We start from the raw sequence: 57,671 nt of genomic DNA, 5'->3' as shown, positions 1-57,671 counted from the left end.
GACATTAAAAGCTCCAGTAGATGGAACAATCACAGCCAAAAACTTTGACTCAAAAGAGATGATAACACAATCACAACCAGCTTTTGTTATTTCTAATCCTAATATATTAGAAGTAGACTTAAATGTAGCAGAAGCAGATATAGCTAAATTTAAAAAAGATGGCAATGTAGATGTTGTCATTGAAGATCAAAGAGTTTTAGGAAAGATAGATTATGTTCCCTCAGTAGTTGACCCTCAGACATCTTTATATCCTGTTAAAATACTTGTTACTAATACTAACAACAAATTTAAGGCAGGAATGTCTGCACAAGTAAACTTAAGTGTTGAAAAAGAAAATGGAGCTGTTACAGTACCTAAAAAAGCAATATTTGAAGAAAATGGAAAAAAATATGTATACATAGCAACTAAGGATAACATAGCAAAGAAAACATTAGTTCAAACTGGAATTGTAACAGAGGATAAAATAGCAATCAAAAGTGGTGTAAGTGAAAAAGATACAGTGGTTATTGGAGGGATAAGTCTTATTTCTGATGGAACTAAGATATTTCCTGTAGAAAAGGAGAAATAGTATTATGAATTTAACACATACTTCCGTTAAGCGTCCTCTCACAATCATAATGGTCTTCTTAGTTTTAATAGTTTTTGGTGGTATTGGATATAAAAAAATGTCAATAAATCTAATGCCTGATATAGAAATACCTGTTGTAATGGTTATGACTACTTGGACAGGTGCAGGTCCTCAGGACGTTGATGAACAAGTTAGCCAAAAAGTTGATGAAAGTTTATCAGCTGTTTCAAATGTAAACTCTACTATATCAAGTTCACAAGAAAGTGTTTCTATGGTCGTAGCTCAATTTGAATTTGGAACCAACTTGGATGAAATAATGAACGATGTTAGGTCTAAAGTAGATGCATTACAAACTAGCTTGCCAGATGATGCAGCTAAGCCAACAGTACTAAAATTAGATATGAATGCACAAGCTATAGGTCAGCTTGTTATATCTGGTGGAAACAATAATGCACAAGCACTAAGAAAATACGCTGAAGATGTAATTCAGCCTAAAATAGAATCTATAGATGGTACTACATCAGCAGACATTAAAGGTGGAGAAAAAGCTCAAGTTAATGTAATAGCTGACCCATCAGTTCTTTCAAATTATGGAGTTAGTTTGTCAACTATAAAAGGTATTTTATCATCTAGTAATAAAACATTCCCTTATGGTTCAATTACTCAAGGTGAAGATAAGATAGTCTTAAGATCAATTGATAAATTAGAATCTTTGGATGATATAAAACAGATTCAAATTCCTGTAAAAGGAGGAAACACAGTTAACTTAGATACTCTTTGTAGTGTAGATTATGGATTTGCAGACAAAGATAGTATTTATAGATACAATGGAAAAAGCAGTTTAGTAATAGATATTTCTAAGCAACAAGATGCAAATACTGTAAAAGTTATGCAAGACGCATATAAATATGTAGATGAATTGAATAAAGAAAACCCACAATTTAAAATTAAAATTGCCAATGATACAAGTGCTTACATAAGCGAATCAATAAACAGTGTAATGAGCAATTTACTTATAAGTGCAGTTATTGCGTTTATAGTAATCTTTGCTTTCTTAAAAAGCGTAAGGGCTTCATTAGTTGTTGCAGTTGCAATACCAATTTCTATAATAGGAGCAATAGCTGTTCTCTATTTTACAGGTGAAAGTTTAAACCTTATCACTGCAAGTTCATTGGTAATTTCAGTTGGTATGGTTGTTGATAATGCTACAGTTGTAATTGAAAACATATTTAAATACAGGAAAAGTGGCCGTTTGAGTATTGATGATTGTGCTATTGAAGGTACAAGAACTGTTACCAATGCAATATTAGCATCAACATTGACCACTATAGCTATCTTCTTACCTATTATGTTTACAGAAGGTATAGCCAAAATAACATTTGGGGCTTTAGGTAAAACACTTATAGCTTCCCTAGCCTTCTCTTTTATAGGCGCAATTACTCTTGTTCCTAGTGTATTTGCAAAACTAAGTAGAGGTAAAAGTAGTGAAAAAATGAAGGAAAAAGATAGCCCTATATTTGATAAGGTAAGTGAAGGATATAAAAGATTACTAAGTGTATGTTTAAGACATCAGAAATTAGTAGTAATATCAAGTTTACTTATATTTGTAGCTTCTCTATTTGGAATGAGCTTTATAGGTATGGACTTTATGCCTGCAGCAGATAAAGGAGAATTGGCTATTTCTATAGAACTTCCAAAGGGTCTTAGCTTAGAGGCTAATGATTATTATGTGTCTATGACAGAGAAAAAAGTTTCAGATATTCCAGAAGTCAAGACATTAATAACAAGTTTGACATCAGACTCAAATAATAATGGTGCAAATATAGCAATTGAATTGGAATCTCAAAAAAATAGAAAGAGAACTACTGATGAAATAGAAAAAGAAATAATTGATAGAGTTGCTACTGTTCCAGATTGTAAAATAAATGTAAGTCAAAATAGTAGTGTTATGGGCGGAACTTCAGGAGCAGACTTCACATTAGAGATGAAGGGCCCTGATTTGGATGTATTAAAGATATTAGGAAAAGAAGTTGAAAAAGAATTCAGTTCTATAAAAGGATTTAGAAATGTAGAGACTTCTCTTGCAGATACAACACAAGAAGCTCAATTTACAATAGACAAACATAGGGCTCAAGAATACGGTGTAAATACAGCAGAAATTGCAGGATTATTACGTACTGCAATAAATGGTGATTCAGTCACTACTGCCACTATTGATGACTATAAAGTAGATGTAAATCTAAAGTTTAAAGCAGATAGTATTGATAATCTAGAGGATATAAAACAGTTAAAAGTAAATTCTGCAACTGGAAATGAAGTACCTCTTGGAGCTTTCTCAAACATAAAAATGGTAGATGGTTTACAGTCTATATCAAGAACTGATGGTGATTTTTCTGTAAATATAACTGCAACACTTGATAATTTAGATGCTGGTACTGCTACAAAATTAGCATTAGAAAAAACTAACAAGATGCTAATCCCTAAAGACTACTCTATTGGTGTTGGTGGAGAAACAGAAATGATGAATGAATCTATGGCCAGTCTTGGATTCTCAATGGTTATAGCCATAGCACTTGTTTATATGGTAATGGTAGCCCAATTTGAATCATTTAGTAAACCATTTATAATAATGTTCTGTGTTCCATTTGCATTCGTTGGAGTTGTACTTTCTCTTTTGGTAACTGGTCAAAGTTTAAGTACTGTAGGTATGTTAGGTATAATCTTACTTATTGGTATCGTTGTTAACAATGGTATAGTTCTTATTGACTACATAGAGCAACTTAGAAAAGCAAATCGTAGCAATGATTTAATTGGATTGGTTTCAATTGGTTGTGCTGCAAGACTAAGACCCGTTTTAATGACAACTGCAACGACAATCTTAGGTATGTTACCAACAGCATTATCTCTTGGTGAAGGTGGAGAAACAATGCAACCACTAGCCGTAGTTATAATGGGTGGTCTTACTGTATCTACACTAATAACCCTAGTACTTATCCCTACTATATATTTAATATTTGATAAGTGGGAAAATAAGTTTTCAGATAAGATGCCTAAAATATTTGGTAAAATAACAGATAAAATAGGAGATGTAAAAGGAAAAATATTCAAAAAACCAAAATTAAAAGCTAAAATTTAAATATAAATGGAGGGCGATTGTATTGAATAAAAAAGTTAGTAAAATAATTGCAATTGGATGTGGTGTTGGTATAATAACAGCTAATTTAATGCCAGCCTATGCAAATGATAATACTTCTTCTATAAATAAAGTTGATAATGCTACCTTAAGTGACTCGGCTAAAAGAACAGCTGAAAAAGAACTTTTAACTGCTAGAGAAGCTGTCAGTGCTGCACTTAAAAATAGCGAAAAATTAAAGATGAAATCAGAAGAAATAAAAATGTTAAAAGAAAAACTAGAAGTACAGGATGAATTTGATAGTTTTACTGGAAGTGATAACTCATTTCCATATGACCAAATTGGACTTCTTAAAAATCAAAGCGAACAGGCCAAATATTTTATGGAAGATCAAATAGCTAATGATATTACTAATAAGTACAATGACTTAGTCTCAAGAGAAAATGAGTTAGATAAGATAAAAAATAATCTTGAGATAAAAACTAAAGAAATTAAAGATATGAAACTAAAAAAGGATTTAGGTCTAGTGACATCATTAGAAACTGAGTCAGCTGAGCTTGAACTTCAGACATTGCAAAATAATCAAAAAGCTAAACTTCAAGAACTAAAAAACAATCAAGATTATTTTAAGTTGTTGACTAATATAAATTTAGATAACTATCAATTAGATAAAGAATACCGTTTTGAGTCTTTTAGAGTGGGTGGTTCAGTTGATTCATACATGGAAGGTAAGGTTAATGAATACTTAAAGTATGACCAATTGATTTTAGAACGTACAGAAGAAAGTTTTAATGATGATGATGAAAATAAGGCAGATTTACCAGATAGACCTAACCTTACAAGACCAGTTGCTCCTACAAGACCAGAACAAGGTAGTTTAACTGATGCTGAATATGAAGTTCTTAAGAATAAGTATGAAAAAGATTATGCTCAATATGAAAAAGAAGTTGAAGCATACAATCTTGAAAGACAGACTTATGCTGCTGGACTTACTACATATGCAAATTATCTTCAACAAAAGTATAATACTGAAAATGGCTTAGTTACACTAGAGGATAGTAAAAAAGCTCTAAAAAAAGGCTTGATTGATAGCTATGCACAATTACTTGCTTTAGAAGATACAATTGGAACAACTAAAAAACAGCTCGAATTATCGGAAAAACAATTAAAAAATACTAAGCTAAGATATGATTTAGGATTGATTACTCTAACTGACTATAAAAAACAAGTAGTAAGCAATGAAGATGCCAAAAATAGCTATGATACACTTATTGTAAACTACAATTCATTAAAAAATGGTATAGAAAAGCCATGGATACTTAGTGATGGAAGTAAAAAGTAATACTGTTATATAGAAACATTTATTTACTAAAATAAATTTGCTCAATAAAATAGAAAAAGAGTTGGCTTATTATTAGTTCAACTCTTTTTCTATTTACTAAAATATCATTGATTCTAAGAACACATATATCCTTCACCACAAAGTAAAGTCTAAAGCTGAATTTAATTAATTTTTATCAAATGTTTCATCTATTTTACATCTGACCATGTTAACAAATTCTGAAATATTATATCCTTTCAGCTTACATCCACATTTAGGACAATAATCTAACTTCCTAGATACTAATGCTCTACAGCTAGGTTCTGGGCATCTCATTTTAAGACTCTCTTCTACTACTTTAAATCCACATCGTGGGCATATACTACCTGGACGTGATGATACTTCTTTTCCACATTTAGGACACTTTGTCAACTTTATCCCCTCCAGTAAACTCAATTTAATTATTAGTTGAAATTTCTCTCTTACAATAATATATGCAACATAATTAAATAACGTTTCACCTACTATAATATAAATTAGATTTTTTATAATAATATAAAATAAAAATCCCCTATACTCAATTTACAAATACTCTATTTGATACATTGATGTATAGGAGATATAATATTTTAGTTTAATTATATATGTTTATAATATATTATTATCTAGGGTTTTTTATAGATGCTTGAGCTGCTGCAAGTCTAGCAATTGGCACTCTAAATGGTGAACAAGATACATAGTTAAGTCCTACACTATAACAGAACTCCACTGAAGATGGTTCTCCACCATGCTCTCCACATATTCCTAGTTTTAATTCTGGCTTAACTTCTCTACCTAATTTAGCTCCCATCTTAACTAACTTACCAACACCATTTTGGTCTAGTACTTGGAATGGGTCTTTTTCTAATATTTCTTCATCTACATATTGACCTAAGAATTTACCAGCATCATCTCTTGAATATCCAAATGCCATTTGAGTTAAGTCGTTAGTACCAAAACTGAAGAAGTCTGCTTCTTGTGCTATTTCATCAGCTGTTAAACAAGCTCTAGGTATTTCTATCATAGTACCTACAGTATAAGGAACTTCTACTCCTTCTTCTTTTATTATAGCATCAACAGTTTCCACTATCATTTTTCTTATTATCTTTAACTCATTTACTTCTCCAACTAATGGAACCATTATTTCTGGAGATACTTTAACACCTGCTCTTATTGCTTCTATAGCACCTTGTATTATTGCCTTAGATTGCATTACACATATTTCAGGATAAGTTATTGCAAGTCTACATCCTCTGTGTCCAAGCATTGGGTTAAATTCATCTAAGTCAACTATTCTCTTCTTAATATCACTTACTTTTATTCCCATAGATTTTGAAAGTTCTTCTATAGTTTCATCATCATGAGGTAAGAATTCATGTAGTGGTGGGTCTAGTAATCTTATGTTAACTGGCTTCCCATCCATAACTTTGAATAACTCTACAAAATCTTCTCTTTGCATTGGTAATATTTTTTCAAGAGCTTTTTCTCTTTGCTCTACTGTATTAGATAATATCATTTCTCTAACTGCTGGTAATCTGTCTTCATCAAAGAACATATGCTCAGTTCTACATAAACCTATACCTTCAGCACCAAATTCTATAGCTGCACGAGCATCTCTAGGATTATCTGCGTTAGTTCTAACCATCATACATTTATGCTTATCTACCCATTGCATTAGTTTTTCAAAGTTTCCAGTTAAAGAAACTTCTGTTTTCTTAACATCTCCTAAGTAAACATTTCCTGTAGAACCATCTATAGAAATGTACTCTCCTTCTTTTATAACCATATCATCAAGAGCTCTTACTTCTTTGTTAAACTCATCAACTTTTATTTCTCCACATCCAGCAACACAACATTTACCCATACCTCTAGCAACAACTGCTGCATGTGATGTCATTCCACCTCTAGCTGTAAGAATTCCTTCAGCCTTAACCATACCTTCTATATCTTCTGGAGATGTTTCTAGTCTAACTAAAACTACTTTTTCTCCCTTTTCATTTGCTTTTACTACATCATCAGCATTGAAGTAAACTCTACCACTTGCTGCACCTGGTGATGCTGGTAAACCTTTTGCTATAACTTTAGCTTCTTTTAAAGCTTTATCTTCAAATTTTGGATGTAATAACTGGTCTAATTGATTAGGCTCAATTCTCATTATAGCTTCTTTTTCATCTATTATTCCAGCTTCAACTAAATCAACTACTACATTTATTGCTGCTGCTGCTGTTCTTTTACCATTTCTAGTTTGTAATATATATAATCTTTCATTTTCTATAGTAAACTCTATATCTTGCATATCTTTATAGTGACCTTCAAGTATATGAGTAATTTTTACGAATTCATCAAATACAGCTGGCATTACTTCAGCAAGAGTTGATATATTTTGAGGAGTTCTTATACCTGCAACAACATCTTCACCTTGAGCATTCATTAAGAATTCACCAAACAATTTATTTTCTCCTGTAGCTGGATTTCTAGTAAATGCAACACCTGTACCACTAGTTTCTCCCATATTACCAAATACCATTGATTGAATATTTACTGCTGTTCCTAAATTATGAGCTATATCATTCAATCTACGGTATACGATTGCACGAGGATTATTCCATGATCTAAACACTGCCTCTATAGCAAGCATTAATTGCTCTTTTGGGTCTTGTGGAAAATCACTTTTTATCTCTTTTTTGTATATTGCCTTAAATTCTTTTACTATTTCTTTTAAGTCATCAGTTGTAAGTTCTGTATCAACTGTGTATCCTTTTGCCTCTTTTACTCTATCTAGTACATTTTCAAATTTGTATTTTGGCACTTCCATAGCAACATCAGAAAACATTTGTATGAATCTTCTGTAACTATCATATGCAAATCGTTCATTTTGTGTAGCTTCTGCTAGACCAATGACACTATTGTCATTAAGACCTAAGTTAAGTATTGTATCCATCATTCCTGGCATAGAGAATACTGCACCAGAACGAACTGATACTAATAGTGGGTTCTTATTACATCCTAATGTTTTGTTTAAATCTTTTTCTAAAGTAGCTAAATGTGCTTCTATTTCTTTTATTATTTCTGCTCTTATACTTTCATTATTAACATAGTAGTCATTACATGCCTCTGTTGTTATAGTGAACCCAGGAGGGACAGGTAAACCTATCTTAGTCATTTCTGCTAAATTGGCACCTTTACCTCCTAGTAAAGATTTCATGTCTTTGCTTCCTTCACCAAAACTATAAACATACTTAGTTTCCATTGTTAAATCCCCCATTAATCTTTTTTATTTTAATTTATATCATTTTTATTATTAGACATTTTATTAAATTTCTATTTCTTTATATATTTTTAGACCATTTTCTTTCATTATGTCTAAAATTATACCTGCAGTTTCTTCAATTGCTTTATTTGAAACATTTATTACTGGGCATCCAATTTTCTTCATTATTTCTTCTGAATAGTCTAACTCTTGAAGTATTCTTTCTAAGTTAGCATAATTAGCTTTACTAGATAGCCCTAAAGCTTTTAATCTTTGAGTTCTTATTTCATTCAACTTTTCAGGTGAATTAGTAAGACCTATTATCTTCTTAGTTTCTATTTCAAATACTTCTTTAGGAATTGGTATTTCTGGAACTAATGGTACATTAGCTACTTTTATATTTTTATTAGCTAAATACATACTTAAAGGGGTTTTAGATGTTCTTGATATTCCCACTAAAATTATGTCTGCTTGAAGAACTCCTCTAGGGTCCTTTCCATCATCATATTTTACTGCAAATTCTATAGCCTCAACTCTCTTAAAGTAAGATTCATCTAATTTTCTGATTATACCAGCTTCTCTTTTAGGTTTTCTTCCAGTTCTTTTACTTATTTCTCTTAATATATCAGTCATCAAGTCTATACAACTAAGACCTTCTCTTTCGCAATATCTTTCAACAATACTGCATAATTCTTCATCAACTAATGTATATACAATCAAAGCGTTTTCAGCTTTTGCATTTTCTAACGTTTCAAGTAATACTCCCTTATTAATCATATATGGAAATCTTTTTATTTCATAAGTTTCATTTACATAAAATTGTGACATACATGCTTTTGCAACTTGTTGTGCAGTCTCCCCTACTGAGTCTGATACTGCATATATAATTAGGTTTTTCACCAGCATACCTCCTTAATTGTCAACTATTTCTAAAAATAGCTTAGTTATGTTGGTTTTTGATATTCTCCCAACAACCTTCATATGATTTTTGTCTTCTTCTTTATATTCAACAATTGGAATCGAATCTACTTCATGTTCTATTATTTTTTTTGAAGCCAATAAAACACTCGCTCCCTTATTCAAAGTAACTACGTTTGGGGTTCTTGTCATTATCATACCTATTGGCATCTTATTTATATCAGAACCTCCTATAGTTGCTTTTAATAAGTCCTTTCTAGAGACAACTCCACATAATTCTTCATTTTCATCTATAATAACTATACTCCCTACATCAGATAAAAACATAGTGACTATTACATCATATATACTTTCATCTTTCTTAGCTAGTACAGGCATGCTCATTATATCTTCTACTGTTTTTTCTTTTATACTTTTACCAATTAGATTAATTTCACTAACTCCTGAATAAAAATATCCAACTTTTGGTCTTGCATCTAGTATTCCTGTCATTGTTAATATAGCTAAATCAGATCTAAGTGTAGCACGAGTCACATTCAAGCTGGAGGCAATACTTTCACTCGTTATTGGTTCATTTTCCTTAACTATATCTATTATTTTTAGTTGTCTTTCATTAAGCTGAATAATAATCACCTTCTTTCATTGTGCTATACTTTTTATCTTTTCGTATCTTATATAGTATATTATATAACTATATATACCATTCTGTAAACAGATTTTTTACTGAATACGATATATTTTTTACTAAGTTCTTTTGCTTAAAGATATTTATTATATATTAATGGGGGATATTTCTTTAATTAATAGAACTATATTAGTATTACAGTTAATATTATAATACATAATTGGCTAATTTAATTCATTTTATATTAAAATTTTTAATTATATTGTCTTAAATATGAATATAAAATTGCAGAATTAATTTAAATTAAACCTACTAGTAAGATTTGCAACTGTAAACAAACTATAAAATAAGATTTAGTAAAACACCCTCTCAAAAAATATAAAAAAATTTAAAAGGGCTGATTTCAAAATAACCATCAACCCTCTTTTAAATAACATCATCTATATTATATTATTCTGCAATAAATTTTATCCAAATATTTTTTCTTGTAATTGTCTTAAATGATATAAAGTAGTATCTTTTTCTATCTCTACCATATCATATGTTATAACTTCACCCTTTTTAATATCTTTAATAACCTTAGTCTTTTTACTAATTAAACCAATAGGCACAGCATTCATTTCTTTTGCAACATCATATTTTTCTATAGTACCATAGCATGTATATGCACCATATCCATCCATATACTCACCTTTTTTCAAGTCTTTCTTAGCTATAGTCATAACTTCTGCAACTAATCCAGCTTTAGGCACTATTGTAGCCTTATGCTCTAAAACTGCCATTGCTGCTGATAAAGGAGTTTCTAAACTGCATAAATGATATGGTCTATATAATATGTAATTAGGTCCATCACCCATACTTAAGTATTTTAATTCATCATTAACTGCTTTTAATTTATGAGCAACTACAACGAAAACACCAGGTGCTATACCATTTACAAAATCAACTACACCATAATTATCTAATACTCCACCCTCGCTCTTTAATGCATATTTCTTAGGTACTTCATTAACTGTAGCTTCAATACCATGTCCACCTCTTACATCAGGTACAAATCCAGTTGCATTACACATTAAAGCCATTTCTACCATTGTTTTAGTACCTTCTTTAAAAGAAGCTATCATATGAGGTGAAGCTCCTTTTCTTTCTGCTTCTTCTTTAACAGTATCAGGATTACAGTCTAAATCTAATTTATTGTTTTTACCTTTACCTACTACTCTAACTTTAAATCCCATTGCATCTGCAAAATCAAATAGACCCATTACTGCCCCTGGTTCATCTCCTGCAGAACCTGTAAATATTACTCCTGCGTCATCTGCTAATTTTTTAAGTATTGGCCCAACAACACAATCAGTTTCAGCGTTTAACATTACTATGTGTTTTTTATTTAAAATAGCATTTAGTGCTATTTCTGCACCAATTGCAATACCTCCTGTTGCATCTATAACTACATCTATTGACTTTGTTTTACAAGCTACAAGAAAGTCATTACATGTTAATACTTTTCCTTCTTGTAATTTTACTTCTGCCTCTGTTTCATTTGTTACATTATCTATAATTTCTTCTTCTATACCTGCATCAGTAAATGCTTTACGAGCTAATTCTAGATTTATATCTACAACAATAGATGCTTCCATTCCTTTCATATTTGCCATTTGACTTACCATTCCATTACCCATATGACCAGCACCTATAAGAGCTACTTTTATTTTTTTACCTTCTTCTTCTAACTTTGCAAGTTTTCTATTTAAATCTAACATATCAATTCCTCCTGTTATAATAATTTTATTTTTTCAAATTAATAAATAGTTATTAAATCTCCAATCTTTATATCTGGTTTTCCAATTTCTACATGTATTTCTCCAGGTAAATTTACTTTATCTTCTCCATCAAATTTAATTGTACAGTGACCAATTTCTCTAAGAGTATTTTGAGCAATATCACCAACTGAAACTATACAATAATCTCGATTTCCTATTGTAAGTGTATCCCCTATTTCAACATCACTTTTTAATGTTGATATTGAATGAATTACAGATATATCTTTCAAATCTTCATCATTAATAGTTTCATTGTATATAATAAGACAGTTGCTTTCATTTATTAATTCTTCAACTAAACTGCCTATCCCACTTATCTTAACTTCATATTTCATGATATCCCTCCTGATAATTTATATTAGATTAATTAAAAGAAATATTTATTTTTTCTTTTATAAATTTTATAGCTTGTACAATACTTTCTTCATCTTTAAATTTTTGCTCTGCACTATATATATCTAATCCTTTTATATCTTCAATCTCTTTAAACTTAGCCATTACTGTGCGACCTTTTAAAATTTCTCCACACTTTATAAATCCCTCTGAATCTGAAGATATAATAGCTATACTTCCTTTAGAAAAATAACTTTTCTTTTTTCCTGTAGACACTATATCGCCCATTTTTTTAGCTTTATTTAAAGCTTTGAAATATAGTTTATTTTGTTTCATTACAAATAAAGTATTTAAAACATAAACAACAAATAAAATTATAAGTAGTTTCATATTTACACACCTTTCATAAATTAATTTGTTTTTTAAATCCTATACAAACCCTATATAATATTCTCAATCAACACTTTTTTAAATTCTACAAAGCTTCTACATTTACTTATCTTATTTGTTAATTTTACATTTTGTCCTATTTTTAAAACTTCTTCATAAATCTTTACCAATAAATCTGAATCCACCTTGTCCTCACATGGAAACATCGTCATAAGTATTATTTTTATACTTCTATTTGCATAAACTATTGGCTCTTCTAAAATCCCAACTGCCATTAAAAATTTATCTGACTTTTCATTTACAGCATGAGGAAATAACAAACCTTTATCAAAAACTGTAGGAGATTTTTCTTCTCTTTTGATTATATTTTTTCTAAAATTATCATCAATACATCCTAAATCCACAAGATTGTCCATCATTTTCTCTAAGGAAGCAAGTATCGTTTTTTCATTTAATATCATAAAGTTATTTTCATTTAATAAATTATTTATTAGTAAATTTGGAGAATCAGTAGTATCTATGTTGCCTTCTCTTAGGCATAATACTGTTTTTAATTCTTCCCTCAATTTATTTTCATCAAATATTGTATTGATTTTTAATACTATTGTATTTATATTTGATGTATCTAAATCAATAGTTGTAAAAACTATATCGTATTCATCTAAATTAATATTTCTCAAGTTAAAACTTGAAAGAGTATCAATTTTAGGATTATTTCCTATCAACTTTTCAACTCTTATTTTTAATAGTTTTGCTGTTCCAAGACCTGTCCCACATATAATTGCTATTTTCTTAATTGAATAAAATCTACTACTATTTCTTTCTAAATATCCACTGAAATGAATTGCTATATAACCAATTTCATCCTCTGAGACTTCTAGATTATATTTTTTCTCTATTACTTTTCCTGCTATTTGTGCCAGCTTAAATGGAAGTATATAGTTTTGTTTGATTTCTTCTAACAAGACATTTTTTAATTTTATATTAAATAATAGCCTATTTAGTGTAAAACTAAGATGATATCCAAGTCCTACCCTTAATTCATCCTCATTTATAAAAATACCCATATCAACATATATCTGATTAAATATGCTTTCCATTAAATCATCAATATTTTTATTAATTCTACTACTATTTAAAGCACATTCTGATGCTGGTGCATTTCCACTTACTAATGGTATAGTTAAATAAATAATTTCTTCATCATTTAAAATATGTTCAAATTTTTCTGATAAAATATTCTTTATTCCCCTAGCAATAAGATACTCATCATATGACTTAAGTAAATCAAATTTTACATCGTACTCTTTTATTATCTTCTGTTCTTTTACTCTATACATCAAAACTACTATATAATTAAAAATTTCTCTGAGCATTTCATCTGTAACATAAAAATTATTATTTTTAAATAAAGTCAATAATTCTTCTTCTAAATTTACAATTTCTTCTTTTTTAATACATTTAAAGTACTTAGAATTATTTAAATCTTTTCTTGAGTCTTTATACAACTGATTTAATATAAGTAACCTAATATCAAGTTCACTGCCATGTAATTTCATTCCTGTATTTTGCTTTTTTACTAAATTCAAATTATAAGAATTTAATACCTTTTCTACATATTGAAAGTCATTTACCAAGGTAGTTCTTCCTATACACATCTCATCTGCTAGACTATCCAGTGTAATAAATCCATCTAGTTCTATCAAATAATTTAGTATAAACTCTGCCCTATCTTCCTTTGAATTTAATGAAAATACACTTTTTTTATTCACATCAATAATCTTATTGAGTATTCGCTTATCTTTTATCTCTAATTTATAGCCTTGACCTTTTATATATTTTATTATTGCTATGTCACTTCCTAAATCTTTATTCAATTGCTTTATATATGTTCTTACACTTCTAGTTGTAACATTCAATTCGTCTGCTATTGAATTAATACTTACAAACTCTTTTTTACTACACATAATCAATATCTTAAATATTTTGCGGTCAATAGAAGGAATTTTCTCAGTTACATTCATTTTGTATCTCCTCCTTGATTTCATTCTAGTACAAACTTGAAACCAAATTAATACATAAAATTTCACTTTGCTAGAGGAAAATTTAGTATTAATCTAAATCAATAATCACTCCTAATTAATAATACAAAAGCTAGTCTTTCATTAACTAAAATTTTGACTAGCTTAAGTTTGTATTTACAATTTTATTAATCAAGTTTAAATTTTATAGTAATATTAAATACTATCTCAATGCAAATACTGCGACTCCATACGCAATAATGACAGATATTGGCCCAGTTATTAAACGAGAGTAAAATAATGCTGGTACACCATATTCCACGGTTTCTGGTTCTGCTTCTCCTAAACTCAATCCTACTGGGACAAAGTCACAACCAGCTTGCCCATTTATTGCAAATAAAGCAGGAAGTGCTAAATATGCTGGTATTGCACCAAGACCAATTTGTGTTCCTACAAGAGTACCTACTACCTGTGCTATAACTGCTCCAGGGCCTAATATAGGTGATAAAAATGGAAGTGTACAAATTATTGATATAACTAACAAGCCACCAATGTTTCCTGCAAGTGGTGATATTACCTTTGCAATCCAATCACCTAACCCAGATGCCAATATAATTCCCATAAGCATACTTACAAATGCCATAAATGGTATTACGTTGTTCATTATCATTTGGATAGTATCTCTCCCTGCATCATAAAACTTTGATACTACCTGTCCTGCTCCTTGTCCAATAGAAAGTATTATGTTTTTCTTCGCATATTCTTCTTGAGCTTTTGATTTTACTTCATTGTAATTATCAGGCTTTCTAATAGAACTTTGGCTTTCATTTTTATTTTCTTGAGATTTTTTTGGTGTTTCTTCCCCATCTACAATACTTATGCAATTAGTATTAACATCTGATACATAGTATTCTTCAGTTATAAATTTTGCTAAAGGGCCTGTTTTTCCAACTGGATTTACATTAATTGTAGGTATTTTCTTCTTTGGATAAACCCCACATCTTGCTGTTCCCCCACAATCAATAATAACTACTGCCACCTCTTCATCAGGAATTCCAGTTTTAAATCCATCTATAACCTCACAATCCAATAATTCTTTTATTTTTAATGTCACTTCATGAATACCACCAGCAGTCATTGACAATATTTTATTTCTAGTTGCTTCTTTTTTTATGTACAAAGGTCCTCCCCAACCAGAAGTTCCCTTTTCTATTTTTAATATTCTATTTTCATCCATTTTAAATCCCTCCTAAGCCTTATCTGTTACTTTATTTTTTCTTGTTAAAAATGCATACATTTTTTCTGTTACTACACCTCTTATAAAAATCACAATTAGACCAACTATAAAATACCATAATGCTAATGTAGTTGTTTCCTTACCTAATGTAGTTAAACCTGCTGAAATACCTAGCCATACAAAAAGTTCTCCTGCATTTGCATGTGGGAAAAGTCCTGTAATTGGATGTACAAATGAAACAGCTGCATCATAAAATCCTGCTTTATGTTCCTCTTTTAGAAATCTACCAAATGTATAACACATAGGATTTCCTAAGAAAAATACTGACACTAATGGAAGTAAAGTATATCTTGTAAAAGCATTTCTTCCAAGTTTAGAAGCCCATTTATTTACTCTTTCTTCACCAACTATTTTAATCAATGAGTTAATAGCTACCATTAAAACAATTAATGTTGGAAGAGTGCCTGAAATAAGACCTACAAATTGTTCTCCTCCCTTTTGAAATAAACCAATAAACCACTCTGCACCTTTACTTAGACCTGTAATAACGTTTTCCATAAGATTATAACCTCCCTATAATTTCTTTAAATTTTTAATTTGATTAACCAGCTTTAATTCTACAAATTACATTCTTTTTCTGTAAGATATACTATTATTATAAATGTTTTTGTTTGATTAATATCATTTTAATATAATATTTTTGATAAATTAATACATCTTTTTTCAACTTTGCAAAGGAAAAAGTTGTACTAATTAGAATTTTCAGAAATATACAAATTTTATTTCGACTATATTTTAAATTTTTCTTAAAAATTTAAGAACTTGTTTTTATTTATTTTATTATCAAAATCGTCTATAGCTGATATAAATAAAAAAATAGATGCTCTTTTCTGAGCATCTATTTTCTATTTCAATTTATTTTTAGTTTTATTTACAGTTATTTTATAGGTATACAAATATCAATCTGTGAATCTACATTATCAGGTCCTAAAAATCTTTCATCATATATCTCGAAATCATCTCTTATATCAATTTCTTCCTTTGTGCTTAAGAACCAAGTTCCCCATATATATTCATAAGTTTTATCTAGCTTGTCCAAGCTACCAGTATGAGTGAATACAGCGTATTTTCCTCCATCAATATTTTTTGAAACAAATAAACTTGGTATACTTTCATAGCTACTAACTTCAAACCCTATTATTTCGTTAAATTCCATAGTTTCACTAAGTAGATGTATTTGTGGAGCTGCTTCACAAATTCCAAATGCTCTATTTGATGACAAAGTGTTTGGTACCATATGATGTATTTCTCTAAATCTTTCCCACAAACTAGGTAATGAGTCATCTTCTAATATTACTTTATCTCTTATACCAATTACTTTTATTGAATCTATCTCTTTTATAACTGGTTTGATTGTTACATTATCAACTAAGTGTTTCATAAAATCTAATTCTAGCTTTTTCTTCTTCCCAACAAATACATCTATTCTATTTTTTCTATATTCTATAGGGCTGACCTTGTATATAGCTTTAAATGCTCTACTAAATGCTTCTGAAGATTCAAAACCACTATCAATTGCTATATCTATTACTTTTTTATCACTATATAAAAGTTCTTTTGAGCTATTAACTAATCTTCTTTTTTTTATATAGCTTCCTACACTCTCACCAAACATGGACTTAAATAAACGTGTTAAATGATAATACGAGTATCCAGATTCTTTTGCTACATCATTTACACTTATATCTTCTTTTAAGTTATTTTCAATATATATTATAGCTTTTTCAAAATATTTTAAGTAATCCAATATTATACCTCTATCCTTTTTAATATTCTCAAATATTATAATATTTCAAGTAATACTATTTTGTTTACTATACTAAAATATAATAAACAATTCAACATAATATAGCACTTTCATTTTATATACTCTAACTATCTAAGATAATTAGAGTATTTCTTATTTAATTAATTTAAAAAAATCAGCTGGTACTTTCTCTATATTTATATTTATAAGTTGCGTTGTACACTTAAAATTGTCATTTAGATAGTAACTATTCCATCCATTATCTTCTAATCCACCCCATAAGATATTAAATTTTCCCGTATTTAGGTCCATAACTATACTTTTTAAAGTTCCAAAAAAATCATTATAATAATTACAAGATAGACCCTGTGGATATTTTGAAGTCAATAAATTCATTAAATCTCTCTCACCAATCTTTTTAGAACTCTCTATATATTCTTTAATTAATTTGTATCTATGAATAGAATTGCTCATTGATTGTGGCTCAAATTTATGAAGTTCATCAATATGGACATGATTTGTAGAATGTAAAAATGATTCTCTTTTGTCTTCTGCCTTATTTATTCTATTTATTTCTTTTCTTCCATCTAAAGTTTCTACAAGTGCAATATTTCCAGACTTATCTGCAATCAATAAATTAATATTATATGCTATTGGCATATCTTCTATATACACCAATGCTTCATCTACATCCTTACAGTTTTCCAACAAATATCTAATAACAGCCCAAAATTGTAAACCTACAATAGCTGGCTTTCTCAGTCCTTCTGAATTACCTACAGGTAAACCACAAGATGACTGACTTACACCTAAACCACATTCATTCATTCCCTCAGTTCTACCAAACTGCATTACTGTAGTCCCAATATGTGCATATTTCCTAGTTACCTTAGTTTCGCATAACACAAAATCCTCCATCTTGTGTGAAAAGTCAAAATTACGTGCAAATAGTACATGACCACTTTCAGTTAATTCTGGTGCTAGTGCAACTTGACTACAACCTGGTCTAAGATATGTCATAGTATAGTATAAAATTTGATTCTGATTTATATGAATAGCATCAGCAAAACCTTGTAATTCTTCATTAAGACCTGGGCAGTATTTATCAAATAGCTCTTTCATATACTTTTCTTCTTCTTTAGTTAAAACATTAGGTTTACCAATTTGACTTCCTATTAATTCTGGTATATCTACAATTGATTTTCCAAGTTCATATCCTATTTCATAATTCGTTCCACACAATTTAATATTTCTTACTTTTAAAGTTTCCATATATCTTCCTCCTCTAGTATCTATGTATATTTGATTTTAGCACCTAAAATATATCTTTTCATGATATTTTTTGCTATAACAAATTTATAAATAATAAATGAATTTATTTCTGAATTAATAGACATTACTAAACTAGTCAAAGTTATAAATACACATTTAAATAAAAAATAGTAAACTAAAACGGTGAACTTTACAAAGTTCACCGTTTATTTTCGAGATTCTATTTAATTTAAATTTAATAAAATATATTTTAATTTAAAAGACTCAACTTTTAATATATTCTTTCTTTAAAGCCTCTATAAAAATATTTATTATCTAAAAAGGACCTAAATTAATCTGTACTGCAATCATCAAAAATACAAACCCTAAAACTAATTCCATAAGTATTATCTTTGATGCAAATTTAAACCATCTTGTATAAGGGATATGAGCAATAGATATTCCAGCCATAAGAACTCCTAGTGTTGGTACTATTCCATTTGCAAATCCATCACCCATTTGATAAGCTAAAACTGCAACTTGTCTAGGTATTCCAATAACATCTGCAAGTGGAGCCATAAGTGGCATAGTTACCATAGCTTGACCTGTACCTGAAGGTATAAAGAAATTGATTACAGACTGCATAATCATCATTGCTCCTCCACTAAAAATCCTAGGAACATAATTTAATACTAATGACAATCCATGAACTATCGAATCTAAAATTACTCCTTGCTCTAATATAACTACTATACTAGATGCAAATCCTATCAAAATAGCTGGATAGACCATCTCTTGCATTCCTTTTACAAATCCAGAAGCAATTTTATTTGGACTCATACCATAGACTATTCCACATAAAATTCCTAGAGCAAAGAAATAAGCTGATAAATCTGACATTCCTAAAGAAAATTTTACAATCAATATCATCAGAACGAGTATCCCTCCAAAGAATGTAACTAATACTCTAATATTTCCAGAAGACAACTTATCCCCAACAGAAGACTCATCAATTTGCCAGTGACTATAATCAATATCTGATACTAAACTTTTACTTGGGTCTTTTTTTATCTTTTTACAATAAGAAATTATATATGTAGAAAGTAAAATCATTGTACAAATCCAAAATATCCATCTAAACCACATTCCTGAAAAAAGTGGTAATCCAGAAATACCTTGAGCTAATCCTACTGTAAAAGGATTAATTGTAGCTGAACCATATCCTGATGCAAGCCCCAATAAGAGAATACCCGCAGCCACTAAAGCATCATAACCTAAAGCTATACATAATGTCATCAAAATTGGTAAAAATGCTATGCATTCTTCATACATACCTACAACGCCACCAGCTAATCCAAAAGTCAATACTAAACACGTAATTATAATCTCACCTTTTTTGCTTCCTTTACTTTTGGAGATAACTCTACCAATCAGGGCATCTAGTGAGCCAGTAGAATTTACTATCCCAAAGGCACCTCCAATAATAAGTACAAAGAAAACTGTTACAGAATTTTTTTCAAGCCCACTTGGTATAGCTCTGAATACATCCATTATACTAACTGGATGTTGTTCTCCATATGTAAAGCTTCCAGCTTGCACAATAATATTTCCAGTACTTAAATCTTCAACTCTATTATATGTTCCAGAAGGAACAATGTAGGTCATTATGGCTGCAAATATAATAAGACCTATCATCAAAACATATGCATCTGGGAATGCTAATTTTTTCTTCTTGGTTTCACTCTTATTAGTCATAGCCTAATCCCCTTTGTTAGAATTTACTCTTCTTTCATTTTTTTTAGTACTCCTGGCTCTTCAAATAAACGTAATCCTGTCAAAGCTAATACCTTTATTCCATCAATTACTCTATTTTTTGCATATGGCTTTATAGCTGCCTCTAAAAATTCTTTTGTATGTAGTTCTTCACCATTTTCAGAGAATTTTATCAAAGGATGTATACATGGCATAATTTGACTGAGATTTCCCATATCAGTAGAACCAAGCATTACTTGTTCTTCTTCATCAACAATCCCAAATTCTTGCATTATATCTTTAAATATATTTATTAAAACTTTATTTTCATTCAACCCTTGACATGTAGGTTCAAAATGGTAAAAATCTAGTTCACAGCCAGTTGCTATTGCTGCTCCTTTAGCACAGTTCTTTACTTTTTCTACAACCTCATCAAAATAGTCTTGTTCTTTTGCTCTTATTTCTAATCTAACTTTTCCTCTATCAGGTATTACATTTGCAGCGGTTCCTGCTTCTAATATTATACCATGGATTCTAGTTCCATCTACTAACTGTTGTCTTAACGCATTAACATTGTTATATAATAGTACAACTGCATCTAGTGCATTTATTCCATTATATGGCTTAGCTCCTGCATGAGATGCTTTACCAGTAAATACAAAATCTAATCCACCAATAGCTATAATTTCTGGACTTACACAAGTTTTTGAATTTGGATGTATCATCATTGCAGCATCATAACCATCAAATACACCATGTTCTATTAAGTAAGGCTTTCCATCCCCAGTTTCTTCAGCAGGAGTTCCAATTATACTCACTTCTCCTTTATAAGTATCTAGTATACTTGAAAGAGCTATTCCAGCTCCAACTCCCATAGATGCTATCAGATGATGACCACATGCGTGACCATTTCCTGGAAGAGCATCATATTCTGCTATAAAAACTATTCTTGGACCATCACCATTTTTCTTAGTTGCTTTAAAAGCTGTAGCCATACCTGCTAAATTTTCTTCAACCTCAAAACCTTCTTCTCTTAAAAATTCTGATATTTTTTTAGCAGATTTATACTCTTGTAGAGCAATTTCTGGTTCATCATACAAAGATTGACATAGCTCCAAAACTTTTTCTTTCTTTAAATCCGCCACTTGTATTATTTTTTCCTTCATATCAACCTTACCTCCCATTAAAATTAATTTATATATTTATTCATATAAGATAGAACAAATTTATATTTATTGTATTAAAACGATTTCTACACTTATTGTAAAACCTAATAACCTATTCAACAGTACAAATTTTTCTATCTATTATTTTATCTATTAAAATAAACAATCTTACTATATATACTAACCTTTAAAATAACAGTTTTAAATATAAATATATATTTCTACATGTATAAATCAAACATTTAATAAGTAAAAATATAAACATATCAATCAAAACTTATAATTCTACTATTATGCATTATATTGAACTTATATATCTGTGATATCTATTTTGAAAATTTAATTAAAATATCTATATAAAATACTTCACAAATAATTAATTTAATTTATGCTCACTCTCTTTTAAGCATCTATTTTCCCAAAATTCAGCATTTTTTATATCTAATTCAACAGGATTAAAAATCCTATCAGCTCTCTTTATTCCTAATTTTTTCTGTCTTATGTAATCATAATATGCTTTTATAGCTGGCTTTTGCAGTGTAAAGATAGCAATTAAATTTATATATGTTAAAACACCTATACATATATCGCCTAATGCCCAACTTGTAAGTGGTTCTATAAAACAACACATTGCTGCACATATTATAAGCATAAATCTACAGACATTTATTATGTGCTTTTCATGTTTTTGTGCTTTAATTCTAGTTACCAAATAAGATACATTGGTCTCCATCATATATGAGAATGCTAATAATGTTGTGAAGGTAAATAATAACAAAACTATTGCTATAAAAATATCACCCAATTGAGGATGTAATGTATTTATTGCACTCTGCACATATTGTGGACCTGGCTCTACACCTGGTAGTGCAGTTAAAATTCCTGTAACATTGTATTTTCCTGTTATTATAATCATAATACCTGTAGCCATACATATTAATAATGTATCCACATAAACAGAGAAAGCTTGAACCAATCCTTGTTTAGCTGGATGACTTACTTCTGCTGCCGCTGCACCATAAGTTCCAGAACCTTCGCCTGCTTCATTTGAATATATACCTCTTTTGACTCCCCAAGATATTGCTGCACCTAACATGCCTCCAAACATTGAACCAAACCCGAATGCAGATTTAAACATCGTTATAATAGCATCTGGAACTAAATTTATATTTACTATGATTATAACTATTGTCATGATAAGATATGCTCCACCCATTATAGGTACTACCTTTTCAGCAAATAAACCAATTCTTTTAATTCCTCCAAAAATTATTATTCCTAATGCAATAGAAGATGCAACTGCAATTGTCATTCTTGAAAATCCAAAGGCTTGATTCATTGCTAAGTATAGAGTATTTGATTGTGTCCCAGGCATAAAAAATGTATAACTTATAATTGCAACTACTGAAAATAAAATTGAACATCTTTTCCATCCAAGACCTTTTTCAAAGTAATATGGAGGACCACCTCTGTACTGCCCATCATGTTCATCTTTATATATTTGAGCTAGAGTAGATTCTACAAATGCAGTCGCCGAGCCTAATGTAGCCATTATACACATCCATACTAATGCTCCTGGACCTCCCATTGCTATTGCTACAGCCACACCAGCTATATTACCAGTTCCAATTCTACCAGCCATTGATGTAGCAAACCCTTGAAACGATGATATACCAACTTGAGAACTATCTCCTTCAAGTAAAAGAGTAAACATCTCTTTTATGTCTTTTATTTGGAAAAATTTTAATTTCAGTGAAAAATACAATCCTATGCATAGGCACATTGCAACTAATACAGGTGACCAAACAATTCCATTAATGGTGTTAACTAAATCGGTCACTCAACTCACCACCATTCATTTTAATTTATAGACAATAATTTAAACAGCTATGTATTAATATTTTGTATAAACTTTATTTAACTCAACATATCTTATAGACTTATTTTTTATTTTTTTATCTTATTTCTATCTTCTAATATGTAAACTACAGCAATTATTACCAAAATTAAGAATATCAATTGATACATGAACATAAGTATATAAATTTTTTAACGATATGTGTTTGACAACCAATCAAACAATATAAATTGAAATACATATAAGGAAAGCCCAATACTACTACATAAACAGCATAAACAGTACACTATTAATATGTAGTTAGATAATATATAGTTAGATTTCATAATTTTCTTATTCATTATTAGATATAAAATTGAGTGCAAATATCATCTATTACTAAAATCCATGTAAAATTTATATTAAACAAGCTTATGTAAATATACAAATAGGTGATAATTGCTACTCAATCTTATACTTTTAGGGGTAACTTTATGCTAAAACTATATTAAAAACACTTGATAACATTTTAATTTTTCCACACTTTATTCATCAAATATAACTATAAATTTTAATTTAGTATTACTTTTTTATACAGTATTTATTTTAGTAGATTATACTGAAAAAATACTCTATTATCAAATGAAACTTTTAAACTTTTAAACTTTTAACTTATCCAATCTTCTCTTTTTAACTTTTAATATATATAAACAAGATAATATTCCTATTATTAAAATAGCTATTTGGAATATAAATGTATATGTGTATCCTTTGTTACCATAAGTATCTATCCAATGCCCTATTAATGCAAATTGAAATACATCTGGTGAAAAACCTAAAGCTGCTGCTATACCTATAGTAGTAGCTGAATATTTAACTGGAACATTTACTTCCTCTTGAACTGCATAGTATATACCTTTTCCCATATAACCTAATATACCTACTACAAATGTTAATGCTATAAATAAAGTCATTGGCGTTGATGAAGGCAATACTAAGAATAAAATTATTACTGCTATACCAAGTACATATATTGGTAAAAGCACTTTAGTAGGTGATTTTACTTTGTCTGCACAGTACCCTCCAAATGGAGCACCAAATAGTTTTAATCCATGTTGTCTTATTATAGCTAATGCTCCAGATAGTGCGACTGAACCTCCAAGTACTGAGGTTATATAAGGTGTAAAGTAAGACATTGTAACTGTAAATGAATATACACAGAATATACTTATACCTACTAACCAAGTATTTGGTGATTTTAAAACTACCATAAAGTCACTAGCAGCCATTTTTTCATTTTTACCTTCTTCTTTTTCTTCGCTAATATCTACATCTTTAATGACAAACCATAATACTGGACACATCACTATAGATAATATTCCTAAAGATATCATTACCCATCTCATACCTAAAACAGGAGTTGAAAATAATGTATAAATATATAAGAATATAGCTCCCATTACTACTCCAGAAACTCCAACCATAGCTTCATTAAATCCATAAACTTTACCTTGATTTTCTTTTCCTATAACTCTAAGTATCTTTACCATAGAAGGATAGTTCATAACTAATGATGTAATTGCACAACCTACCCAAGTTATAACAGCAAATGTATAGTTCATGTTAAATGCAAATAAAAATGATACTATTCCATTAAGAAATACAGAACCTAAAATTATCTTTCTATAATCAAATCTATCTGCTAACCATCCTCCTATAGGAGCTCCAAATATATTACCTAAACCATAAATAGTAAGTAAAAAACCTAGTTGAGTATTTGAACACTGTAATGCTTTTAAAATTGGATCATACAATGTGTATTGGATAAATGGTATAATATAAACTAATTCCCAACATATAGCTATGATAACAAGTTGAATCATTAACTTTCCAAACTTTAGCCCGTTCCCTTTTTCTCCCATAATTAAGCCCTCACTTTTAATATTTATTCACAAGCATAATTGAGTTCTTTTTTTATAACTTCTGCAAGTATTTTAATCCCTTCAACTATTTGCTCTTCTGACATTGTTGTATAATTAAGTCTCATAGTATTTTTTGGACCATTATTTGCAAAGAATGATTCTCCAGAAACATAGGCAACTCCAGCATCAATAGCTTTATCTAGTAAATTATCTACATTTATACTTTCAGGAAGTTCAACCCATATAAACATACCTCCATCTGGCTCTGTATATTTAGCTTCTTCTGGAAAATATTTTTTCATAGTTTCTAGCATCAAGAAACATCTTTTTTTATACTCAGCTCTTATTTTTTCTACATGTTCATTTAAATTATATTTCTTTAAGAATTCTATTACTTGTACTTGAGAAAATTGATTTGATTGTAAGTCGATACCTTGCTTTAAAAGTTCTGCTTTATCTATAATATCTATATTCCCACACATCCAAGCAACTCTAAATCCTGGACATAACACTTTTGAAAATGACCCTAGATATAGTACTTTATCTTTAGTATCAAGTGATTTAAGTGTAGGTAGTGGTTCTTGTGTAAATCTTATCTCTCCATAAGGATTATCTTCTATTACTATGACATCATACTTGTTTACAACTTCCATAAAATCTTTTCTTCTTTGTAGAGACCATGTTTTTCCTGTAGGATTTTGGAATGTTGGTATTACATATATCACCTTTATGTTTGAATTTTCAGATAATAATTTATCTAAATCTTCTGTTACCATTCCTTCTTCATCTGTATCTACTCCTAAAAAATCACATTCATAAGGTCTAAATGCATTTATTGCACCCAAGTAACTTGGATTTTCTGTAACTACTATATCTCCTTTTTCTAATAAAATCATAGCACTAAGAGCTATACCTTGTTGTGAACCAGTAGTTATTATAATATTTTCTGGTTTTGTGTCAATATTTTCTTCTTCTTTCATTCTCTTAGCTATTATTTCTAACAACTCATCTTCACCTTTAGTAGGTCCATAAGCTAAAGCAAATTTTCCTCTTTCATCAAGTACTTGCTTAGTTACTTCACTTATTTCTTTTATTGGAAATAAGTTTGGGTCAGGAAGTCCTGCTGCAAAAGATATAACAGTTCCACCACTTGCCACTTTTTGAGCTATCTTCTTTTGAGAGTCTCTTATAGCTGAAGCCTTTACCATATCCATTCTTTTTGCATATTTCATAATAATTCATCCCCTTTTAAATAATTTCTTATTGTGATGCTAAGCAGGCTAATGCTATTGAATTTATTTTAATTTCGGCTGTATCAGAACGTGAACCTAAAATTATTGGATTTGTTGCCCCCAAAACTATCCCTGCCCACTTAGCTTTATTGAATCTAAGCCATGACTTTCCTAATATGTTTCCTGCCTCTATATTTGGAAATACAAGTAAGTCAACATCGCCAGCAATATTACTTTTGATACCTTTATGCTTTGCTGCATATGCATCAAATGCAACATCAAAGGCTATTGGACCTTCTACTATACAATTTGGTATTTCTCCTGATTTTACCATCTCTACAAGTGAATTAGCATCTACTGTAGATTGTATTTTGGGGTCTACCATTTCATTTGCAGTGAGTATTGCAGTTTTAGGATTTTCCATACCTATACTCTTCATAGTAAGAAGTGAATTTATCATTATATCCTTTTTCTGATTTAAATTTGGAGATACATTTATCCCACTATCTGTACAATAAAGAAGTTTGTGGTATTGAGGTAATTCATATACTGCAAGTAAACTTAAAAGCCTTCCTGTTCTAAGACCAAACTCTTTATTTAATATAGCTCTCATATAAACACTTGTATTTACTAACCCCTTCATAAGAACTTTAGCATCCTTATTTTTAACTACCTCTACAGCTTTTTTAACTGATTCATCAGGATTTTGACATCCTATTATTTCATATCCTTTTAGTCCAATCTCTTTTGATATATTTTCTATTTTATCTTTATTCCCTACGAGAATTGGCTTTATAAGATTTAAATCTGTTGCTGATTTTACAGCTTTTAACACTTCTTCATCTTCTGCAACAGCAACACTTACAATAACAGGTTCAAGCTTTTTAGCTTCTTCTAATAAATTATTAAAATCTTTTAACATATTTTTTCTCCTAAATATTAATAAGTTTTTGCCATTTCTTCTCCATTAAGAACTCTAAGAGCTCCAAGAGCAAGTGCTTCCATTTCCATCTCACCTGCCACTATCTCTACTGGTGCTAAATATGAAACTTTTTCTATTATTCCTTTAGTTACCATTTCCGAATATGATATTCCCCCTGTTAAAATAATCCTATCTATATCTCCAGAAAGTGAGGCTCCATACATAGAAATCTCTTTAGCTGTTTGATAGATAAACGCATCCATTATAAGTTTAGCTTTTTCATCACCATCTTTAATTCTATTTTCGATTTCTATCATATCTTTTGTTCCTAAATAATCGTACATACCTCCAATTGAGCTTACTTTTGCAACCATTTCCTCATGAGTATATTTTCCTGAGTAACATAATTCTATAAGAGGGTATGCAAGTAATCCTCCACTTCTTTCTGGCGAAAATGGACCATCAGACCTTCCACCACTTCCATCTATCATTTTTCCTTTTTTATGTGCTACAATTGATATTCCAGAACCTAGATGTGCTACAATAAAGTTGTAATCTTCATACTTTCCACCTAGTTTTTGTGCTATTTTTCTTGAAACAGCTTTATGATTTAGTGCATGTAACCAGCTAGCTTTTTCTATATCTGATATACCTGTAATCCTTGATACATCATCAAATTCATCTACCGAAACTGGGTCTACTACAAATGATTGAACTCCTATTTCATCTGCTATAGTCTTAGCTAACAAGGCACCTAAGTTTGATGCATGTTCTCCATTTATTTCATTTCTCATATCCTCAATCATTTCTTTACTTACGATATAAGTACCACCTTTTATAGCCTTCATAAGTCCACCACGACCTACTACTGCATCAAAAGAATTTATATCGTGATTTTCACTACTTAAAACATCCACTATTAATTGCTTTCTATAATCATATTCATCAAATACCTTAGAAAAATTTTTTAAATCTTCTCTTGTATGAGTTATATTTTTTTTCAAAACTTCATCTTTATCTTGAAATACAGAAATCTTTGTAGATGTACCACCAGGATTAATTACTAAAATTTTCACTTCAACGCCTCCTCGGTTTCATACTGTAGAACGTCGTTCTGTTATTTTTTTAAAAATTTTGTCGTCCTATTACTCAGAACGACGTTCTATATTTTATTAATTAAATACTAACACATAAAAATGAGTATTTCAATAATAATTTTAAATATTTAAAATATTCACTCATAATCATATCCAGCTTCAAATGCTTCCACATTTTTTGCATTAAACTTTCCTTTACCTTGATTTTCAAAGTACTCACACATACCACTTTCAAACTCTTCTTTTGTAAATAAATCTAAATTCTTCACCATAGCACCCAACATACAAATATTAGCAGATTTTTCATTGCCTAAATTTTGAGCTATTTCAGTAACAGGTACTTTTATAACATTAATATCTTCTCTATATTTTCTATCCTTATTTACTAGTGATTCATTGACAAACATATAACCATTTGCTTTCATTAAACTTTCATACTTATCTATTGATACACTATTCATTCCCAATAATATATCTGGATTTTTTACACAAGGATTTGCAATTTTCTCATCACTTACAACAACATTACAATTTGCACTTCCTCCTCTCATCTCATTTCCATAAGATGGGAACCATGTAATCTTCTTTTCTGCCTTATATGCAACATACATTATAATTTTTCCTGCTGTAAGAACTCCCTGTCCTCCAAAACCAGCACATATAATTTCATTTAACATATTATTTCCTCCCTAATCAATAAATTCTCCAAGTTGATACTTTGGAATAAGTTCGTTTTCTATTCTCTTCATAGCATCTACTGGCTTTAATCCCCAGTTTGTTGGACATGGTACAAGTATTTCTATTAAGCAAAAACCTTTCTTATCTTTTTGTTTTTCAAGTGCTTTTTTGATATATCTTTTTGTTGTATTTATTTCTTTAGGGTTAGTTATTGTTCCTCTTGCCAAATATGCTATATCTAAATTTCCCATAACTTTTACAACATCAAATGTTGAACCATGGTCTTCATATGTTCTACCTGCTGGAGTAGAAGCTGTATGTTGACCTTGTACAGTAGTTGGAGCCATTTGCCCACCTGTCATTGCAAACATATTATTATTCATAACTAAAAATATTACATTATCATTTCTAGTAGCAGCTGACATAGTTTCTCCAAGTCCTATTGCATAAGCTCCACCATCTCCAGCTATTGTAAATATATATTTATCTGGTCTAACTCTTTTCATAGCTGCCATAGCTGCACCCATTTTACCATGAGGAGGAACAACAACATCTACATTCATACTAAATTGAAACATATGATTACAGCCTATATCTGAGCATATAATCGTATCTTGACATATATTCATTTCTGTTAATACTTCTCCAATAATTCTATCGACTATAGAGTGTCCACAGCCTCCACAGAACATATTTTCACACATCATTATTGCTGGTGCTTTTTTAGCCATAATTAAAATACCTCCTCTTGCTTAGCTTTTCCATCTATAATCTCTTGAGCAAAATCTATTAATTGATTTACTTCTGCCATATATTGAGCTGTTGCTACTGAATATACTGGGAATCTATTATTACATGCTATAATGACATCTTCCTTCATTTGTGCCATCATGTTCATTTCAACTGTTACAAGCCCTTTTAATGAATCTTTTAATTTTTTGAAAGCTTTTCTTGGGTAAGGCCACAATGTTTTGGGTCTTATTAATCCAAGTTTTATGCCTCTTGCTCTTGCATCTCTAACTGCACCTTCTGCTATTCTTGAAGAAATTCCATATGCAACAAATACTACATCTGCATCTTCTATCTCTATTTCTTCCCATCTTTGTTCATTTTCTTGAACTTTTCTCATTTTTTCTATATAACCTTTTTGCCATGTATCTTGGTCTTCAAAATATGTTATATCAGTTATTACTTTATTTTTTTCTCCAACAGGAGTTCCTTTTGCTGCCCATGGAGCTTTATCCTTATCATATTCTTTCATTGGTGGTGCTAAACAAGGTTCTACCATTTGACCTATTGTAGCATCAGAAAGTATAAGTACTGGATGCATATATTTTTCAGCTAATTCAAAAGACTCATATGCCATATCCATATTTTCTTGAACACTATTAGGTGCCAATACAATTAAATGATAATCTCCATTTCCTCCACCTTTTACAGCTTGCCAGTAATTATCTTGACCAGCTCCTATAAATCCATCTCCTATACCATATCTTTGTACACATGCTACAACTGCTGGTAAACCAGCTGATACCCAATATGCAATTCCTTCTTGTTTTAATGAAAATCCAGGTCCAGATGAAGACGTCATAGCTCTTGCTCCAAGTGCACTTGCCCCCATAACCATATTTACGCTGGCTATTTCAGATTCACCTTGAATAAATACTCCTCCAACCTCTTTTTGTCTCCAAGCCATCATTTCTAATATTTCTGATTGTGGTGTTATTGGATAACCTGCATAAAATCTACATCCACCACGTATAGCTCCTTCTGCTAAGGCTTCATTTCCCTTAATTAATAAACTTTGCATACGTTTTCTCCCTTCCAATAAAAAGTTATTTATAATATCTCAAATACTAAATCAGGACACATTGTATAACAAGCGCCACATTGAACACACTTTTCTTCATCGACTTTGACTGTTACAAAGCCTTTTTTATTCGTGTAATCAGAAAGACTTATTGCTTCTTTTTTGCAAGCTTCAATACAAAGATAACACCCCTTACATCTTTCAACACTCAACTTGACTTTTTCCATTTTTCAAATCTCCCCTTTTATGTAGTAATTTTTTTACTTAATTTTAAATATATAATATTTATGTGGGTTTATTATATATATTTCATTGCCGTTCTATTCTTTAGAACACTGTTCTGTTTTGTATTGCTTAATTAAAAGATATCACATTCGCTTATATATTTCAATAATTTTTTCAATTTTAAAAATATTTAATTTTTATATTCAATAAAAAAGAGACCCTATCTAAACTGGCATTTACAAATAACAATTTAAATTTAGTCCCTTTTTATTATTCAAATTTATTTTTTAAAATTATCTAAAAAGTTCAGATATACTCTTTGCAGTTTCTATAACTCTTTTAATCTTATATTCAAGGTCTCCTTCTTGCATTCTTATAGTAGGACCTGATAGACTTATTGCTGCTATAGCTCTATTATTTTTATCCAAAATAGGTGCTCCAATACAAGTTAAACCATGTTCTAGTTCTTGGTCATCTAGAGCATATCCTTGCTCTTTTATTTTTGCCAAAAAAATCATCATATCATCCCAATTATCAATTGTATGCTCTGTATATTTGTGTATTGGAGTTTTTCTGTACTTTTCAAAATCTATAGAATCATTAAATGCCATAAGACATTTTCCAACTGCTGAACAATAACATTCACTACTGGAGCCAACTGACGGATTTACTGAGAGTAATTGATTTGAGCCATATTCTTTATGTATTATGATACTTCTTGGAGAATCTTGAGCTCTTTCTTCTAGTATAGACACATTCACCACTTCGTTAAATTCTTGATTTAATTTTTTCGTATATGGTTTTACTATTTCAGTCAAAGACATTTGTTCTCCCACAACCATACCTATTGCATATAAATTTATTCCCAGCCAATACTTACCATTTTCAGTGTTTTGTATAACAAAACCTTTGTTTTCAAGAGTTACTAAAGTTCTATGTACAGTACTCTTATATACTCCCATAACCTTACTTATTTCAGTTATTCCCATCTCTCTCTTCTCATGATATAATAGCAAAATTATGTCTAGGGCTCTATCTAATGCATTTATTATCTCTCCCATATACAAATACTCCTCCTGCGAATATTAAGTGTTTATTCAACACTATACTAAATATTATATATTAAAATTACAAAATTATCTATTTATCTTAATTATATTTTATAAAACAAAAATATTATACTTATTTAACAAAATAAAGAGTCCTACTCAGTATATCTTCCTTATTTTGACTTTTGATAGTATTCTACTGTTATATTTTTACCATCTCTAGATAATAATATATATAATTATACAGTATATTTATTTTTATACAAGTCTAATAACGAGGTGAAATAATGGATAATTTAAAAGATACATTGTTAAATGAACTACATAATTTTAAAGAATATTCTTTAAAATTATTGAATGGAGAAATAAATAAAATGCAATACAAAGGATTTTCTGGTGGATATGGAGTTTATGCTCAAAGAGACAAAAAATCATTTATGATAAGACTTCGAGTATCTGCTGGAGTATTGTCGAAATCTCAACTTGAAAAAATTTACCAAATGGCTACCAAACATAAGCTAGATAAGATACATTTAACAACTAGACAAGCTATACAATTACATGACTTGTCTATAGACTCTATAGTTGATGTTATGGAAGAGGGAATAAAAAATGATATCTTCACTAGAGGCGGTGGTGGTAACTATCCTAGAAATGTAGGTTTATCTCCATTATCAGGAGTTGACCCTGACGAAGCTTTTGATGTTACTCCTTATGCAGTTGCTACTGATAAATATTTTATCAAAAATGCTACTACATATCACTTGCCTAGGAAACTAAAAGTTTCTTATTCTAGTTGTTATACAGATGCTGCCCATTGTAGTATACAAGACTTAGGATTTGTAGCTACTCTAAAAAATGGCAAACCATACTTTAGAGTCTTCTTAGGTGGAGGTTTAGGTAAACAACCTAGAGTTGCTTTAGAACTTGATGAAGTCATAAAACCTAAAGATGCATTATATTGTGTAGAAGGAATGATTAAATTCTTTATGGCTTATGGCAATTATGAAAATAAAAACAAAGCTAGAGTTAGATATATGGTTGAAACTCTTGGAGAGGAGATGTTTTTAGAAAAATTTAAAGAATACTATAAATTAGAAAAAGAAAAAGGTAATCTTGAACTTAATGTTGAACAAATTGATTATTTTAAACCTGGAATTAAGATAGATTTACATGACTCTAGATTAATCCATCAAAAACAATCTGGCTTATATACTGTATATATACATCCAATAGGAGGTCTATTATTGACTAAAGATTTAAAAATTTTACTTCAAGAGTTAGATAATATTAAAAATCCTATGATTAGATTAGGTATGACAGAAGGATTGTACATCTTAAATTTAGATGGAGATGAAGCAAAAAGAATATTAGAAATAAGCAAGACTATTAGTTGTAACTCTCAATTAGAACAGAGTATATCCTGTATAGGTGTTCCTATTTGTCAGATGGGTATACAAAATAGCCAAAAAATGTTGCATGAGATAATAGATTATTTTAGATTACAAAACAATGAAGAAATTTTAAACAAAGCTCCTAAATTATATATTTCAGGATGTCTAAATTCATGTGGTGTTCACCAAATTGGTAGCATAGGATTATGTGGTAAAAAGAAGAATGTCAAGGGTGTATCTACTGATGCATTTGAATTATTTGTTGGAGGTAGTTTTCAAATAGGTAAGACTAAACTAGGAAAATCTCTAGGAGATTTTAAAGCTAGTGACCTTCCAAAGATGCTTTATGAAATAGTTGAGGTTTCATCAGGAAATTTTTATGAATGGATAAATTCAAATGATGATTTATTAAATAAAATAACTGATAAGTATAAAATATAACTTATCATATTTGATAATAAAATAGTTCATTGGATATATCCACATTGTACAGAGCGTATTTTGTAAAAAAATGACTAAATATATGATTATTTATTTTAGTCGTAATTCTTTGCTACTTACAAAATAGATAGGAAAAAATCGTTCCTATCTATTTTTAATAGCTTATTTTTAAAACTATTTGCTATTAGTGTATAAATAGTCTATACTCTTTTTAAATCTTTCAAGACCTTCTTTTAGTTTTTCTCTTGGACATCCACAATTCAATCTTAAATATTTCTCACTTCCGTATATTTCTCCCCTCATTATTCCTACTCCTCCAATATTAATTAAAGACTCTTGTATTTCTTCACAAGTAAATGGAACTTCTCTACAATCTATCCATGCCAAATATGTACTTTCTGGCTTTGTAAATTTAATATCTTCAAAATTCTCTTTTATAAACTGGGATACATAACTTAAGTTATTATCTATGTATTCAACAAGTTGTTCTATATAATAATCACATTCATTGTAGGAAACCATTGTTGCATACATACCTGGTAAACTTACAGAGTTTAGAAAATCTCTTCTTCTTGTTATCGCTAAAAATTCATCATATATATTTTTATTTGGTATAACAGCATATGAACCTGTTAATCCTGGATAATTAAATGTTTTACTTCCAGAAGATACTAAATATAGCTCTTTGTATTCATTTAAATATTTAACTATTGCTAAATGTTTATTTCCTGGCATGATTATATCAGCATGTATTTCATCACTTATAATTTTTACATTGTGTTTTTTACAAGTACTTATTATAAATCCCAATTCAATTTCTTTCCAAACCTTACCTGTTGGATTATGAGGTGAACATAGCAATAATACATCACAATTTTTTATACTATATTCAAATTCATTGAAATCTATATTAAATTTGCCATCATTTTCGTACAATTGTATTTTTTCTAACTCAAATCCATTTTCTTCTACTACACTAAAGAATGCATCATACATAGGATTAAATGTAGCAACTTTCTTTTTGTTCTTACAAAGTAATCTAAGAAGTAATGATACTGAATACATAACTGATGGGCTATATAGTACCCAATCATTCTCTATTTTTGTTTGGAATCGTCTATTATAATATTCTGAAATGCTTCCTTTAAAATCATCATGATTCCATCTAGAATATCCATATACCTGATGATGTAACACCTCTTGTAACTTTTCATATACTGGCTTAGGTACTGTAAAATCTGTATCTGAAATAGAAAATGGAATTAAGTCTTTTTTCCCAAATCTATCTTGTATGTAATCCCACTGTGTGCAATAAGTACCTTTACGGTTATAAACTTCATCAAAATTGTGCTTCATATTAATCCTCCAATATAATTATATCTTTAGTTGTTCTATTTAATATAGTTCCTATCCCATCTTTAATCCAAACATCATCTTCTATTCTTACTCCACCTAAGTTAGGTATATATATTCCAGGTTCACAAGACATAACCATATTTTCACATAATATAGTTTCTGAGCTTTCATTTAAAAATGGATATTCACACCCATCTCCTATACCTATTCCATGTCCTAATCCATGATTAAAATATTCACCATATCCTGCATCATCTATAATTTTTCTTACTTCATAATCTATATGTTTAGCTTTATTTCCTACTTTTATATTCGCTATTCCAACTTGTTGGGCTAACTTTACAAGATTATATATTTCTACCATTTTAGGGTTTGGTTTTCCTACAAATATAGTTCTTGTCATATCTGATTGATAGTTTTTGTATTCTATCCCAAAATCTATCATAATAGTATCTCCTGATTCTATTTTTTTACTCGTTGGTCTTCCATGAGGAAGTGCTGTCCTCACGCCTGATGTTATAACTGGATTAAAAGATAATTTACTTGCTCCATATTTCAGTGCATAAAAGTGAACAAAAGCACTTATCTCATTTTCACTGATTCCAGCTTTTATATGCTTTAATACGTTTTCAAATATTTTATCTGTAATTTCACAAGCTTCTTTTAATATATTTATTTCTTCTATATTTTTAATCATCCTTACCTTATTTATTTCATCACCTATTAAATTAAGTTTAAAATCATATTTATTTAATTCTTTATAATCCGATATAGAATATGCCTGAGATTCTATTCCAAGCTTTAAATATTTATTTTCCTTAAAAACCTCATATACAATATCAAAGTGTGATTTATTAGATTTTGATGGAGTATTTTCTATTATTTCAAACAAAAAATTCAGACTCTTCGCTTCATTTGTATATCTTCCATCTAAAATTAAATATTGACTATCTTTTGTTATTAAAATATTTACACCACTTCCTGTTAAAGTCTGTAAATATTTTTTAGTAGTTCTTGACTTTATAAGTATTGCATCTAATTCTAAATCATTTAATAGCTTTTTTATTTTATTCATCCTTTCCATTTTATTTATCCTCCTATTAAAATGTCTTACTAATCTATAAAATAAAAACTATGAATATAGATTTATAGTTCTATTTTCATAGCTTTTATTTATATGCTTAAATTATATTTCTAGAAATCTAAATCACCTAATAAACCTAAGTCATCTTGAGATATTACAGATTCTTCTTGAACTTCTTGAGCCTGCTTAGCATCTCTCTCATTACATTGTTTTTCATACATTTTATAGAATGGATACCATATTAATATAGATCCTATCATTTGTCCTGCTTGAACTATTGGAGTTAACCAATGTCCATTTACTAAGAATCCTTCTATAAATACTCCTAAGTATGGAGGATTGAAAAAAGGCTTGGCTAATATTCCTGCATGCATTAAGAATGATTGGAATGTTCCTAGTATAGTTCCTCCAATTACAAAAGGTAAAAAGAATGTTGGATTTAAAACTATTGGTCCACCAAATAATATAGGTTCATTTATACCAAATAATGCTGGTACTAAAGAAACTTGACCTATACGCTTAAAGTCTACTCTCTTAGACATTAAATACCAAAATACTAAACCAAATGTTACTCCTGTCCCTGTAAAGTTTGCAAATGCACTTACCATTCCTCCTGTATAGAAGTGTGGTAGTGATTGTCCTACTGCCATAGCTTCCAAGTTTTCAGCTAAGAATTGTGCCGTTATTGGTGCTGTTATTGGTGATAATACCGATGGATGTATTCCAAAGAAGAATAATGTTATTCCTAAGAATGTTATAAATGCAAATGTAAATGGATTATCTAAAGAACCAACTAATGGAGCTAAAAATTGAGTAAGTATTTCTGGAGGTAGTACACCAAATACTTCTAAGGTAATTATTCTTATCCCCATAAATATTCCGACTATTATTACTGTCGTAGGTATTAATTCAAATGAACTTGATACAAAATCAGGTACACTTTCTGGCATACGTATAGTAAAGTTTTTCTTTTTACACCATCTATACAATTCAACAGCCAATACACCTGCTACCATTGCTATAAACAAACCTTTAGTTCCCATATATTTAATATCCATTCCACCATCTTCAGTGAAATTGAAACTCATTAAAAGGAAACCAACAGCAGCTAATGACATTGCTCCTGGCACATAAAGCTTATAGTGTTCTGAAAGGAAATACGTTATACACATACATACTAAAAATCCCATCATTCCTATAGTCAAGTGGAATGGAAGTTGTAACGAGTCCATATTATTTGTTATAAATGAAGTTACAGCATTAGCTCCCATAGCCTTTTCTGCTAAGTTTCCTATAGCTTCTGGCACAAGACTTAAACTTCCTATTATAAGTATTGGAGTCATTGCCACCATTGACTTTTTAATTGCACTTAAGTGATGCTGTTTGTCCATCTTTTGTGCAATCGGTGTAAGATATTTATTCATAAATTGTTCGAACTTTTCAAACATTATTTTCCCCCCTGTTAGTCATATATTATACTTTACTAAGTGTTACATATTAGCTTTTTTGTGAGCTATTAATGCCATCTTAAGTGCAGTTGCACCATCCATTTTCCCATATGTATTTTGATCTATTACTACATATGGTACATTTTTAGGTTCTAATATAGGCTTTATGTAATCAAGTCTATGAGCTATTTGTGGTCCTATAACTAATACATCACAGTTATCAACCTCATTTTTTAATAAATCTACTGGTATTGCTTTAAATTCAAAATCCTCAGTATTTAATTTTTTACTATTTTTTACAGTGTTCTCCATGTTTTTCATTAACATTGTAGTCGAAAATCCACCTGCACAACATAATATTATTCTCATTTTTACGCCTCCTTAGATTCAAATACATCTATTAATTTTTCTATTAAATCTCTAGATAATTGTGAAGTCATGTAATGGTCCTGAGCATGCATCATTAATAAACTCACCATTGACTTACTTTCACAATCTCCAGATAATTCACTTTGTATTAATGCAGTTTGTGCATTATGTGCTTCTAGGTCTATTTTTCTAGCTTCTTCCATACAAGCTCTAGCCCCTTCATAGTCACCTTCTTTCACTTTATTTAAAGCTTCAAATGACTTTGCTTTACTATCTCCTGAAGAAACTATTATCTCCATTATTTTCATTTCTAGATTTTCCATGCTTACCTCCTATGTTGTTAAATAAATTTTAATATATCATTGTACTTCTCTATATTCATATCATTAATAACAGCAGTACATAAATTGATAACCTCTTCAACATCCCTCATATCTACCATTGAATAGTTTCCATGACAGTATCTTAAGGGAACACCTAAAACTATAGCTAGTTTTCCTTCATTTACTAGATGTGCATTTCCAGCATCTGTTCCGCCACCACTAAACATATCGCATTGAAATTTTATATCATACTTAGTTGCTAGGTTTTTCATATAATTCAAGAATTTTTTATTAGGAATCATTGTTTTATCATAATGCACTATCATACAACCTTTAGATAATTGACGTTGATTAGTACAATTTCTAATTAAATCTGGTGCACAAGCAACATCTATAGCAAACACTATATCAGGATTCACTACTTCCGATGCTGTTTTGCCACCTCTTAGTCCAACTTCTTCAGAACTTGTATATACAAGATATATATCATTGTCATCCTTTTTTATTTTATTAATTCTTCTATCTATCTCTTTAAGTACATAGCATCCTATTCTATCATCTAAAGCCTTTGCCATAAGTACATTTTCACTTAACATCTCACTATCACTAGCAAAACATACCATATCCCCTATATTTATACCTAAATCTTCAACCTCTTTAGCTGTACTTACTCCTACGTCTACATATACATCTTTTACGTTGTGATTTTCATCATATGAACAATTCATAAGTCCTTTTATCTTAGTTCCATCAACTTTGGTTATATTTACTTTCTGGAAAGACTTTGCACTATCTTTAACTCCACCAACATTAATTAAATGTAACATTCCAATATCACTTATATGCCTTACTATAAATCCAACTTCATCCATATGAGCACAAAACATCATTTTCAATCCATCACCTCTATGGCGAACTATCATACTCCCTAAGTTATCAAAACTAATTTCTCCATTTATATTTTCAGCTAATATATTCCTTATTTCTTGTTCATTTGAAGCTATTCCATCTGCTTCACATAGTTTTTTTAAATAATTTATACTCATATAATTACCCTCTATATTCTTTGATTTATTAAAGCTACAAATTCTTTGAATGTTTTAGCATTTATAAGTAATCGAACAGTTTCTATGTCATTCATTATTTCATATAGACTACTACTAATTTTTTTATAAAGTCCAATGTTTTCTTTTTTCAAACAAATCATAAATATTAAAGAAACTTTTTTGCCTTCAAATACTATTGGATTTTGTAAAATCTTCACTGAAATTAGATTCTCATTTCCATCAATATCTATAGGATGAGGTGTTGCAACTCCATTTATATATATATTCATTGCAAAGGACTCTCTTTTCAAAACCTTTTCAGAGTATCCATAATCTCCTGCACCTTTTAATTCTATATTTTGGGACATATCCTCTAGACACTTAATATAATCTCTTGAATCATTGTCTATATTAAAATAGTCACTTCTAAAAAACTTACTGATAAAAGCTTGTTCTTTATTTTCTAAAGAATACTCCTTAAATTTTTCAAACATAATCAACTCTTTGATTCTTAAAATATCATAATCATCTAAAAGTTCTTTTATATATATAATAGGTACTTCTAATTTTATATCTAGTTCACAAATCGAGAAAATAATATCTGGATTAAATTTTTCTAACTCTTTCATCTGTATAAGCGAAAAAGTTTTTATATTAGTTTTTTCAAATAAACTACTTATTTTAAATTTTATTAACTGAGCACTTCCGCCACCTGATGAGCATACTATTGCTATTGAATTATACTTTCTAAATTCGTAGATAGCTTGTTTTTCCATATTCATGGCAAAGTATGTAGCTATAAATCCAATTTCATCCCTTTGGATTTCAACATTATACTTTTTGTACATCATTTTTCCTAGTAATATAGCCATATTAAAAGCAACTGGGTATTTGATTTGTATTTCATCTATAAGTGGGTTTTGGTAAGATATACTAAAAGTTGACCTTTTTAACAATTCTGTTAAATGATTTAGTAATGATTTTTTAAATTCTTCATCTTCATTAAAATATGTATTATTTTCTTTATCAAATTGTTCTAAGAAATATTCTAAATCCTCTCTTAAGCTATCTATGTTTTCTTGTCTGCTAAATTTTTTTCTAGCTTTTTTCTTTATCAAAGATTGTAATGTATTGTAATCTTCATTAGATAAATTTAATCCATATTCATTGTTGCTATCATCTAGTTTTAATAATTTAGCTTGCTTATCTATATACATAGTTACTTTTAACCAAGAAAGTATTTCTTTTAGTTCCATATAATTTATGACTAAATTATTTTCTCTTAATTTACTGATAAATTTTTCCTGTATTTTTTTAAAATCGTTTTCCAAACCACTATCAATATACTCTTCTATAATTTCATTTTCTTTTATATAAAGGTCTACTATCAATTCTCTTCTTTCTTTCATGCTATTCATAATTCTTAATCCATAGTGAGATTTTCTTTCTAGCTTAAGATTGTATTTTTCTAAATAAGAATCAATATCTTCTTTATATCCTTTTACTACTGACCTACTTGACCTTAATTTACCTAGTATTTTGTCTATAGTTATATAATCTTCATTTAAGATAATACATGAAATTATACTTTCAACGTTTAACTTAGGTTGATCTAGATACTTAGATAACTCAACTTTAAATTTCTCAAATAAAGTACTATCTTCAATCTCTAATAAATAACCTAACCCTCTTTTTTGTATTATATTAAAACCTTTATCACTAGATACTTTAGATAAATATGAAAAATCATTTTGTAGTGTTCTTTTAGACACAGAATACTTATCTATAAAATATGCTATAGATAGATACTTATTTGTGTCTTCTAAATCATTTATAATATTTAATATTCGCACTCTTACACCTCCCTATTATTTATTCTTACGTTCTAAAAATAATGTAAAATTATTTTGTTTTTTATCACTTGTGTAATTTAATATCGATTTGTGTAAGATGCTTATATTGTTATTATATTTTCTATACAATATTTTTAAAAGGTTTTTAATTTCACTATAAAGTGAAATTAAAAACCTAATATATTATCTATTGCTCAGAATAAGCATCTTTTATTGTAAATATTTAATTATTTACTTTAAAGTTAATTTATATAGATTATTATTATACATACATTTTACATTTTTTGAAGTACTACACTTATGTTGACAATTTATCTTATAAAAAATGATATGTCTTAAAGTAAAAATTTGAATCATCTCCTTTTTTGCAAAAAAAGAAAAGAAGTTCCTAAGAACCCCTAATCTAAAATAACATATAAAAATTCAAAAAGGGAGTTGAACTTAAAATTTGATTAGAAAAAATCAAATTTGAGACAACCCCATTTTTATAATTAATTATGTTTTTATACTATTTGTAAACTATTTTAGATAAATCGCAAATTTCTAGCATAGTATCATATATTTGTTTAAGTAAACCAAGTCTGTTATTTTTAATAGATTCATCATTATCCATAACCATAACTGAATCAAATAGGTTATCAACTACAGGTCTTAAAGATGCAAACTCATCTAAAGCAGTACCGTATTTCTTGTCTTTTAATAATTCTTTTACTCTTACTTTTACTTGCTTAAATTCATTATAGAGCTTAATTTCAGCATCTTCTTTTAATAGATTTTCATCAATTCTATCACATTCTGCTTTTTGAGCCAAAGTAGAAACTCTATTAAATGCAGTAAGCATTTCCACTAATTCATCTTTTTCTAGCCAATTATTAAGCTCTAAAGCTCTCATATGCATATCAGAAATATCATTTATATCAGAGCTTAAAACAGCATCAACAACATCATATCTTATACCTAAATCTTTAAATAGATTTTTTACTCTTTCATTAAAGAAGTTCATTATTTGCTCAACAACTTCATCTTTATTGAAATCTAACTCAGAATAATTATCTAAAGCATGTTCAATAAGTACTTTTAAGTCTACAGCTACTTTTCTATCCATAAGTATACTAAGTATACCTAAAGCTTGTCTTCTTAAAGCATATGGGTCTTGAGAACCTGTTGGTTGTATTCCTATGGCAAAAAATCCTGCTATTGAATCTAATTTATCAGCTATTGATAAAGCTACTCCTGCATTAGTTTTAGGAAGAATATCTCCTGCAAATCTTGGTAAATAATGTTCAAAAATAGCCTCACTTACAACATTATTTTCTCCTCCAACCTTCGCATATTCTTTTCCCATAAAACCTTGTAATTCGTCAAACTCTCCTACCATTCCAGTAACTAAATCTGCTTTAGATAATTTAGCAGCTCTCATAGTGTCTGCCTTTTCATCTGCTAATCCTAAACTATCAAGTATATCAGCACTTAGTTTTTCAAGTCTTAAAGTTTTGTCGTAAATAGTACCCAATTTTACTTGGAAAACAACTGTTTTTAATTTTTCTATGTAGCTTTCCAAGTTTCTCTTAGTATCTTCTCTATAGAAAAATAAAGCATCAGCAAGTCTTGCTTCTAAAACTTTTTCATTTCCAGCTTTAACATTATCTATTCTGTAAGAGTCTCCATTTCTAACAGCTATAAAGTTAGGTAACAGTTTTCCTTCTTTAAGTACTGGGAAATATCTTTGATGTTGTTTCATAGGAGTTATAATAACTTCTTTTGGTAGTTTTATATAGTCTGTATTAAATTCGCCATAAAAAGCAGTTGGATATTCAACTAAGTAAGTTACCTCTTCAAGTAAATCTTCATCAAACTCAACTTCGCCACCTAAAGAGTTGGCTACTTCTATACATTGTTTTCTTATAATTTCTTTTCTCTTATTTTGGTCTAAAACTATATAATTTTTCTCTAATTTTTCAAAATATTCTTCTATAGAATTAACTTCTATTGTACTTTCCCCTAAGAATCTATGTCCTTTTGTTACATTAGAAGATATTATTCCTTCTAAATCAAATTCTAATACCTTATCATTTAACAATGTAACTATCCATCTTATAGGTCTTGCAAATTTTAGGTTTTTTCCTCCCCAACGCATAGCTTTTGGGAATACTACAGATTTTATAGTTTCTGGTAATATCTCTTTTAACACTTCTGAAGTGTCTTTCCCTGCTTGCTTTATAGTAGCAAAAATATATTCATCTTTTCCAACTTGTTTAAAATATATGTCAGATTCTCTTAATCCTTTACTTTTTATAAATCCTAAAGCTGGTTTTGTGAAATTATTTTCTGCATCAACAGCAATCTTCTTAGCAGGACCTTTTATTTCTTCTTCTAAGTCACTTTGCTTATCACTTAAGCCTTCAACTACTAAAGTCAATCTTCTTGGTGTTCCATAGGCATCTATTTTATTAAAAGATATTCTATTTTCCTCAAATAATTTATTAAGATTGTTTTTTAATTGTTCTAGTGTACTACCCATAAATCTTGATGGCATTTCTTCAACACCGATTTCAAATAAAAGATAATTTTTCATTATTTGTCACCGTCCTTTAAAAGAGGGAATCCCATTTCTTCTCTTTGTTTTACAAAAGTTTCTGCAACAGTTTTTGCCATATTTCTAACTCTACCTATAAATGAAGCTCTTTGACTAACACCTATTGCTCCTCTTGCATCCAATGTATTAAATGCATGAGAACATTTTAATACATAGTCATATGAAGGTATTACAAGACCGCTTTCCATAAGTCTTAATGCTTCTTTTTCATATATATCAAATAGATTAAACAACATATCTGCATCACATAATTCAAATGCATACACTGAGTTTTCATACTCAGCTTTATTAAACACTTCGCCATAAGTTATTTTATCATTCCATTTTAAATCATAAACACTATCAACTTCTTGAATGTACATAGCTAATCTTTCTAATCCATATGTAATTTCTCCTGTCTCAAGCTCACATTCAATATTACCTACTTGTTGGAAGTATGTAAATTGAGTTATTTCCATACCATCTAACCAAACTTCCCATCCAAGTCCCCAAGCACCAACTGTAGCAGCTTCCCAGTTGTCTTCAACAAATCTTATATCATGTTCACTTGGGTCAATTCCAATTTCTTTTAAGCTCTCTAAATACAATTCTTGTATATTATCTGGAGATGGCTTTAGTATAACTTGGAATTGATGATGTTGATATAATCTGTTTGGGTTTTCACCATATCTTCCATCTGCTGGTCTTCTTGAAGGCTCTACATAGCATACTTGCCAAGGTTCAGGTCCTAATGATCTTAAAAAAGTATTAGGATTCATAGTTCCAGCACCTTTTTCAACATCGTAAGGTTGCATCATGATACAACCTTGCTTTGACCAGTATTTTTGCAATGCCAGTATCATTTCTTGAAAATTCATAAAAATCCCTCCTATAACAATAAAGCCTCTCGTCTACACGAAAGGCTATTTTAATAGTTCTTCTACAACTTTTAGAATATCAAATTCTATAAAATTTGTCAATGTTAGTGATAATTCTTATAATTATCTTCTTTTCATTTTTTAAAAGTCACTTTATATCTATTTATTTTCGTCTTCGTTTTCATTATTCTTTTCAGATTCTTCTTTCATAAGATCAGCAGTTACGTCTTTATCATCTTCTTTTTTATCAACTACTACATCTTTTACATCTTTAGCTGCATTAGTTATCATATTCTTCAAAACATGAAGTTTTTCTTCATTTAATTCACCTAAGTCTACAACTTCACCATCTTCTTCATTTTGAACTTTTATACGATATTTACTTATAACAGCTGCTGATAAACCAACTAGAGTAGCTAATGGTACAAAAGCTAATCCAACAACGCCTACTGTTAAAGGAATATTCATCATAGTTTTTCCATCTTTTTCAACTATTACTCTTACAACACTACTTTTTTTAAGAAGTTCTTTTAATTGATATTTTATATTTTCTCCATCTTTACCAAATACTTCTTCCATAGTTTCTTTAGCAGATTTAGCTTTACAATTACAAGTATTCTTTTTATTTTCTAAATATATTACTGCCTCAATTACATCTCCATTACATTCCACTAATGCTTCTTTTGCTTCTGCATAAGTTGCTCCTGGAACTCTTTCAAAGACTGAATCAACCATTTCAATAGTTATATTACTACTCATTATTATCCACTCCCTTATTATTTTTTACACTTTGCAATACGTGTAATGATTTTAGATTAATATTATCAACATAAACCTTCAAATATTTTTCTAGTATATTTTCGAGTTCATGTGTTATATATTTTGATACTTTAGCTTTGCTACATGTTAAAATATCATTCCTTAATACATATTCCATTAGACTAACAGTTGTTAAATCCAATTTTATATTATTATCAAAAAGTGTATTACACTTACTACATAGTATACCACCTTCATAAATATTAAACATAGAATTTTGCAAAATTTTACTTCCGCAATTAATACATTTATTTACTATCGGTTTAAATCCTATATAGTCCAAGAACTTTAACTCAAATGCAGCTGTTACAAATCTATTATCTGTATTCTCTTGTGTATATAAATACAGCGTCTGTGCAAGTAATATAAATAACCTATTATTAGTTTGATTTTCAAGTATAGAATTTTCAACTAATTTTGTAATATATGTAGCATAAGAAAATGCCTCTATATCGTAGGATATATTATAAAAACTTTTTATGATTTCACTTTGGGTAACCTTGTACATATTTCCTTGTTTTTTTAAAGTAAAATTGCTATAAGAAAATAACTGTGATGATGAAAGTAAAGAGCTCTTATTTTTTTTGGCTCCTTTTGCTATTGCAGATACTTTTCCAAGCTTTCTCGTAAACAGAGTAAGTATTATATCACTTTCCTTGTACCTTATAGCTTTAAGTACTATCCCCTGGGTGTTCAGGATTATCATCGTCTTCTTTTTTCTCCCTTACTTCTTCGACTTCTTCACTTAGGTTTTTGCAATCACAGAAATATAGATATGCATCTACACTACCTGTTTTTTTAAAAACTTCCCAACTGATATTGTTCATTTTTAAAAAACCCCCTTCTTACATTTATACTTATATTTTTAGTAAGAAGAGGATAAATCATACATAAAGTTATTAAACAATTTTTGACAATAATGCTGTCGTTATTATAAAATAAACTGCTATACCAGTTATATCAAGAGCTGTAGATATAATTGGTGATGAAACTGTAGATGGATCTGCATCCATCTTTTTTAATAAAACAGGCATAAATGCACCTATCGTTGCACCCAAAACCATATTTATAAATAATGATATTGAAACAATTAATACAATATCTAATTTTTTCATGACAAAGTAAATTACAATACCTGTTATTATACTACACAAAAGACCTGTAATAATTCCTACAATACCTTCTCTTACTACATTGCTAAAATTCAAATCTTTGTTAGACAATGTTATTACTGTAACAGATGATGATTGTGTTCCAATATTACCACCCATACCTATTACTACAGGTATAAAAAATACCAACGGAGCATATATAGGATTCATTATATAATCTAAATTAGAAAGTATTAAAGAAGCTAATAGACCTCCAATTAATGTAATAATTAACCATGGCAGTCTACCTCTAAGAGCTGATATTGTCTGCTCTTTTAATGTAGGATTTTCCTTTTCAGCAACTTCTCTTTCATGTTCTGAACTTCCTGCAAATTTATACATATCTTCAGTTGCTTCTTCTTCCATAACATCTATTATATCATCTACTGTTATTATCCCTTTTAGCTTTTCTTGTCTATCTACTACTGGAATTGCTATTAAATTGTATTTCGATACTAACCTAACTGCTTCTTCTCTATCTTCATCTACATAAACAGAGATTATATTTTCACTCATTAAGTCTTCTACTATATTTGCATCTCTCGCTATTATTAACTCTCTTAACGATAATACTCCAACTAGCTTTTCTTCATCATCAACTACATATATATAATAAATAGTCTCAGCTTCATCAGCTTCTTCTCTCATATGTTCTATTGCCTCAAGAGCTGTCATATCTTTATTTATAGAAATATATCCAGTGGTCATCGTTCCACCTGCAGAGTCTTCATCATAGAATAATAATTCTTTTACATAGTCAGCGTTTTCTTGATTTAAAAGATTTATTATATGTTCTCTTTCTTCTTCTTCAAGCTCACTAAGTTTGTCTGCCATATCTCCAAGAGACATAAGTTCAAGTATGTTTTTTGCGTGTTCTACATCTAACTTAGATAAAATACTAATAAAAAACTCTACACTACCTTCTTCTAATATAGAAGATGCCATATCCAGAGGAAGTACTTCAAACAGTTGAATTTTCATGTCTTCCTCTAAATTTTCCATTATATCGAATATATCAATTATATGATATTCCTCTATTAATTCTCTTAACTCCAATACTTTATTATTATCAATTAATGATTTTACTTCATATAATAAATCTTGGGAAGCATCCAGTTTCCTATCCATATAACCCACCTTTATTTATCATTATATCCAAAATTATTTATATAATTTTGTAAATTTCTCCAATTTTCTTTAACCTTAACCCATAATTGGAGATTTATTTGTGAACCTAAAAGTAATTCTATATCTTGTCTTGCTGATTTACCTATTCCTTTTAGCTTCCTACCATTCTTTCCTATTATTATTCCCTTATGTGAATCTCTTTCACAATATATTACAGCAGATACATCTACTATTTCTTTATCATTTCTTGCTTTCATTTTTTCAATTTCAACAGCTACACCATGAGGTATTTCATCATTAAGATAATGAAGAACTTTTTCTCTTATAAGTTCTGCTATTAATACTCTCTCTGGTTGGTCTGTAATCATATAATCTGGAAAATACTTTGGTCCTTCTTCTAAGTAATTTTGTATAACTTTTATTAAAGTATCTGTATTTTTCCCTTTTAATGCTGATATTGGTACTATCTCTTTGAAAATACCTTCTCTATCATACATTTTTATTATATCAAACAATTCATCTTTTTGGCCTAGTTGGTCTATTTTATTTACAACTAGAATTATTGGTGTCTTAACAGATTTTAAATCCTCTATTATTTTTCTGTCTCCAGGACCTATTTTTTTAGAGTCATCAACTACAAATAATATTAAGTCTACATTTTTAAAAGCTTCTGTTGCTGCCTTTACCATAAATTCACCTAATTTATTTTTAGGTTTGTGAATACCTGGTGTATCTAAAAATACTATTTGATTTTCTTCATCTGTATAGACTGCTTGTATTGTATTTCTTGTAGTCTGAGGTTTATCACTCATTATAGCTATCTTTTCCCCTACTACATTATTCATTAAAGTAGATTTCCCTACATTTGGTCTACCTACTATACTGACAAATCCTGATTTGAACATTAACTGTCTCCTAACTTTTACCTTCTTGTATTTAACTACTTTAAATTCATTTTAATTTTTTAATTTATTTTAAATCATTTCCAGAGAAATAGTTTGGTAGCAAATCTTTTATATCATGCTCAAACACCTCTCCTTTAGTATATCCTGTTATTATTTTTATATCAGAACCAAACTCTATAATTACTTGTCTACATATTCCACAAGGATATGTTTGCTCATTATTTTCTGAGTTATCACTTGCTATAGCTATTTTATATATATCTTTGTCACCTTCTGATATAGCCTTAAAAATAGCTGTTCTTTCTGCGCAATTTGTTCCACCTAATGATGCACATTCTATATTACATCCAGTATAAACTTTTCCACTCTTAGTTAAAAGAGCTGCACCCACTCTAAAACCTGAGTAAGGAGCATAAGAATGTTGTCTAGCATCTTCTGCCAACTTTAACAATTCTATGTTGTCCACAACATCTCCTCCTGTATACACTTATTAGAATTTCTTTTTATTTAATACTCTACATTATATCATAAAAATTTAATTATCACAGATTTGTTTCATTTTAAATATTTTATGTACATTCATTTTAATTATAAAACATTCCAAGCTGAAATACTAATATTGCTATTAACACGCCTAACAAAGCTCCTGCTATAGTTTCCCAGAATGTATGTATTTTTCCCTCAATCCTACTTTGAGCAACCAATACAGCCATTATATATGCAAGAGTAGATGCAACTACTCTTTCTGTCATAAGCGTAATTGCAGTTGCTATAGCAAATGCTAAAGCAGCATGACCACTTGGCATACCTCCTTTTAAAGGTGTCCCTGTTGAAGTCAATGCTTTTACTACTACTACAGCTATAAGAACCAATAATATACATATCAAGGTTATATGCAACTCTGATTCTCTTATCTTATAAATTAGAATCCCAGATATATCTGTCAATTTATCATAAAATAAAATATATCCAACCACCACTGAGTTTAATGCTGCTACTAGTACACCGCCTGCTGCAACATCTTTTGCTATTTTTGCAAGTACGTGATATTCATCAGTTACCAAGTCTACTGCTTTTTCTATAGCTGTATTAAACATCTCAGCAACTACAACTAAACATATAGACATCAGTAACATTATCATTTCCAGTTTTGAAAAGTTAAAAAATAAACTTATTATAAGCACAGCAACTGAACCTAAGTAATGTATTTTCATATTTCTTTCAAATTTAAATGTATATAATATTCCTTCTATAGCTGCGTTAAAAGCTTTAATTATACCTTGACGAGTTTTTCCTGTTTTCATAAGAATTACTCCCTTGTTATGTTTAACTTATTTAATATGTATTCTTCTTTTTCTCTCATTTCCTTTGTATTTTCATCTGTATCATGGTCATACCCTAAAAGATGAAACATACTATGACATATTAAAAAACATACTTCTCTTTCAAAACTATGATTATATTCTATGCTTTGCTCTAAAGCTCTTTCAAGAGATACTACTATATCTCCTAAAGATTCTTCTTCCAATTCAATATCTTCAAAATCATCACTTAAAAGAGGAAATGATAAAACATCAGTTGGTCTATCAACTCCTCTATATTCTCTATTTAATTCATGAATCTCTTTATTATCTACAAAAGAAAGACTCACTTCATAATTATCATCATATCCTTCATAATCCAAACACTCTAAAATTATATCTTTTATTTTTTCTATTAGTTCTTCATTTACTTCTAATTTATCTTGTCTATCATCTAATATCAAATCCATTAATTACACCTACTTTTTATTCATTAATAATGCTATACATCTATATTACTACACTTTTACTTTCTTTTGAAAGTCTTTTCCTGTATTTTCATTTTTTTGCGCTCTTCTTTTTTAAATTCTTCTTTTTTATCATACTTCTCATAAGCTCTTATTATTCTTTGTACTAACTCATGTCTTACAACATCTCTGTCTGTTAACATTATAGAGCCTATCCCTTGAACGCCCTTAAGAATCTCTGTAGCTTGTATAAGACCACTTTTTTTATTTTGTGGCAAATCTGTTTGTGTTATATCGCCTGTAACTACAGCCTTAGAACCAAATCCTAATCTAGTTAAAAACATTTTCATTTGCTCAGAAGTTGTATTTTGAGCTTCATCTAATATTATAAAAGAATTATCAAGAGTTCTACCTCTCATAAATGCAAGTGGTGCAACTTCTATAGTACCTCTTTCTAAATACTTATTAAACTTATCAGCACCCAACATTTCAAATAATGCATCATATAATGGTCTTAAATATGGGTCGACTTTATCTTTTAAATCTCCTGGTAAAAAGCCTAAACTTTCTCCAGCTTCCACTGCTGGTCTTGTAAGTATAATTCTACTAACTTCATCTCTTTTAAAAGCTTTCACTGCCATAGCCACAGCAAGATAAGTCTTTCCTGTTCCAGCAGGTCCAACACCAAAAGTTATATCATTATTTTCTATAAGCTTTATATACTCTTTTTGCCCTAAAGTTTTAGGTTGAACAGCTTTACCTCTTTGAGTTATAACGATTGTACCTTCAAGTTCTTTTATCTTTTGCTCACTGCCTTCAAGTAAAAGAGATAATGAATAAGAAATGCTTTGTTTATCTAAATGCTTACCATTTGATACAGTTTGATGCAATTCATTCATAAGTTTTAATGCAGAATCTACATTTTTTTCTTCTCCTATTAAAATTATATTACCCTCTCTAAGTATTACATCTATATTTAAAGTTTTCTCTATTAATTTTACATTTTCATCAAAGTTGCCAAATAACTCTCTTTCAAAATTGCCATCTGCTATTGTAAATTTTTTTTGTATTATCAATTGAATTAATCCTCCTCAAGTTTTAAGTTAAATTTTATTAATTATTGTTACTATTATTATTTTGACTATTGTTACTATTTTGATTGCTATTATTTCCATCAGAATTATTTTGGTCGTTATTATCTTTATTATCCTCATTAAACTCATTTCTTATATCATTTATGGGTCTTTTTTGTGGATTAGAAGGAACTTCCTCTTCTCCTTCTTTTGGTTTACTATCTTCCTTTATAAATCTTTCTGCCTCTGATTTACTAAGAGGATAAATTTTAGCGATATTTTCACTAGTTTGAACTGTTATTAAATATTCTAACATATTTTTATTAACCTTATAGCTATGTTTTACATCTATTATTCTAGCCGAAGCTGGTATTATGTATTCTAATTCTTTTAAAGCTTTTTCAGATAGTTCTTTTTTCAACTCTTCTTTGTTCTTTTTCACTTCAACTTTTTCGGTTTCATAAAAAGTACTCGTCTTTATTTTTATAGGGAAAGTATAATCTCCCATTGAAAGTCTTTTTTCTTTATTTTCAACAACATAGTTCTTATATTTTATATTTTTTCTAATTGTAAATTCTTTATCATAAAAACTTATTGTATGTACTTTTTTCTTTTCTCCAGTTTTTTTATTTACAGTATCTACATAGCTTGCCTTTTTAGTAGATTCATAGAAAGTACTTGCCCATACTTCTGGTATTGATTTTGTATTAGCACCATTTAGTAAGACATCTCCCTTTTGGACTATATCTCCAGATTTAACAACAGACTTACCACTTCTAGGGATTACCTTTTCTATTATACCATTTTTTAAAGCAATTACATTACAATAATTTGATTGGTCTGTAGATTTTAAGGATTCAGCCTTTTTTGTAACAGTAACAAATATATTGGTTCCCTTTACATTAATAGATAAATATGCAACATCATTAAATTTTGACATCATATGGTCTCTAACTTCTTTTCTATCAATACTCTTTTTGTATACTCCTGGTCTCACTCCAACTTTATAAAGTTCACTTCTAAGAGCTTCTTTTTTTATACCTTCTGGAGATTGTATATACACATCCGTTACAAATTGTGATGTTGACATCAATAAAAGCAAAGAAACAATAGCACAAATCCACATACCTTTGTGCTTATAAATTCTTTTAATAATAAAAGGAACTCCTGTTTTTTGTTTTACCTTAATATCAAACTTACTCCCTCTATAAATATTCTTAAATTCTTTTATATCTTGTCTATTTATATTAAACTCGATTTTAGTATTTTTTATTCTAGTTACATTGTAAACATTTATCCCGTTTCTTATAAGATGATTTAAAAATTGTTCAAGCCCTACTCCTTCCACAACTATAACATAGTATCCCCTTATAAAACTTATCAAGTGTATCTCCTCCTAATCAACATACTCCACATTGTATATAATTCCCTTTATACCTATCTCACTGTCAGTAATATACTTAAGTGAAAGTTTATCCCCAGATATTTTAATTGTTTTTACCTTAGTCTTTATTTTTATTAAATCAACTTCATATTCTAGTATTGATAGATAATTTTCTATACTCATAAAAGTATTACTTGTAACAGTAACAACTGGTTGATTTACTTGTAAATCAGTGGATATTTCTAACATGAGCATTACCCCCTTAATTAATTTTATGCTTAAAATAGGTATTTATGCACTTTATTGATACTATCGTGGAGTAGTTTTAAAAATTTTTAGACAGTAAATACCTACTATTTAATATATTATTTAAACAAGAAAAAGGTAATCATATTGATAAAAATCAACATAATTACCTTTTTACTTTTTTTTATATAAAATCTAAAAAGTATACAATTTTTTTATTAGTCTTGCTCTATTAAACCATATCCACCTGCTTTACGCTTATATACTATATTTATTTCAAAATTATCTTGATTTCTAAACATATAGAAATTGTGTCCTACCAACTCCATCTGAAGAATTGCCTCTTCTGAACTCATAGGTTTTACATTAAATTTCTTTCTTCTTTCTATAACTATATTTTCATCTTCCTCATCATCATAATCATAATCATTAAATTCGCTACTATTATCTATAAAGTCAATATTTTCAAATCTTATGCTCTTATTATTTTGAACTTTGTCTTTAACCTTAGTCTTATACTTTACAACTTGTCTACTTAATTTGTCACAAACAATGTCAATTGCTGCATATAAATCTTCTTCTACGTCTTCTGCCCTTATTATTTGACCACTAATAGGAATTATTGTAACCTCCACTTTCTGTCTATCCTTTTTCGCACTTACTGTTACTTTCACTTCTGATTCAGGATCAAGGTATTTTTCTAACCTACTTAATTTTCCATCTACGTATCCTTTTATTCCGTCAGTTAATTTCATTTGTCTCCCAGATACTATTATTTGCATAAAAACCTCTCCCTTCGAGCCTTTCCAATTCTAATACTTTAATATGTTCATCTTTAAATATATTTTTGATACATTTATTATATTTAAATTAATATAATTGTATATGAAAATGATTATTTTTAATAGTCTATTTATTTTTTATTTGATATGATATTATTAAAAGTACGGGGTAATTTACAAAACCTTTACATTCTATTTATTAACAAACCATATAACTATTTATTAATAAACCATATAAAATAATTCAAAAATCCAGCATAAACCAACCACATTAGATAAACCAAATTTATATATCCAGCTCTCTTATCTATTTTAGAAAATTTCAAAATAACTATTATAGAAACCATAATCATTATTATGATGTCTATTAAAGCTGTAAATCTAAGTCCAAATCCAAAAAATAATATACTCCATACAAAATTTAATGCAAGTTGTAATCCATAATAAAATACTGCATCTCTTACTTTAGGCAAGTTGTAACCTTTTTTTAATATTAGGTATGAAGATATACCCATCAATATGTACAATATAGTCCAAATTATAGGGAAGATAAAAGCTGGTGGTGCAAAACTTGGTTTTGTAAGTTGTAAATAGTACGTTGAAATATCTGTTCCACTAATCAACATGGTCAAAATACTACTCAAATAACCTATTATTAATGGTATTGATATGTTTATCAAAAAATTTCTAATTTCCTTTACCGATATAATCAAATTTTTCCCCTTCTTTCAAAATTTTCTTTGATTATAGATATGCTTAGATATGACTTGTTATTCTCAAAAATTATAAAAAGCCTAGAGATTTCTCTCTAGGCTATATCAATCTATTGTAAGTTTTGTTTTACCAACTTATTTATAAGTTTTCCGTCAGCTCTACCCTTAACTTTTGGTTGAATAACTGACATTATTTTTCCCATATCTTTCATAGATGTTGCTCCTACTTCAGATATAGTACATTTTACAATTTCTTCTAACTCTTCTTCGCTTAATTGTTGAGGTAGGTACTCTTTTAAAACTTCAATTTCAGCTTCTGTTTCTTTTATTAAGTCTTCTCTTCCAGCTTTTTCAAATTCAACTAATGCATCTCTACGTTGCTTTAATTGTTTTGCTATTACATCGATAATTCCATCTTCATTAAGTTCAGTTCTATTATCAACTTCATACTGCTTTATGGAAGCTCTTATTAAAGTTACTACAGATTTTCTCACTGTATCTTTGTTTTTCATCGAAGATTTCAAATCCTCTTGTAACTTTTGCTTAAGGGACATCCCCTTCACCTCTTTATTCTTATTTACTACTATTTTTTAGCGTTTTTTCTTCTTGCTGCTTCAGCTTTTTTCTTACGCTTAACGCTTGGCTTATCATAGTGCTCTCTTTTTCTTACTTCTGACATGATGCCAGACATTGCACATTGACGCTTAAATCTTCTTAAAGCGCTGTCTAATGTTTCATTTTCTCTAACTCTTACTTCTGACATTTCTTTTTCCCTCCCTCCAATAGCGCAATTATGCTGGGACTGTAACTATGTTCTTTTTGCATAATATGCATTACAACCTAACACTTTGTTTATTATAAACTAAATTTTTACTTTTATCAAGTATTTTTATCAAGAAGGAACTCAATTTTTCAATAATTTAGTTTAGTTTTGTTCTGCTTCGTAATTAGGAAGCTTTTTACCTGCTAAAATATGATAGTGCAAATGCTTAACTTCTTGCCCTCCATCGCTTCCACAATTATTTATGATTCTGAATCCAGTTTGGTCAAAACCTTTCTCTTTAGCTATTTTATTAATAACAACATGAATATGTGACACAATATCCATTTCTATATCAGGAATATCAATTACACTATCATAATGTTTTTTAGGTACAACTAATATATGATATGGAGCAACTGGGTTCAAATCATTAAATGCCAATACTCTTTCATCTTCATAAACTTTAGTTGAAGGTATTTCTCCGTTCGCTATTTTACAAAATATACAATCCATTTCCTTCCACCTCCTATCTTATAAATATTATAATTTCTACATGTTATAGCAAAATTCCTTCTACATATTCATTTTTTACATCATTTATTTTTACTTTTAATATCTGACCTTGTATGTTTTTGTCACTTTCAACAACAACTCTTATATAATTTGAAGTTAGTCCCTCAAACTTATTCCCCTCTATATTTTGTTCAAATAAAACATCTAATTCACTGCCAATAAATTTAGTTGCAAATTTATTAAAGTTTTCTTTGCTTAAATTTAAAAGTTGTTCACTTCTAAAGTGTTTTATTTGAGGGTCAATTTGATTTTCCATAGTTGCAGCTGGAGTTCCTTTTCTTGGCGAATATTTAAAAATGTGCATTTGTGAAAGCTCTATATCTTTTAAAAACTCGTATGTTTGTTTAAATTCCTCATTTGTTTCTCCTGGAAAACCTACTATTACATCTGTAGTTATTGCTACATTTGGCATTTTATCTCTTAATCTATCCACAATAGTCTTATACTCTAAAGTTGTATATCTTCTATTCATTCTTTTTAGAGTTTCATCACATCCACTTTGAAGTGATAGATGATAATGAGGACAAACCTTCTCCATCTTTAAAACTTCATTCACAAATTCATCAGTAAACAAAATTGGTTCAACAGAGCTAAGTCTAATTCTCTCTATTGCATCTATCTCATTTATTTGTTTTATTACATCAAGAAGTTTAATATTCTTATCTTTTAAATCTTTTCCATAAGATGCTACATGTATTCCTGTTAATACAACCTCTTTATAGCCATTTTTAGCCAATTTTTTCACTTCATCAACTATACTATCAATATCCCTACTTCTAACACGTCCTCGGGCATAAGGAATGATGCAATAGGTACAAAATCTGTCACATCCATCTTGAATTTTCATAAATGCTCTAGTCTTTCCATTAGTCTGACTGATTTCTATTTCTTCAAATGCCTTTACCTTCATTATATCATCAACTGTGCTAACTTTTTTACTTGCATCTATCTTTCTAATCTCTTCAACAATCTTTCTTCTATCATTTGTACCCATGACTAGGTTTACTTCTTCTATATCCAAAATTTCTTCTGGCGATACTTGCGAATAGCATCCCACAACAGCTATTATTGCATCTGGATTTTTCTTTTTAACTCGTCTTATATATTGACGAGATTTTCTATCACTCATATGAGTTACTGTACATGTATTTATAACATAAACGTCTGCATATTCTTCACTATTAACTTGTTCATAT

General features: G+C 29.2%; 54 protein-coding genes (2 of these 54 cut by a window edge). 4 read left to right on the top strand and 50 right to left on the bottom strand.

Annotated features, from left to right (window positions below; translation table 11 throughout):
• The 3 genes in view from KGF48_RS03280 to KGF48_RS03270 are tightly spaced (at most 22 nt apart) and all read left to right on the top strand, a layout consistent with a single transcriptional unit that may run on beyond the window.
• A protein-coding gene (locus KGF48_RS03280; protein ID WP_227828246.1) for an efflux RND transporter periplasmic adaptor subunit crosses the window boundary here: on the top strand, nucleotides 1–568 show its 3' portion. 656 nt of this gene lie to the left of the window's left edge; only the last 568 of its 1,224 coding nucleotides appear in the window; its start codon lies off the left edge, out of view; its stop codon occupies nucleotides 566–568.
• Nucleotides 569–572: 4 nt separating this feature from the next.
• Nucleotides 573–3,704, top strand: a complete 3,132-nt coding sequence (locus KGF48_RS03275) for an efflux RND transporter permease subunit (RefSeq protein WP_227840466.1) — start codon at nucleotides 573–575, stop codon at nucleotides 3,702–3,704.
• A gap of 22 nt (nucleotides 3,705–3,726) precedes the next feature.
• On the top strand, nucleotides 3,727–5,043 hold the full coding sequence (locus KGF48_RS03270; RefSeq protein ID WP_227840465.1) for a TolC family protein: 1,317 nt from the start codon (nucleotides 3,727–3,729) through the stop codon (nucleotides 5,041–5,043).
• A 165-nt stretch (nucleotides 5,044–5,208) separates the two neighbouring features.
• Here the strand turns inward: KGF48_RS03270 and KGF48_RS03265 are convergent, their stop codons facing one another.
• The 24 genes from KGF48_RS03265 to KGF48_RS03150 all read right to left on the bottom strand — a co-directional run bounded on the left by KGF48_RS03265 (nucleotide 5,209) and on the right by KGF48_RS03150 (nucleotide 32,415).
• A complete protein-coding gene (locus KGF48_RS03265; RefSeq protein ID WP_227840464.1) occupies nucleotides 5,209–5,454 on the bottom strand; it encodes a hypothetical protein in 246 nt (81 codons plus the stop codon).
• Nucleotides 5,455–5,683: 229 nt separating this feature from the next.
• A complete protein-coding gene (gene ppdK, locus KGF48_RS03260) occupies nucleotides 5,684–8,311 on the bottom strand; it encodes a pyruvate, phosphate dikinase (RefSeq protein ID WP_227840463.1) in 2,628 nt (875 codons plus the stop codon).
• 63 nt (nucleotides 8,312–8,374) lie between these two features.
• Nucleotides 8,375–9,217 carry a pyruvate, water dikinase regulatory protein gene (locus tag KGF48_RS03255; protein ID WP_227432627.1) on the bottom strand — a complete coding sequence of 281 codons (843 nt, stop codon included), beginning with the start codon at nucleotides 9,215–9,217 and terminating at the stop codon, nucleotides 8,375–8,377.
• 6 nt (nucleotides 9,218–9,223) lie between these two features.
• Complete coding sequence (locus KGF48_RS03250; RefSeq protein WP_227828242.1) at nucleotides 9,224–9,862, bottom strand: helix-turn-helix transcriptional regulator; 639 nt, start codon at nucleotides 9,860–9,862, stop codon at nucleotides 9,224–9,226.
• 459 nt (nucleotides 9,863–10,321) lie between these two features.
• Entirely contained in the window at nucleotides 10,322–11,614 is a 1,293-nt protein-coding gene (locus KGF48_RS03245) for an NAD(P)-dependent oxidoreductase (protein WP_227840462.1), read from the bottom strand.
• Between the two features lie 38 nt (nucleotides 11,615–11,652).
• On the bottom strand, nucleotides 11,653–12,009 hold the full coding sequence (locus KGF48_RS03240) for a PTS glucitol/sorbitol transporter subunit IIA (protein WP_227828241.1): 357 nt from the start codon (nucleotides 12,007–12,009) through the stop codon (nucleotides 11,653–11,655).
• A 28-nt stretch (nucleotides 12,010–12,037) separates the two neighbouring features.
• Nucleotides 12,038–12,397 (bottom strand): transcriptional regulator GutM, encoded by a 360-nt coding sequence (locus KGF48_RS03235; protein WP_227828240.1) that lies wholly within the window; start codon nucleotides 12,395–12,397, stop codon nucleotides 12,038–12,040.
• A 50-nt stretch (nucleotides 12,398–12,447) separates the two neighbouring features.
• The gene (locus KGF48_RS03230) at nucleotides 12,448–14,421 is read right to left on the bottom strand and encodes a BglG family transcription antiterminator (protein WP_227840461.1); all 1,974 of its coding nucleotides are present in this window, start codon (nucleotides 14,419–14,421) and stop codon (nucleotides 12,448–12,450) included.
• A 220-nt stretch (nucleotides 14,422–14,641) separates the two neighbouring features.
• A complete protein-coding gene (locus KGF48_RS03225; RefSeq protein WP_227828238.1) occupies nucleotides 14,642–15,655 on the bottom strand; it encodes a PTS glucitol/sorbitol transporter subunit IIB in 1,014 nt (337 codons plus the stop codon).
• 12 nt (nucleotides 15,656–15,667) lie between these two features.
• Nucleotides 15,668–16,213 carry a PTS glucitol/sorbitol transporter subunit IIC gene (locus KGF48_RS03220; protein ID WP_227840460.1) on the bottom strand — a complete coding sequence of 182 codons (546 nt, stop codon included), beginning with the start codon at nucleotides 16,211–16,213 and terminating at the stop codon, nucleotides 15,668–15,670.
• Nucleotides 16,214–16,592: 379 nt separating this feature from the next.
• Entirely contained in the window at nucleotides 16,593–17,462 is an 870-nt protein-coding gene (locus KGF48_RS03215) for an AraC family transcriptional regulator (RefSeq protein WP_227840506.1), read from the bottom strand.
• A gap of 153 nt (nucleotides 17,463–17,615) precedes the next feature.
• Nucleotides 17,616–18,734, bottom strand: a complete 1,119-nt coding sequence (locus tag KGF48_RS03210; protein ID WP_227840507.1) for a C45 family peptidase — start codon at nucleotides 18,732–18,734, stop codon at nucleotides 17,616–17,618.
• A gap of 315 nt (nucleotides 18,735–19,049) precedes the next feature.
• On the bottom strand, nucleotides 19,050–20,468 hold the full coding sequence (locus KGF48_RS03205) for a YfcC family protein (RefSeq protein ID WP_227867738.1): 1,419 nt from the start codon (nucleotides 20,466–20,468) through the stop codon (nucleotides 19,050–19,052).
• A gap of 23 nt (nucleotides 20,469–20,491) precedes the next feature.
• Nucleotides 20,492–21,631, bottom strand: coding sequence for a M20 family metallopeptidase (locus KGF48_RS03200; protein ID WP_227840509.1), 1,140 nt, complete (start codon nucleotides 21,629–21,631; stop codon nucleotides 20,492–20,494).
• Between the two features lie 376 nt (nucleotides 21,632–22,007).
• Nucleotides 22,008–23,471 (bottom strand): alanine/glycine:cation symporter family protein, encoded by a 1,464-nt coding sequence (locus tag KGF48_RS03195; RefSeq protein ID WP_227840510.1) that lies wholly within the window; start codon nucleotides 23,469–23,471, stop codon nucleotides 22,008–22,010.
• A 656-nt stretch (nucleotides 23,472–24,127) separates the two neighbouring features.
• Nucleotides 24,128–25,390 carry an MFS transporter gene (locus KGF48_RS03190; protein WP_227840511.1) on the bottom strand — a complete coding sequence of 421 codons (1,263 nt, stop codon included), beginning with the start codon at nucleotides 25,388–25,390 and terminating at the stop codon, nucleotides 24,128–24,130.
• 23 nt (nucleotides 25,391–25,413) lie between these two features.
• Entirely contained in the window at nucleotides 25,414–26,622 is a 1,209-nt protein-coding gene (locus KGF48_RS03185; protein ID WP_227828231.1) for a PLP-dependent aminotransferase family protein, read from the bottom strand.
• Nucleotides 26,623–26,650: 28 nt separating this feature from the next.
• The gene (locus KGF48_RS03180) at nucleotides 26,651–27,544 is read right to left on the bottom strand and encodes a bifunctional enoyl-CoA hydratase/phosphate acetyltransferase (protein ID WP_227840512.1); all 894 of its coding nucleotides are present in this window, start codon (nucleotides 27,542–27,544) and stop codon (nucleotides 26,651–26,653) included.
• Nucleotides 27,545–27,561: 17 nt separating this feature from the next.
• Nucleotides 27,562–28,620, bottom strand: a complete 1,059-nt coding sequence (buk, locus tag KGF48_RS03175) for a butyrate kinase (RefSeq protein WP_227840513.1) — start codon at nucleotides 28,618–28,620, stop codon at nucleotides 27,562–27,564.
• A 158-nt stretch (nucleotides 28,621–28,778) separates the two neighbouring features.
• Entirely contained in the window at nucleotides 28,779–29,318 is a 540-nt protein-coding gene (locus KGF48_RS03170; protein WP_227828228.1) for a 2-oxoacid:acceptor oxidoreductase family protein, read from the bottom strand.
• 12 nt (nucleotides 29,319–29,330) lie between these two features.
• A complete protein-coding gene (locus KGF48_RS03165) occupies nucleotides 29,331–30,050 on the bottom strand; it encodes a thiamine pyrophosphate-dependent enzyme (RefSeq protein ID WP_227840514.1) in 720 nt (239 codons plus the stop codon).
• A gap of 2 nt (nucleotides 30,051–30,052) precedes the next feature.
• A complete protein-coding gene (gene vorB, locus KGF48_RS03160) occupies nucleotides 30,053–31,129 on the bottom strand; it encodes a 3-methyl-2-oxobutanoate dehydrogenase subunit VorB (protein WP_227840515.1) in 1,077 nt (358 codons plus the stop codon).
• Between the two features lie 29 nt (nucleotides 31,130–31,158).
• Complete coding sequence (locus KGF48_RS03155; protein ID WP_227432605.1) at nucleotides 31,159–31,356, bottom strand: 4Fe-4S dicluster domain-containing protein; 198 nt, start codon at nucleotides 31,354–31,356, stop codon at nucleotides 31,159–31,161.
• A gap of 291 nt (nucleotides 31,357–31,647) precedes the next feature.
• A complete protein-coding gene (locus tag KGF48_RS03150; RefSeq protein WP_227828226.1) occupies nucleotides 31,648–32,415 on the bottom strand; it encodes an IclR family transcriptional regulator in 768 nt (255 codons plus the stop codon).
• Nucleotides 32,416–32,690: 275 nt separating this feature from the next.
• On the opposite strand from KGF48_RS03150, the gene KGF48_RS03145 reads away from it, so the two are divergent.
• Nucleotides 32,691–34,238, top strand: a complete 1,548-nt coding sequence (locus tag KGF48_RS03145) for a nitrite/sulfite reductase (RefSeq protein WP_227840516.1) — start codon at nucleotides 32,691–32,693, stop codon at nucleotides 34,236–34,238.
• Nucleotides 34,239–34,412: 174 nt separating this feature from the next.
• Here KGF48_RS03145 and KGF48_RS03140 read toward each other — a convergent pair whose 3' ends face one another.
• From KGF48_RS03140 to mtaB, 26 genes are all read right to left on the bottom strand, one after another.
• Nucleotides 34,413–35,594, bottom strand: coding sequence for an aminotransferase class I/II-fold pyridoxal phosphate-dependent enzyme (locus KGF48_RS03140; RefSeq protein ID WP_227840517.1), 1,182 nt, complete (start codon nucleotides 35,592–35,594; stop codon nucleotides 34,413–34,415).
• A gap of 1 nt (nucleotide 35,595) precedes the next feature.
• Nucleotides 35,596–36,678 carry a M24 family metallopeptidase gene (locus KGF48_RS03135; RefSeq protein WP_227840518.1) on the bottom strand — a complete coding sequence of 361 codons (1,083 nt, stop codon included), beginning with the start codon at nucleotides 36,676–36,678 and terminating at the stop codon, nucleotides 35,596–35,598.
• A gap of 110 nt (nucleotides 36,679–36,788) precedes the next feature.
• On the bottom strand, nucleotides 36,789–38,126 hold the full coding sequence (locus KGF48_RS03130) for a PTS transporter subunit EIIC (protein ID WP_227867737.1): 1,338 nt from the start codon (nucleotides 38,124–38,126) through the stop codon (nucleotides 36,789–36,791).
• A 42-nt stretch (nucleotides 38,127–38,168) separates the two neighbouring features.
• Nucleotides 38,169–38,495, bottom strand: coding sequence for a PTS sugar transporter subunit IIB (locus KGF48_RS03125; RefSeq protein ID WP_227840520.1), 327 nt, complete (start codon nucleotides 38,493–38,495; stop codon nucleotides 38,169–38,171).
• A 2-nt stretch (nucleotides 38,496–38,497) separates the two neighbouring features.
• On the bottom strand, nucleotides 38,498–38,818 hold the full coding sequence (locus KGF48_RS03120) for a PTS lactose/cellobiose transporter subunit IIA (protein ID WP_227840521.1): 321 nt from the start codon (nucleotides 38,816–38,818) through the stop codon (nucleotides 38,498–38,500).
• 17 nt (nucleotides 38,819–38,835) lie between these two features.
• Nucleotides 38,836–39,864, bottom strand: coding sequence for an aminopeptidase (gene ypdE / locus KGF48_RS03115; RefSeq protein WP_227840522.1), 1,029 nt, complete (start codon nucleotides 39,862–39,864; stop codon nucleotides 38,836–38,838).
• Nucleotides 39,865–39,875: 11 nt separating this feature from the next.
• Nucleotides 39,876–41,717: a PTS sugar transporter subunit IIA gene (locus tag KGF48_RS03110; RefSeq protein WP_227867736.1), complete on the bottom strand. Its 1,842-nt coding sequence runs from the start codon at nucleotides 41,715–41,717 to the stop codon at nucleotides 39,876–39,878.
• A gap of 508 nt (nucleotides 41,718–42,225) precedes the next feature.
• Nucleotides 42,226–44,292, bottom strand: coding sequence for a glycine--tRNA ligase subunit beta (gene glyS / locus KGF48_RS03105; protein ID WP_227840736.1), 2,067 nt, complete (start codon nucleotides 44,290–44,292; stop codon nucleotides 42,226–42,228).
• The gene (gene glyQ, locus KGF48_RS03100; protein WP_227432601.1) at nucleotides 44,292–45,170 is read right to left on the bottom strand and encodes a glycine--tRNA ligase subunit alpha; all 879 of its coding nucleotides are present in this window, start codon (nucleotides 45,168–45,170) and stop codon (nucleotides 44,292–44,294) included. Before glyQ ends, glyS begins: the two co-directional genes overlap by 1 nt.
• Before the next feature lie 159 nt (nucleotides 45,171–45,329).
• A complete protein-coding gene (locus tag KGF48_RS03095; RefSeq protein ID WP_227432600.1) occupies nucleotides 45,330–45,929 on the bottom strand; it encodes a DUF4342 domain-containing protein in 600 nt (199 codons plus the stop codon).
• The gene (gene recO, locus KGF48_RS03090; RefSeq protein WP_227840734.1) at nucleotides 45,922–46,695 is read right to left on the bottom strand and encodes a DNA repair protein RecO; all 774 of its coding nucleotides are present in this window, start codon (nucleotides 46,693–46,695) and stop codon (nucleotides 45,922–45,924) included. The genes KGF48_RS03095 and recO overlap by 8 nt, the downstream gene beginning before the upstream one ends.
• On the bottom strand, nucleotides 46,661–46,816 hold the full coding sequence (locus KGF48_RS03085; protein ID WP_227828222.1) for a YqzL family protein: 156 nt from the start codon (nucleotides 46,814–46,816) through the stop codon (nucleotides 46,661–46,663). Before KGF48_RS03085 ends, recO begins: the two co-directional genes overlap by 35 nt.
• A gap of 72 nt (nucleotides 46,817–46,888) precedes the next feature.
• Nucleotides 46,889–48,268 (bottom strand): magnesium transporter, encoded by a 1,380-nt coding sequence (mgtE, locus tag KGF48_RS03080; protein WP_227432597.1) that lies wholly within the window; start codon nucleotides 48,266–48,268, stop codon nucleotides 46,889–46,891.
• Nucleotides 48,269–48,279: 11 nt separating this feature from the next.
• Entirely contained in the window at nucleotides 48,280–49,173 is an 894-nt protein-coding gene (era, locus tag KGF48_RS03075) for a GTPase Era (protein ID WP_227840733.1), read from the bottom strand.
• 64 nt (nucleotides 49,174–49,237) lie between these two features.
• Entirely contained in the window at nucleotides 49,238–49,639 is a 402-nt protein-coding gene (locus KGF48_RS03070; protein ID WP_054274441.1) for a cytidine deaminase, read from the bottom strand.
• 118 nt (nucleotides 49,640–49,757) lie between these two features.
• Nucleotides 49,758–50,477, bottom strand: coding sequence for a diacylglycerol kinase (locus KGF48_RS03065; protein WP_227828220.1), 720 nt, complete (start codon nucleotides 50,475–50,477; stop codon nucleotides 49,758–49,760).
• A 5-nt stretch (nucleotides 50,478–50,482) separates the two neighbouring features.
• On the bottom strand, nucleotides 50,483–50,944 hold the full coding sequence (gene ybeY / locus KGF48_RS03060; RefSeq protein WP_227828219.1) for an rRNA maturation RNase YbeY: 462 nt from the start codon (nucleotides 50,942–50,944) through the stop codon (nucleotides 50,483–50,485).
• 56 nt (nucleotides 50,945–51,000) lie between these two features.
• Nucleotides 51,001–52,017 (bottom strand): PhoH family protein, encoded by a 1,017-nt coding sequence (locus KGF48_RS03055; protein WP_227840732.1) that lies wholly within the window; start codon nucleotides 52,015–52,017, stop codon nucleotides 51,001–51,003.
• 37 nt (nucleotides 52,018–52,054) lie between these two features.
• Nucleotides 52,055–53,398, bottom strand: a complete 1,344-nt coding sequence (gene yqfD / locus KGF48_RS03050; protein WP_227840731.1) for a sporulation protein YqfD — start codon at nucleotides 53,396–53,398, stop codon at nucleotides 52,055–52,057.
• 12 nt (nucleotides 53,399–53,410) lie between these two features.
• Nucleotides 53,411–53,647: a YabP/YqfC family sporulation protein gene (locus KGF48_RS03045; protein WP_227432590.1), complete on the bottom strand. Its 237-nt coding sequence runs from the start codon at nucleotides 53,645–53,647 to the stop codon at nucleotides 53,411–53,413.
• Between the two features lie 215 nt (nucleotides 53,648–53,862).
• Nucleotides 53,863–54,426, bottom strand: coding sequence for a ribosome hibernation-promoting factor, HPF/YfiA family (gene hpf, locus KGF48_RS03040; RefSeq protein WP_227840730.1), 564 nt, complete (start codon nucleotides 54,424–54,426; stop codon nucleotides 53,863–53,865).
• Nucleotides 54,427–54,641: 215 nt separating this feature from the next.
• Nucleotides 54,642–55,139 (bottom strand): TspO/MBR family protein, encoded by a 498-nt coding sequence (locus tag KGF48_RS03035; RefSeq protein WP_227840729.1) that lies wholly within the window; start codon nucleotides 55,137–55,139, stop codon nucleotides 54,642–54,644.
• A 110-nt stretch (nucleotides 55,140–55,249) separates the two neighbouring features.
• On the bottom strand, nucleotides 55,250–55,693 hold the full coding sequence (locus tag KGF48_RS03030; RefSeq protein WP_227828215.1) for a GatB/YqeY domain-containing protein: 444 nt from the start codon (nucleotides 55,691–55,693) through the stop codon (nucleotides 55,250–55,252).
• 29 nt (nucleotides 55,694–55,722) lie between these two features.
• Nucleotides 55,723–55,902 (bottom strand): 30S ribosomal protein S21, encoded by a 180-nt coding sequence (gene rpsU / locus KGF48_RS03025; protein WP_003416618.1) that lies wholly within the window; start codon nucleotides 55,900–55,902, stop codon nucleotides 55,723–55,725.
• Nucleotides 55,903–56,064: 162 nt separating this feature from the next.
• Nucleotides 56,065–56,415, bottom strand: a complete 351-nt coding sequence (locus tag KGF48_RS03020; RefSeq protein WP_227432586.1) for a histidine triad nucleotide-binding protein — start codon at nucleotides 56,413–56,415, stop codon at nucleotides 56,065–56,067.
• Between the two features lie 43 nt (nucleotides 56,416–56,458).
• Nucleotides 56,459–57,671 carry the 3' portion of a tRNA (N(6)-L-threonylcarbamoyladenosine(37)-C(2))-methylthiotransferase MtaB gene (gene mtaB / locus KGF48_RS03015; protein WP_227861031.1) on the bottom strand. It continues 86 nt past the right edge of the window, so the window shows 1,213 of its 1,299 coding nt (coding positions 87–1,299); its start codon lies beyond the right edge, outside the window — the gene reads right to left on this strand; the stop codon is at nucleotides 56,459–56,461.

It is taken from the genome of Clostridioides sp. ZZV15-6388, from assembly GCF_020657755.1.
Classification (GTDB): Bacteria; Bacillota; Clostridia; order Peptostreptococcales; family Peptostreptococcaceae; genus Clostridioides.
The sequence above is the reverse complement of the archived record's forward strand: the minus strand, read 5'-3'. Positions and strand labels throughout refer to the sequence as shown.

Coding starts and splice junctions, on each gene's coding strand:
- KGF48_RS03140 (WP_227840517.1), bottom strand. CDS start 35,594: ATGAAGCACAATTTTGATGAAGTTTATAACCGTAAAGGTACTTATTGC.
- KGF48_RS03130 (WP_227867737.1), bottom strand. CDS start 38,126: ATGTTTGAAAAGTTCGAACAATTTATGAATAAATATCTTACACCGATT.
- era (WP_227840733.1), bottom strand. CDS start 49,173: ATGTTCAAATCAGGATTTGTCAGTATAGTAGGTAGACCAAATGTAGGG.
- KGF48_RS03030 (WP_227828215.1), bottom strand. CDS start 55,693: ATGTCCCTTAAGCAAAAGTTACAAGAGGATTTGAAATCTTCGATGAAA.
- KGF48_RS03120 (WP_227840521.1), bottom strand. CDS start 38,818: ATGGAAAATCTAGAAATGAAAATAATGGAGATAATAGTTTCTTCAGGA.
- KGF48_RS03155 (WP_227432605.1), bottom strand. CDS start 31,356: ATGGAAAAAGTCAAGTTGAGTGTTGAAAGATGTAAGGGGTGTTATCTT.
- hpf (WP_227840730.1), bottom strand. CDS start 54,426: ATGCAAATAATAGTATCTGGGAGACAAATGAAATTAACTGACGGAATA.
- KGF48_RS03275 (WP_227840466.1), top strand. CDS start 573: ATGAATTTAACACATACTTCCGTTAAGCGTCCTCTCACAATCATAATG.
- mgtE (WP_227432597.1), bottom strand. CDS start 48,268: ATGGATAGGAAACTGGATGCTTCCCAAGATTTATTATATGAAGTAAAA.
- KGF48_RS03165 (WP_227840514.1), bottom strand. CDS start 30,050: ATGGCTAAAAAAGCACCAGCAATAATGATGTGTGAAAATATGTTCTGT.
- KGF48_RS03135 (WP_227840518.1), bottom strand. CDS start 36,678: ATGGAAAGGATGAATAAAATAAAAAAGCTATTAAATGATTTAGAATTA.
- KGF48_RS03065 (WP_227828220.1), bottom strand. CDS start 50,477: ATGAAAACAGGAAAAACTCGTCAAGGTATAATTAAAGCTTTTAACGCA.
- KGF48_RS03170 (WP_227828228.1), bottom strand. CDS start 29,318: ATGTTAAATGAAATTATATGTGCTGGTTTTGGAGGACAGGGAGTTCTT.
- glyS (WP_227840736.1), bottom strand. CDS start 44,292: ATGAAAAATTATCTTTTATTTGAAATCGGTGTTGAAGAAATGCCATCA.
- KGF48_RS03210 (WP_227840507.1), bottom strand. CDS start 18,734: ATGGAAACTTTAAAAGTAAGAAATATTAAATTGTGTGGAACGAATTAT.
- KGF48_RS03230 (WP_227840461.1), bottom strand. CDS start 14,421: ATGAATGTAACTGAGAAAATTCCTTCTATTGACCGCAAAATATTTAAG.
- KGF48_RS03255 (WP_227432627.1), bottom strand. CDS start 9,217: ATGCTGGTGAAAAACCTAATTATATATGCAGTATCAGACTCAGTAGGG.
- KGF48_RS03095 (WP_227432600.1), bottom strand. CDS start 45,929: ATGAGTAGTAATATAACTATTGAAATGGTTGATTCAGTCTTTGAAAGA.
- KGF48_RS03145 (WP_227840516.1), top strand. CDS start 32,691: ATGGATAATTTAAAAGATACATTGTTAAATGAACTACATAATTTTAAA.
- rpsU (WP_003416618.1), bottom strand. CDS start 55,902: ATGTCAGAAGTAAGAGTTAGAGAAAATGAAACATTAGACAGCGCTTTA.
- ppdK (WP_227840463.1), bottom strand. CDS start 8,311: ATGGAAACTAAGTATGTTTATAGTTTTGGTGAAGGAAGCAAAGACATG.
- KGF48_RS03150 (WP_227828226.1), bottom strand. CDS start 32,415: ATGGGAGAGATAATAAATGCATTAGATAGAGCCCTAGACATAATTTTG.
- KGF48_RS03200 (WP_227840509.1), bottom strand. CDS start 21,631: ATGAAGGAAAAAATAATACAAGTGGCGGATTTAAAGAAAGAAAAAGTT.
- KGF48_RS03020 (WP_227432586.1), bottom strand. CDS start 56,415: ATGGATTGTATATTTTGTAAAATAGCGAACGGAGAAATACCTTCAACT.
- KGF48_RS03240 (WP_227828241.1), bottom strand. CDS start 12,009: ATGAAATATGAAGTTAAGATAAGTGGGATAGGCAGTTTAGTTGAAGAA.
- ypdE (WP_227840522.1), bottom strand. CDS start 39,864: ATGAGTATAAATTATTTAAAAAAACTATGTGAAGCAGATGGAATAGCT.
- KGF48_RS03045 (WP_227432590.1), bottom strand. CDS start 53,647: ATGTTAGAAATATCCACTGATTTACAAGTAAATCAACCAGTTGTTACT.
- glyQ (WP_227432601.1), bottom strand. CDS start 45,170: ATGAATTTTCAAGAAATGATACTGGCATTGCAAAAATACTGGTCAAAG.
- KGF48_RS03180 (WP_227840512.1), bottom strand. CDS start 27,544: ATGTTAAAAGATTTTAATAATTTATTAGAAGAAGCTAAAAAGCTTGAA.
- KGF48_RS03235 (WP_227828240.1), bottom strand. CDS start 12,397: ATGAAACTACTTATAATTTTATTTGTTGTTTATGTTTTAAATACTTTA.
- KGF48_RS03125 (WP_227840520.1), bottom strand. CDS start 38,495: ATGAGAATAATATTATGTTGTGCAGGTGGATTTTCGACTACAATGTTA.
- ybeY (WP_227828219.1), bottom strand. CDS start 50,944: ATGGATTTGATATTAGATGATAGACAAGATAAATTAGAAGTAAATGAA.
- KGF48_RS03220 (WP_227840460.1), bottom strand. CDS start 16,213: ATGGAAAACGTTATTACAGGTCTAAGTAAAGGTGCAGAGTGGTTTATT.
- KGF48_RS03245 (WP_227840462.1), bottom strand. CDS start 11,614: ATGTTAGATTTAAATAGAAAACTTGCAAAGTTAGAAGAAGAAGGTAAA.
- KGF48_RS03205 (WP_227867738.1), bottom strand. CDS start 20,468: ATGACTAATAAGAGTGAAACCAAGAAGAAAAAATTAGCATTCCCAGAT.
- vorB (WP_227840515.1), bottom strand. CDS start 31,129: ATGCAAAGTTTATTAATTAAGGGAAATGAAGCCTTAGCAGAAGGAGCT.
- recO (WP_227840734.1), bottom strand. CDS start 46,695: ATGATAATCCTGAACACCCAGGGGATAGTACTTAAAGCTATAAGGTAC.
- KGF48_RS03185 (WP_227828231.1), bottom strand. CDS start 26,622: ATGAAATATGCAAAAAGAATGGATATGGTAAAGGCTTCAGCTATAAGA.
- KGF48_RS03190 (WP_227840511.1), bottom strand. CDS start 25,390: ATGGGAGAAAAAGGGAACGGGCTAAAGTTTGGAAAGTTAATGATTCAA.
- KGF48_RS03225 (WP_227828238.1), bottom strand. CDS start 15,655: ATGGATGAAAATAGAATATTAAAAATAGAAAAGGGAACTTCTGGTTGG.
- KGF48_RS03085 (WP_227828222.1), bottom strand. CDS start 46,816: ATGAACAATATCAGTTGGGAAGTTTTTAAAAAAACAGGTAGTGTAGAT.